Source organism: Streptococcus sp. 2154, assembly GCF_013277255.1.
Taxonomy (GTDB): domain Bacteria; phylum Bacillota; class Bacilli; order Lactobacillales; family Streptococcaceae; genus Streptococcus; species Streptococcus pseudopneumoniae.
On the sequence record NZ_VMMK01000053.1, the window covers coordinates 1 to 57,671 of the forward strand.

The 57,671-nt window shown below is 40.7% G+C and carries 51 protein-coding genes and 4 pseudogenes (1 of these 55 running past the window's edge); 36 read left to right on the forward strand and 19 right to left on the reverse strand.

Annotation, left to right across the window (positions count from 1 at the left end; all coding sequences use genetic code 11):
- The 12 genes from HT693_RS09160 to HT693_RS09215 form a co-directional block, all read left to right on the forward strand.
- Positions 1 to 342: transposase (locus HT693_RS09160; RefSeq protein WP_172925124.1), on the forward strand; the 342-nt coding region annotated here is incomplete at its 5' end.
- 272 nt (positions 343 to 614) lie between these two features.
- A complete protein-coding gene (hisS, locus tag HT693_RS09165; RefSeq protein WP_000775895.1) occupies positions 615 to 1,895 on the forward strand; it encodes a histidine--tRNA ligase in 1,281 nt (426 codons plus the stop codon).
- Entirely contained in the window at positions 1,895 to 2,359 is a 465-nt protein-coding gene (locus HT693_RS09170) for a hypothetical protein (RefSeq protein WP_025170602.1), read from the forward strand. Before hisS ends, HT693_RS09170 begins: the two co-directional genes overlap by 1 nt.
- Before the next feature lie 9 nt (positions 2,360 to 2,368).
- The gene (locus HT693_RS09175; protein ID WP_001176227.1) at positions 2,369 to 2,575 is read left to right on the forward strand and encodes a helix-turn-helix transcriptional regulator; all 207 of its coding nucleotides are present in this window, start codon (positions 2,369 to 2,371) and stop codon (positions 2,573 to 2,575) included.
- A complete protein-coding gene (locus HT693_RS09180; RefSeq protein ID WP_001046123.1) occupies positions 2,575 to 2,763 on the forward strand; it encodes a hypothetical protein in 189 nt (62 codons plus the stop codon). Before HT693_RS09175 ends, HT693_RS09180 begins: the two co-directional genes overlap by 1 nt.
- 11 nt (positions 2,764 to 2,774) lie before the next feature.
- Positions 2,775 to 3,518, forward strand: coding sequence for a DUF3169 family protein (locus HT693_RS09185; RefSeq protein WP_000412276.1), 744 nt, complete (start codon positions 2,775 to 2,777; stop codon positions 3,516 to 3,518).
- Positions 3,519 to 3,528: 10 nt separating this feature from the next.
- A complete protein-coding gene (locus HT693_RS09190; protein ID WP_000621678.1) occupies positions 3,529 to 4,353 on the forward strand; it encodes an ABC transporter ATP-binding protein in 825 nt (274 codons plus the stop codon).
- Complete coding sequence (locus tag HT693_RS09195) at positions 4,346 to 5,044, forward strand: ABC transporter permease (protein WP_000488855.1); 699 nt, start codon at positions 4,346 to 4,348, stop codon at positions 5,042 to 5,044. The genes HT693_RS09190 and HT693_RS09195 overlap by 8 nt, the downstream gene beginning before the upstream one ends.
- Positions 5,045 to 5,053: 9 nt before the next feature.
- Positions 5,054 to 5,695 carry a type II CAAX endopeptidase family protein gene (locus tag HT693_RS09200; RefSeq protein WP_000771219.1) on the forward strand — a complete coding sequence of 214 codons (642 nt, stop codon included), beginning with the start codon at positions 5,054 to 5,056 and terminating at the stop codon, positions 5,693 to 5,695.
- 17 nt (positions 5,696 to 5,712) lie between these two features.
- Positions 5,713 to 5,943: a hypothetical protein gene (locus tag HT693_RS09205; RefSeq protein ID WP_138705162.1), complete on the forward strand. Its 231-nt coding sequence runs from the start codon at positions 5,713 to 5,715 to the stop codon at positions 5,941 to 5,943.
- A 154-nt stretch (positions 5,944 to 6,097) separates the two neighbouring features.
- The gene (aspS, locus tag HT693_RS09210; RefSeq protein WP_000830878.1) at positions 6,098 to 7,861 is read left to right on the forward strand and encodes an aspartate--tRNA ligase; all 1,764 of its coding nucleotides are present in this window, start codon (positions 6,098 to 6,100) and stop codon (positions 7,859 to 7,861) included.
- Complete coding sequence (locus tag HT693_RS09215; protein ID WP_000806293.1) at positions 7,839 to 8,780, forward strand: YitT family protein; 942 nt, start codon at positions 7,839 to 7,841, stop codon at positions 8,778 to 8,780. The genes aspS and HT693_RS09215 overlap by 23 nt, the downstream gene beginning before the upstream one ends.
- A 29-nt stretch (positions 8,781 to 8,809) precedes the next feature.
- Here HT693_RS09215 and HT693_RS09220 read toward each other — a convergent pair whose 3' ends face one another.
- From HT693_RS09220 to HT693_RS09240, 5 genes are all read right to left on the reverse strand, one after another.
- Positions 8,810 to 9,796, reverse strand: coding sequence for a LacI family DNA-binding transcriptional regulator (locus tag HT693_RS09220; protein ID WP_001145442.1), 987 nt, complete (start codon positions 9,794 to 9,796; stop codon positions 8,810 to 8,812).
- A 9-nt stretch (positions 9,797 to 9,805) separates the two neighbouring features.
- Positions 9,806 to 10,606 carry a DUF1189 domain-containing protein gene (locus tag HT693_RS09225; RefSeq protein WP_000938251.1) on the reverse strand — a complete coding sequence of 267 codons (801 nt, stop codon included), beginning with the start codon at positions 10,604 to 10,606 and terminating at the stop codon, positions 9,806 to 9,808.
- 261 nt (positions 10,607 to 10,867) lie between these two features.
- Positions 10,868 to 11,710, reverse strand: a complete 843-nt coding sequence (locus HT693_RS09230; protein WP_119946937.1) for a sugar ABC transporter permease — start codon at positions 11,708 to 11,710, stop codon at positions 10,868 to 10,870.
- 1 nt (position 11,711) lies between these two features.
- Entirely contained in the window at positions 11,712 to 13,004 is a 1,293-nt protein-coding gene (locus tag HT693_RS09235) for a sugar ABC transporter permease (protein ID WP_172925125.1), read from the reverse strand.
- A gap of 109 nt (positions 13,005 to 13,113) precedes the next feature.
- Positions 13,114 to 14,385, reverse strand: coding sequence for a maltodextrin ABC transporter substrate-binding protein (locus HT693_RS09240; protein WP_172925126.1), 1,272 nt, complete (start codon positions 14,383 to 14,385; stop codon positions 13,114 to 13,116).
- A 610-nt stretch (positions 14,386 to 14,995) separates the two neighbouring features.
- Between HT693_RS09240 and malQ the strand changes: the two genes are divergently transcribed.
- From malQ to HT693_RS12410, 3 genes are all read left to right on the forward strand, one after another.
- Positions 14,996 to 16,561, forward strand: a complete 1,566-nt coding sequence (malQ, locus tag HT693_RS09245; RefSeq protein WP_284730333.1) for a 4-alpha-glucanotransferase — start codon at positions 14,996 to 14,998, stop codon at positions 16,559 to 16,561.
- 25 nt (positions 16,562 to 16,586) lie between these two features.
- Positions 16,587 to 18,845: a glycogen/starch/alpha-glucan family phosphorylase gene (gene glgP, locus HT693_RS09250; protein WP_172925127.1), complete on the forward strand. Its 2,259-nt coding sequence runs from the start codon at positions 16,587 to 16,589 to the stop codon at positions 18,843 to 18,845.
- 333 nt (positions 18,846 to 19,178) lie between these two features.
- Positions 19,179 to 19,385: a hypothetical protein gene (locus HT693_RS12410; RefSeq protein WP_000265678.1), complete on the forward strand. Its 207-nt coding sequence runs from the start codon at positions 19,179 to 19,181 to the stop codon at positions 19,383 to 19,385.
- Positions 19,386 to 19,737: 352 nt separating this feature from the next.
- Here the strand turns inward: HT693_RS12410 and HT693_RS09255 are convergent, their stop codons facing one another.
- The gene (locus HT693_RS09255; RefSeq protein WP_001024685.1) at positions 19,738 to 20,586 is read right to left on the reverse strand and encodes a putative RNA methyltransferase; all 849 of its coding nucleotides are present in this window, start codon (positions 20,584 to 20,586) and stop codon (positions 19,738 to 19,740) included.
- Between the two features lie 150 nt (positions 20,587 to 20,736).
- On the opposite strand from HT693_RS09255, the gene HT693_RS09260 reads away from it, so the two are divergent.
- Together HT693_RS09260 and HT693_RS09265 are read left to right on the forward strand one after the other, a co-directional pair.
- A complete protein-coding gene (locus HT693_RS09260) occupies positions 20,737 to 21,015 on the forward strand; it encodes a DUF6110 family protein (RefSeq protein WP_000910903.1) in 279 nt (92 codons plus the stop codon).
- Between the two features lies 1 nt (position 21,016).
- Positions 21,017 to 23,077, forward strand: coding sequence for a heavy metal translocating P-type ATPase (locus HT693_RS09265; RefSeq protein WP_119919434.1), 2,061 nt, complete (start codon positions 21,017 to 21,019; stop codon positions 23,075 to 23,077).
- 77 nt (positions 23,078 to 23,154) lie between these two features.
- Here HT693_RS09265 and tyrS read toward each other — a convergent pair whose 3' ends face one another.
- Positions 23,155 to 24,411, reverse strand: a complete 1,257-nt coding sequence (gene tyrS, locus HT693_RS09270; RefSeq protein WP_000546884.1) for a tyrosine--tRNA ligase — start codon at positions 24,409 to 24,411, stop codon at positions 23,155 to 23,157.
- 141 nt (positions 24,412 to 24,552) lie between these two features.
- On the opposite strand from tyrS, the gene pbp1b reads away from it, so the two are divergent.
- From pbp1b to HT693_RS09300, 6 genes are all read left to right on the forward strand, one after another.
- Entirely contained in the window at positions 24,553 to 27,018 is a 2,466-nt protein-coding gene (gene pbp1b / locus HT693_RS09275; protein ID WP_138705732.1) for a penicillin-binding protein PBP1B, read from the forward strand.
- 71 nt (positions 27,019 to 27,089) lie between these two features.
- Positions 27,090 to 28,001: a DMT family transporter gene (locus HT693_RS09280; RefSeq protein ID WP_007285066.1), complete on the forward strand. Its 912-nt coding sequence runs from the start codon at positions 27,090 to 27,092 to the stop codon at positions 27,999 to 28,001.
- Between the two features lie 230 nt (positions 28,002 to 28,231).
- Positions 28,232 to 28,930: a 2,3,4,5-tetrahydropyridine-2,6-dicarboxylate N-acetyltransferase gene (gene dapD / locus HT693_RS09285; RefSeq protein ID WP_000127477.1), complete on the forward strand. Its 699-nt coding sequence runs from the start codon at positions 28,232 to 28,234 to the stop codon at positions 28,928 to 28,930.
- A 68-nt stretch (positions 28,931 to 28,998) separates the two neighbouring features.
- Positions 28,999 to 30,129 (forward strand): N-acetyldiaminopimelate deacetylase, encoded by a 1,131-nt coding sequence (locus tag HT693_RS09290; protein ID WP_000885081.1) that lies wholly within the window; start codon positions 28,999 to 29,001, stop codon positions 30,127 to 30,129.
- 11 nt (positions 30,130 to 30,140) lie between these two features.
- Positions 30,141 to 30,680 (forward strand): 5-formyltetrahydrofolate cyclo-ligase, encoded by a 540-nt coding sequence (locus HT693_RS09295; protein WP_000834335.1) that lies wholly within the window; start codon positions 30,141 to 30,143, stop codon positions 30,678 to 30,680.
- Positions 30,664 to 31,338, forward strand: a complete 675-nt coding sequence (locus tag HT693_RS09300; protein ID WP_000658506.1) for a rhomboid family intramembrane serine protease — start codon at positions 30,664 to 30,666, stop codon at positions 31,336 to 31,338. Before HT693_RS09295 ends, HT693_RS09300 begins: the two co-directional genes overlap by 17 nt.
- A 160-nt stretch (positions 31,339 to 31,498) precedes the next feature.
- On the opposite strand, the gene galU is transcribed toward HT693_RS09300, so the two are convergent.
- Both galU and HT693_RS09310 read right to left on the reverse strand, forming a co-directional pair.
- On the reverse strand, positions 31,499 to 32,398 hold the full coding sequence (galU, locus tag HT693_RS09305) for a UTP--glucose-1-phosphate uridylyltransferase GalU (protein WP_001185619.1): 900 nt from the start codon (positions 32,396 to 32,398) through the stop codon (positions 31,499 to 31,501).
- Positions 32,399 to 32,419: 21 nt separating this feature from the next.
- Entirely contained in the window at positions 32,420 to 33,436 is a 1,017-nt protein-coding gene (locus HT693_RS09310; RefSeq protein ID WP_172925128.1) for an NAD(P)H-dependent glycerol-3-phosphate dehydrogenase, read from the reverse strand.
- A gap of 411 nt (positions 33,437 to 33,847) precedes the next feature.
- On the opposite strand from HT693_RS09310, the gene HT693_RS12275 reads away from it, so the two are divergent.
- Complete coding sequence (locus tag HT693_RS12275; protein ID WP_007284768.1) at positions 33,848 to 34,099, forward strand: hypothetical protein; 252 nt, start codon at positions 33,848 to 33,850, stop codon at positions 34,097 to 34,099.
- 151 nt (positions 34,100 to 34,250) lie between these two features.
- Here the strand turns inward: HT693_RS12275 and HT693_RS09320 are convergent.
- From HT693_RS09320 to HT693_RS09360, 9 genes and pseudogenes are all read right to left on the reverse strand, one after another.
- Positions 34,251 to 34,643: pseudogene (locus HT693_RS09320) on the reverse strand (transposase); the annotation flags it as partial.
- 61 nt (positions 34,644 to 34,704) lie between these two features.
- Positions 34,705 to 35,355: a phosphate signaling complex protein PhoU gene (gene phoU / locus HT693_RS09325; protein ID WP_054392639.1), complete on the reverse strand. Its 651-nt coding sequence runs from the start codon at positions 35,353 to 35,355 to the stop codon at positions 34,705 to 34,707.
- Between the two features lie 14 nt (positions 35,356 to 35,369).
- The gene (gene pstB / locus HT693_RS09330) at positions 35,370 to 36,122 is read right to left on the reverse strand and encodes a phosphate ABC transporter ATP-binding protein PstB (RefSeq protein WP_000536446.1); all 753 of its coding nucleotides are present in this window, start codon (positions 36,120 to 36,122) and stop codon (positions 35,370 to 35,372) included.
- A 1-nt stretch (position 36,123) separates the two neighbouring features.
- Positions 36,124 to 36,939 (reverse strand): phosphate ABC transporter permease PstA, encoded by an 816-nt coding sequence (pstA, locus tag HT693_RS09335; RefSeq protein ID WP_000049768.1) that lies wholly within the window; start codon positions 36,937 to 36,939, stop codon positions 36,124 to 36,126.
- A complete protein-coding gene (gene pstC, locus HT693_RS09340) occupies positions 36,932 to 37,795 on the reverse strand; it encodes a phosphate ABC transporter permease subunit PstC (RefSeq protein ID WP_000165893.1) in 864 nt (287 codons plus the stop codon). The genes pstA and pstC overlap by 8 nt, the downstream gene beginning before the upstream one ends.
- Positions 37,796 to 37,912: 117 nt before the next feature.
- The gene (locus HT693_RS09345) at positions 37,913 to 38,788 is read right to left on the reverse strand and encodes a substrate-binding domain-containing protein (protein ID WP_138705154.1); all 876 of its coding nucleotides are present in this window, start codon (positions 38,786 to 38,788) and stop codon (positions 37,913 to 37,915) included.
- Between the two features lie 165 nt (positions 38,789 to 38,953).
- Positions 38,954 to 40,285, reverse strand: coding sequence for an ATP-binding protein (locus HT693_RS09350; protein ID WP_023939913.1), 1,332 nt, complete (start codon positions 40,283 to 40,285; stop codon positions 38,954 to 38,956).
- Positions 40,286 to 40,993, reverse strand: a complete 708-nt coding sequence (locus tag HT693_RS09355; protein ID WP_000166478.1) for a response regulator transcription factor — start codon at positions 40,991 to 40,993, stop codon at positions 40,286 to 40,288.
- Between the two features lie 83 nt (positions 40,994 to 41,076).
- Positions 41,077 to 41,217: pseudogene (locus tag HT693_RS09360) on the reverse strand (cupin domain-containing protein); the annotation flags it as partial.
- Here HT693_RS09360 and HT693_RS09365 point away from each other — a divergent pair.
- Positions 41,210 to 41,617: pseudogene (locus HT693_RS09365) on the forward strand (transposase family protein); the annotation flags it as partial. The pseudogenes HT693_RS09360 and HT693_RS09365 sit on opposite strands and share 8 nt — an antisense overlap.
- A 102-nt stretch (positions 41,618 to 41,719) precedes the next feature.
- Positions 41,720 to 41,827: pseudogene (locus tag HT693_RS09370) on the forward strand (IS5/IS1182 family transposase); the annotation flags it as partial.
- Between the two features lie 1,162 nt (positions 41,828 to 42,989).
- Here HT693_RS09370 and argS read toward each other — a convergent pair.
- Positions 42,990 to 44,681 carry an arginine--tRNA ligase gene (gene argS, locus HT693_RS09375; protein ID WP_050207895.1) on the reverse strand — a complete coding sequence of 564 codons (1,692 nt, stop codon included), beginning with the start codon at positions 44,679 to 44,681 and terminating at the stop codon, positions 42,990 to 42,992.
- A 135-nt stretch (positions 44,682 to 44,816) separates the two neighbouring features.
- Here argS and argR point away from each other — a divergent pair, with 135 nt between their 5' ends.
- The 10 genes from argR to HT693_RS09425 all read left to right on the forward strand — a co-directional run.
- Positions 44,817 to 45,263, forward strand: coding sequence for an arginine repressor (argR, locus tag HT693_RS09380; protein ID WP_001231476.1), 447 nt, complete (start codon positions 44,817 to 44,819; stop codon positions 45,261 to 45,263).
- 50 nt (positions 45,264 to 45,313) lie between these two features.
- Positions 45,314 to 47,848, forward strand: coding sequence for a DNA mismatch repair protein MutS (gene mutS / locus HT693_RS09385; protein WP_050207894.1), 2,535 nt, complete (start codon positions 45,314 to 45,316; stop codon positions 47,846 to 47,848).
- A 146-nt stretch (positions 47,849 to 47,994) separates the two neighbouring features.
- A complete protein-coding gene (gene patA, locus HT693_RS09390; RefSeq protein ID WP_050207893.1) occupies positions 47,995 to 49,701 on the forward strand; it encodes a multidrug efflux ABC transporter subunit PatA in 1,707 nt (568 codons plus the stop codon).
- A 1-nt stretch (position 49,702) separates the two neighbouring features.
- Positions 49,703 to 51,469: a multidrug efflux ABC transporter subunit PatB gene (gene patB / locus HT693_RS09395; RefSeq protein WP_000859876.1), complete on the forward strand. Its 1,767-nt coding sequence runs from the start codon at positions 49,703 to 49,705 to the stop codon at positions 51,467 to 51,469.
- Positions 51,470 to 51,757: 288 nt separating this feature from the next.
- Positions 51,758 to 52,447 (forward strand): gamma-glutamyl-gamma-aminobutyrate hydrolase family protein, encoded by a 690-nt coding sequence (locus HT693_RS09400; protein ID WP_050223431.1) that lies wholly within the window; start codon positions 51,758 to 51,760, stop codon positions 52,445 to 52,447.
- Positions 52,448 to 52,617: 170 nt separating this feature from the next.
- Positions 52,618 to 53,967: a glucose-6-phosphate isomerase gene (locus HT693_RS09405; protein ID WP_023938896.1), complete on the forward strand. Its 1,350-nt coding sequence runs from the start codon at positions 52,618 to 52,620 to the stop codon at positions 53,965 to 53,967.
- A gap of 182 nt (positions 53,968 to 54,149) precedes the next feature.
- Positions 54,150 to 54,950, forward strand: a complete 801-nt coding sequence (locus tag HT693_RS09410; RefSeq protein ID WP_023934055.1) for an SDR family oxidoreductase — start codon at positions 54,150 to 54,152, stop codon at positions 54,948 to 54,950.
- A 62-nt stretch (positions 54,951 to 55,012) separates the two neighbouring features.
- On the forward strand, positions 55,013 to 56,839 hold the full coding sequence (locus HT693_RS09415) for a PTS sugar transporter subunit IIA (protein WP_080673552.1): 1,827 nt from the start codon (positions 55,013 to 55,015) through the stop codon (positions 56,837 to 56,839).
- On the forward strand, positions 56,839 to 57,318 hold the full coding sequence (locus HT693_RS09420) for a transcriptional regulator GutM (RefSeq protein ID WP_023938893.1): 480 nt from the start codon (positions 56,839 to 56,841) through the stop codon (positions 57,316 to 57,318). The genes HT693_RS09415 and HT693_RS09420 overlap by 1 nt, the downstream gene beginning before the upstream one ends.
- 15 nt (positions 57,319 to 57,333) lie before the next feature.
- On the forward strand, positions 57,334 to 57,671 hold the 5' portion of the coding sequence (locus tag HT693_RS09425) for a PTS glucitol/sorbitol transporter subunit IIC (protein WP_023938891.1). 205 nt of this gene lie beyond the right edge of the window; the window shows 338 of its 543 coding nt (coding positions 1-338); it begins with the start codon at positions 57,334 to 57,336; its stop codon lies beyond the right edge, outside the window.

Here is a 57,671-nt window from a genome sequence, read left to right on the forward strand (position 1 = left end):
ATGAAGGAGGGATTTTTTGGTGATAAAACGGATAGTTCAGCCTTAATCAAAAACGAAGTTCGTATGATGATGAGTTGTATCGCCTACAATCTCTATCTTTTTCTCAAACATCTAGCTGGAGGTGACTTCCAAACTTTAACAATCAAACGCTTCCGCCATCTTTTTCTTCACGTGGTAGGAAAATGTGTTCGAACAGGACGCAAGCAGCTCCTCAAATTGTCTAGTCTATATGCCTATTCCGAATTGTTTTCAGCACTTTATTCTAGGATTAGAAAAGTCAACCTGAATCTTCCTGTTCCTTATGAACCACCTAGAAGAAAAGCGTCGTTAATGATACATTAAAGAACAGTCGAGATGAAAAAATCGTGTGACGCACCAAGGGAGGAGTATGCCCTTTTGAGGAAATCTAGCGAGGAAAAATGATACTGGAACAGCAGAAAGTAAAACTGGCCTCATGAGGAGGAAGAAAGTGGCTCATGAGGTCAGGGGTTTTGTAAGTTACATCTAGTTGAGAGAGGTATGAATGATTTGGGGGAAATCCTAATTTTTTTCTCACTGTTTTAATCCCTTTATTTATGGTAAAATAAGACTATTAAGTTTAAAGAGGATTCCCTATGAAATTACAAAAACCAAAAGGAACGCAGGATATTTTACCTGCTGAATCTGCCAAATGGCAGTACGTTGAGGGCTTTGCCCGTGAGATTTTCAAGCGCTATAATTATGCAGAAGTGCGCACGCCTATTTTTGAGCACTACGAAGTCATCAGTCGCTCTGTCGGAGATACAACGGATATCGTAACCAAGGAAATGTACGACTTCTATGACAAGGGTGACCGCCATATTACTCTCCGTCCAGAAGGAACTGCGCCCGTTGTCCGTTCCTATGTGGAAAATAGACTTTTCGCCCCAGAAGTGCAAAAGCCAAGTAAGTTCTACTACATGGGACCTATGTTCCGTTACGAGCGTCCACAGGCAGGGCGTTTGCGCCAATTCCACCAGATTGGTGTTGAGTGTTTTGGTTCTAGCAATCCAGCTACCGATGTGGAAACCATCGCGATGGCGGCCCATTTCTTGAAAGAAATCGGTATCCAAGGTGTCAAATTACATCTTAACACTCTTGGAAATCCTGAGAGCCGTGCAGCCTACCGTCAAGCCTTGATTGACTATTTGACACCGCTCAAGGAGATCTTGTCTAAGGATAGCCAGCGTCGTTTGGAGGAAAATCCTCTTCGTGTCTTGGACTCTAAGGAAAAAGAAGACAAGGTAGCAGTAGAGAATGCGCCTTCTATCTTGGATTTCCTTGATGAAGAAAGTCAAGCTCATTTTGATGCTGTACGTCAGATGTTGGAAAATCTTGGAGTAGACTACATCATTGATACCAATATGGTGCGTGGTCTGGACTACTACAACCACACCATTTTCGAGTTCATCACAGAGATTGAGGGCAATGACCTGACAGTCTGTGCGGGTGGTCGTTACGATGGTTTGGTTTCTTACTTTGGAGGCCCGGAAACTGCTGGATTTGGATTTGGACTTGGTGTAGAGCGCCTGCTTCTCATCCTTGAAAAGCAAGGTGTGACTCTCCCTATCGAAAACGCCCTAGATGTCTATATCGCAGTTTTGGGTGAAGGAGCAAATGTCAAGGCCTTGGAATTGGTACAGGCTCTTCGCCAACAAGGTTTCAAAGCAGAGCGTGATTACCTCAACCGTAAGCTCAAAGCTCAATTCAAGTCAGCCGATGTCTTTGTGGCTAAAACCCTCATCACCCTAGGAGAGAGTGAAGTCGAAAGCGGACAAGTGACGGTCAAGAATAACCAAACCCGAGAAGAAGTCCAAGTGTCACTTGAGACAATCAGCCAAAACTTCTCAGAAATCTTTGAAAAACTAGGATTTTAATAACAGAAAAACTGGTCAGAAACCTACTCCTGACCTTTTTCTTTTGCAAAATGACAAAAATCATAAACTTTTTGACAAATATGCTTGTCAAAAAGAAAAAGATGTGTTACAATATAATCAAGTTAAGAGAAAAGGAGCAGGGAACGATTATGTGGGCATTAGGATTTGTACCTCTTGTGATTATGTTTTATCTCTATCATACCCAAAGGGTCAAGAAATTAGAGAATAAAATCAAAAGAATTGAGCAAAAACAGAAAGGAAATAAAGAAATGTCAAGATTATTAAAAGAATTGATTGGGAAAACACCGACAATCGTTGGACAAGTTTTTGGAACAGATAACTGGGAAGTTGTGGATGTTGATGAGGAATGGGTCAAGCTACGTCGTGTTAATAAAAAAGGAAAAGAAAAATTCAAACTACAACGCATTGAGGATATCCAAACTGTTGAATTTGACGGAAAGTAGGTGTGTGACATGCAACTAAAAAATCGTCTAAAAGAGCTTCGAGCTCGCGATGGTCTCAATCAAACCGACCTAGCCAAGCTGGCAGGGGTTTCCAGACAGACCATTAGCCTACTAGAACGGGATGAGTACACCCCGTCCATTATCATTGCCCTGAAAATATCTCAAATTTTCAACGAAACAGTCGAATCGGTATTTCGCTTGGAGGAGGACGAGTGATGAACAAGTATAAAGTGATTTATTATGTAGTTGCCATAGCTCTATTAGTCAGCCTATGTCTACTAATTGGAACAAATCTAGGATGGTTTGATCTCTATTACAGCGACCAATTTATCTGGGCCTACTTTGCTCTTATCCCAGTCGTTGACTGGATTGAAAAGAAATCCAAAAATCTAGCAAGTAAATAAGGAGAATGAATATGGAAAAGAAAAAGAAACGTGGATTGTTATTATTTTTGATGTCTATTGTCTTGGGAGCTTTCTTTGGCATTTTTGTAGGGATGTTTAAGGCACTTGCTGAATCTCACGGAATTATGTTAGATGTAAAAATCTTGATACCATGGATATCAGCTATTTGTTTAGTATTAGGTTTCATTAGCATTCTTTTGACATTCAATTTCCTAAAGAAAAGCAGAAAGTTTCATTCCTTGTATCAAGAGGAAATGGATGATGATCTGAATGAAACCTATTATGTGCAAATGTATCGGAATCTCGAGTTTGGAACCACTGCTTTTAATATTGCAAGTGTAGCGATTTTATTGGCTCTTTTCATCTCAGGTAGTGAAGTGATTGTACCAAATAGAAGCAATCTAACCTTATCTCTTTCTTTTTTGGGATTAGTGCTGATTCTCAGTGTTCAAAAATATCTTTTTAAGACCATTGCGATTGTTCGTCAGTTTGATTTGGCATTTTTCTCAACACCAAAGGATGTCTTAGAGTATGTAAATTCTTATGATGAAGGGGAGCGTCAGGCTAATTTGGAACAGAGTTTTCGGATTTTATTCCAATTAAATCAGTATGTCTTACCAGTCTTATATGTTTTTCTTTTTATCATTTCTTTCTTGACAGGAGAGATTCAGTTACTAGCCTTCTTGCTTGTAGGAGCTATCCATATTTATATCAATGTGATGCAGTTACCTATGGTAAAACGCTATTTCAAATAAAGGAGTTTCTATGATTCGTGTTGAAAATGTAAGTAAAAGTTTTGGGAGCAAAAAAGCTCTTCATCAGATTTCTTTTGAGATTAAGGAGGGTGAAATCTTTGGTTTTCTGGGACCTTCTGGCTCAGGTAAAACAACCATGATCAATGTCTTAACAGGACAGTTGGCTGCAGATCAAGGTAAAACAGTTTTGCTAGGCAAGAATTCTCAAGATTTAACCTCAAATGATTTGGAACAAATTGGTATTGTGAGTGATGGCAGTAGTTTTTATGAAAAGATGAGTCTTTATAAAAATCTTCTCATCTATGCTAAGTTATATGGCCTCAAGGCAGATAGAGTAGTTCAGGTGCTTCAACAGGTTGGATTGGCAGATGCTAAAGATATTATCGCAGAAAAACTATCTACAGGAATGAAACAACGAATGTTCTTGGCTCGTGCCCTTCTTAATGCACCTAAGATTCTCTTCCTTGATGAGCCAACCAGTGGCTTAGACCCTACAACATCTAAGATGATTCATACCCTACTTCAAGAATTAAAGCATGCGGGGACAACTATCTTTCTGACCACGCATGATATGAATGAAGCAACTCTGCTTTGTGATCGCTTATCTCTTTTAAATAAGGGTAATTTAATAGAGTATGGAAGTCCGCAAGATATTATCCAGAAGTACCATGTGGATAAGAAAGTACGTGTAGCTTATAAAGATGGACGAGAACAGATAGTTCCATTTGAAGAATTGCCACATTTAGACACGACAGATTTGATGGTGGTTCACTCTTGTGAGCCGACTTTAGAAGAGATCTTTATCAGATTAACAGGAGAAAAGTTAGATGTTTAGAAAATTAAATGCCCTACTATGGTTAAGAGTGCAAGTTCTTATTAGTAATTCAACTTTATTGGCGAGTCTATTGATGCCTTTTGGAGTGACTGTTCTATATAATGCATTATTAAATAAGAATGGAGAATTGAGTGCGTTTCTCCTTTCTATGAGTTTAACGATGGTCTTGAGTATGGGAAGTGGTTATATGGTATCGATTATGATGGCAGAAGATAAGGCAAAACGAAATCTTAAATCACTCATCCTAAGTGGTGTGACAGCAACAGAATATACTTTCAGTATGCTTGTTCTCCCTATTCTGATAATGTTACTTGCTATGATTGTACTTCCCATCTATCTTAAAGTAGATGTATCTGGTTATTTATTTGCCTACGTTATCTATTTGGTCTTAGCAACTATTAGTGTTATTTTTCTCAACCTTCTAATCGGTGCGGTATCAGATACTCAATCTAAAGCGCAAGTTTATAGTATCTTCCCTATGTTAATTGTCTCTTTTTTACCTATAATTGCTCTTCAAAATGATACGGCTCAAAAAGTGTTGGATTATTCGTTCATCGGTCCTATTGTAAATCTTTTAAATAAAAAAGGTGGGGAAATATCTTTTTCTAATATCGGCATGTTACTTGCCTGGGTACTTGTGTTAGGAATAGCGAACCTCTTTGTATTGAAAAACAGCTATAAAGCAAGATAGGAGATTTATATGAAACTACTTAAAAACCTTGGCTGGTTTCTTCTAGCCCTTCTATCCTTTTTATTCATCTATGGCTTCATTCAGGGGCTCGCGACTACTTCGCTTGCCTTAGGCGCTTCACCTTATGCTGTTACCTTACTCTATGTGGCCTTGGCTGGAGTATATGTGTACGGTATTTACAAATGGTATCAGAAAGGTCCTGTCCATATTGAGAAGAGCGACTTCAACCGATTTATTTGGCTCCCTGCCTTGGTTTGGTTCTTATCTCTGGTTGTCCAGTTTTTCTTGCCAAATGATCCTTCAGTAAATCAGCAAATAGCGATAGACTTGACCTTGTCTCAACCACTTTTCTCATTCTTTGCGGTCGTTATTTTTGCTCCTCTGACGGAAGAACTTATCTTTAGAGGGATGTTAGCACGCTACCTCTTTCCTAAGCAGGACAATAGTAAACAAACTCTGCTTTTCCTTCTGGTATCTAGTGTTTTGTTTGCCTTAGGTCATTTCCCAGGTGATGTGCAACAATTTTTTGTCTATTTTAGCCTTGGTTTTAGTTTGGGCTTGGCTTATATTAGCAGAAAAGGTCTGGTCTACAGTATTTCTCTCCACGCTTTGAATAATTTAGTCGGCTTTTTGATGATACTCATGCTATAATAGAGTCAGGAGGTCACATGAAACGAGTAATTTTATTAGCAGTGATTCAAGCGGTTGTTCTATTTTTCATCATTGGGGCGCTAGCTTATGCCTTCAAAGGCGATTTCTTCCATAACTATCTAGCAGTCGTCTTTGCTCCTATTGCAGGTGTCTTGCGTTTTGGGACGGCTTACATAACGGAAATTGTCTTGCCTCGAAAGGCAGCCGAAATTGCTGAAAAGCGTAAAGCAGGCAACAATTCAAAATAAAAGAGTCCGATGAACTTCATCGGATTTTTGTATGGGCGCTAATTTTTAGGGACTTTACCTGATTTTTTAAGACTGGCAAACTTTTCTGCTGATTTTTATGAAGAGCCTGCGCTTTTATGGTAAAATAGTAACAGAATAAAAGAGGAGAGAAAACATGAAACGTAGTATGTATGCTGGTCGTGTTCGTGAGGAACACATCGGACAAGAAATAACCTTGAAAGGATGGGTTGGCCGTCGTCGTGACCTTGGTGGTTTGATTTTTATCGATCTTCGTGACCGTGAAGGAATCATGCAGTTGGTTATCAACCCTGAAAAAGTCTCTGCCGAGGTTATGGCAACAGCTGAAAGCCTTCGTAGCGAATTTGTTATTGAGGTGACTGGTCAGGTCGCTGCGCGTGAGCAAGCCAATGATAAGTTGCCAACTGGTGCAGTTGAGTTAAACGTGACAGCTCTTATTGTGCTTAACACAGCTAAGACAACACCATTTGAGATTAAGGATGGCATTGAGGCAAATGACGATACACGTTTGCGTTACCGTTACCTTGACCTTCGTCGTCCAGAGATGTTGGAAAATCTTAAACTTCGTGCTAAGGTGACCCACTCTATCCGCAACTACTTGGATGAGTTGGAGTTTATCGACGTGGAAACACCATTCCTTTCTAAGTCAACACCAGAAGGGGCGCGTGACTATTTGGTACCGTCTCGCGTCAATAAAGGGCATTTTTACGCCCTTCCTCAAAGTCCACAAATCACGAAACAGCTCTTGATGAATGCTGGTTTTGACCGTTATTACCAAATCGTTAAATGTTTCCGTGATGAGGACTTGCGTGGAGACCGCCAGCCTGAGTTCACTCAGGTCGACTTGGAAACGTCTTTCCTTACGGAGCAAGAAATCCAAGATATTACAGAAGGCTTGATTGCGCGCGTGATGAAAGAAACAAAAGGCATCGAAGTAACGCTACCATTCCCTCGTATGAAATACGATGATGCGATGGCTCTTTACGGTTCTGACAAGCCAGATACCCGTTTTGACATGTTGCTTCAGGACTTGACAGAAGTGGTCAAGGGTGTTGATTTTAAAGTCTTTTCAGAAGCACCTGCTGTAAAAGCCATTGTGGTCAAAGGAGCTGCGGACGACTATTCACGTAAAGACATCGACAAGATGACGGAAGTAGCCAAACAGTACGGTGCCAAAGGTCTTGCTTGGGTTAAGGTTGTTGATGGAGAATTAAATGGACCAGTTGCCAAGTTCTTGACTGGCATCCAAGCAGAATTGACAGCAGCGCTTGCGCTTGAGGATAAGGATTTGGTTCTCTTTGTGGCAGATACGCTTGAAGTGGCGAATGCAACTCTTGGTGCCCTTCGTGGACGTATTGCCAAAGAGCTTGGCTTGATTGATAATGATAAATTCAACTTCCTTTGGGTGGTTGACTGGCCAATGTTTGAATGGTCTGAAGAAGAAGACCGTTACATGAGTGCCCACCATCCGTTTACTCTTCCACAGGAAGAAACAGCTCACGAATTAGAAGGTGATTTGGCTAAGGTTCGTGCCATTGCTTACGATATCGTCTTGAACGGTTACGAACTTGGTGGTGGTAGTCTTCGTATCAACCAAAAAGACCTTCAAGAACGCATGTTCAAGGCTCTTGGTTTCTCAGCCGAAGAAGCAAATGACCAGTTTGGCTTCCTTCTTGAAGCCATGGACTATGGTTTCCCACCACACGGTGGCTTGGCTATCGGGCTTGACCGCTTTGTCATGCTCTTAGCAGGAGAAGAAAATATCCGTGAAGTCATTGCCTTTCCTAAGAACAACAAGGCAAGTGACCCAATGACACAAGCTCCATCAACAGTAGCACTCAAACAACTAGAGGAACTCAGCTTACAAGTAGAAGAAGATGAAACAAGCAAAACGAATTAAGCGGTGGCGCTATTATCTGCGCCGCTTTGCTTATCAGATAAAAATTTTACGTGTCTTACAAAGTATCTCTCGAGAAAAGTATGATGAGAAGATTTCGGCCTCTCTGGTCTATGGTTTTTTATCAGCAGTAGCAGTTAATTTCTTTTTTCAACCAGGGCATGTGTATTCGAGTGGTGCGACAGGTATGGCACAGATTATCTCTGCCTTGAGTAATCACTGGTTTGGTTTTCATATTCCGATTTCGCTAACCTTCTACGCCATTAACTTCCCTTTGATGGTCTTAGCTTGGTATCAGATTGGCCATAAGTTTACTGTCTTTACCTTTATCACGGTGTCTATGAGTTCCTTCTTTATCCAGTTTGTCCCTGTGGCAACCTTGACGGAGGATCCCATTATCAATGCCCTTTTTGGGGGTGTTGTTATGGGTTTGGGGATTGGTTTTGCTCTTCGAAACAATATCTCCAGTGGTGGGACGGATATCGTCAGCCTGACTATTCGCAAGAAAACAGGTAAGAATGTCGGTAGTATTTCTCTCTTGGTAAATGGGACCATCATGCTGATAGCAGGTTTGACCTTTGGTTGGAAATACGCTCTCTACTCTATGATTACCATCTTTGTCTCTAGCCGTGTAACAGACGCTGTTTTTACCAAGCAAAAACGCATGCAGGCTATGATTGTGACCAATCATCCAGATAAAGTAATTGAGAAAATCCATAAAAAATTGCACCGCGGAGCAACCATGATCCACGATGCAGAAGGAACCTATAATCACGAGAGAAAGGCAGTTCTAATCACTGTCATTACACGTGCAGAGTTTAATGAATTTAAACAGATTATGACACAAGTGGATCCAAGCGCCTTTGTCTCTGTCTCGGAAAATGTTCATATTCTAGGAAGGTTTGTTGAGATAGATAATTAGTGACCAAAAAAACCAGCGTGAGCTGGTTTTTATTTTTCTATAATTTTATGGGCAATCAACTGGCGGTAACAAATTTGTTTATTGCTTTTAGCATCGTTGATAATCTGAAGAATCGTTTCAAATGATGTTTGACCAAGTTCTAGGCTATTGATATCGACATAGGCTGCCAAGTTGAGCTTGGGATTAACCGAGTCAAAGCTGAGAACAGGGACATCCAGCTGGTGTTTGGCAATATAGTTACAAACACCTTCAGCTAGGAGGCTATCGGTTGTGATGATAGCATCAATTTGTGGATCGTGCTTGAATAATCGCTTGCTAAATTTATAGCCCTTTTCTTCCAGAAACTCGTCGGCAAAGTAGATGCGATTGTTGTCAGTGGTAAGTTTGTAATGCTTAAGCGCCTGTTCATAGCCTGTTAAACGGTCTTTGGTCACGAAGAGCTTTTTGCTTCCTCCGATAAAAGCAATACGATTGCAGCCTTTTTTGATGAAATATTCGGTTGCATCAAAACCAGCTTGAACATTGTCGTTGTCTACAAGTGGGATGAAAGGAGATAGAGATTTACCTAAGATAAGGAAGGGGAACTGTTCTTCTGCTACGAGTTTTACGAGAGGGTCTTCTTCTTGGGCATAGAGAAAGATTAGCCCATCTACACGCTTGCCGTAGACCATTTGTGAAATAGCGTTGAGGCGCTCCTTCTCATCTTTCCCTGTTGCTATCTGAATGGCATAGTGGTTTTCAGATGCGACTTGAGAGATGCCACGTAGAACCGATGGAAAGAAAGGATTCTGGTAGAAGGCGTCTGAGTCATCAGGAAGAACCAAACCAATCACCTGAGTATAGCTACTTACCAAGCTGCGAGCATTGAGGTTGGGATGGTAATTGAGCTCCTTCATAGCCTTGCGAACGCGTTTTTTTGTTTCGTCGCTAATGGTTGATTTATTTTGAATAACACGGGTTACGGTTGAAGGTGAAACACCAGCAGCCTTGGCCACGTCTTTAATCGTAACGGGCATAAAAATCTCCTATTTATGGTAATCTGGATCACGGAAATGTGTTTTATAAAAGATAGTGACCAGATACAGAACAAAAAGAATGTTTTGTACAGTAATCAGGGTTGACATATTTTGGCCAAATAATCCCAAAATAAGCGTAATCAGAGTCGGCAATCCTAAACAGTTCAAGATAAAATGATAGCACTCTTTAAAGGTTCTAAATGAAAAGAGTCGGGATTTCTTAGTGATATAAAGGAGAAGACTCGCCCCTAGAGAGACGATAAAGAAATTCAAACCAAAGAGGAAGCTCGCACCGAGAACTAGGAAGAGACTGATATAGACACGATTCTGCTGGTACCAGTCTTTAGAAATTGCTTGGGTCAAGCTGTCTTTGCTTTTGAAACTCTCAGTCTGAATAGCTCGGTAATAGATGCGTGTCAACTCTTTACTTTCCTTGCTGATGACCAGTTCTTTTGTGTCGAAATGCAGTTGCAAGTCCTTAGGTAATTCCTTGCTTTGACTGGGGCTAATCACAAGAGAAGGCGTTTGATTGGCAGTTCCTGTATAAGTTAGCTTACCATCAACAATTCTAGCATGTTCAGAGAGATCCTGGACAACCTCATCTGTCAATGGTTCATAGACATTATCGATAAAGGTTTCTAGCGGATAAGTCTCCTGGGAGCTGTTTTGGATGGCAATGGGTACCATAGACAAGCTGATAAGGAAGATACTGGTAAAGAGTAGTTGAAACCAGTTGAGCCCGAAACGTTTGGACAGGGGCTTACGAAATCCCCAAATACTTGAAAAATAAGAAAATGGATATGGAAGCATAGGTATCTTTCTAAAAGGTGTTTTCTATATGAGTATTATTATATAGTTAAATTCGCTTTATTTCAAGTCTAGGAGAAAAATTGCTTGTTGTAAGGACATTACTTACAGTGACAATCGCTAATAGTCAATGAAAATCAAAGTACAAACTAGGAAGCTAGTCGCAGGTTGCTCAAAACAGTGTTTTGAGGTTGCAGATGGAAGCTGACGTGGTTTGAAGAGATTTTCGAAGAGTATAAAATGAAAAAGGGTGGCGGGGATATATTATCCCTTGTCGCCACCACTTGTAAGTCCTGAAACAAAGTTCTTTTGTAGGAAGAAGAAGAGAATACTGATCGGAAGGGCGATGAGGATAGCACCTGCTGAGAAGTAGGCAATCTTCAAGTTTTTCGCATTGTTAACGAAGGTTTGGAGACCAACAGCAACAGTAAAGTATTCTTTCTCACGAAGCAAGAAACTAGAGAGGATGTAGTCCCCAAAAGGTCCCATGAAGGCCCAGAGAGCTTGTACGGCAACCATTGGGCGAACAAGTGGAAGAACAATTTGCCAGAAGCGGCGGAAGTGTCCTGCACCGTCTAGTTTTGCAGATTCGTCTAAAGACATTGGCACTGTATCGAAGTAGCCTTTCATGAGCCAAGCATTCATCGGGATACCACCACCAACGTAGAGGAAGATGAGGAACCAGCTGTGGTTAAGGGCGTTCAACATAAGTGCCATAACGAAGAAGGCTGTCAAAGCGGCCATGGTTGGCACCATTTGGATAATCAAGAAGAAGACCAAACTTTGTTTACGAGCCAAGAAGTTGTAACGGCTGTAAGCATAACCAGCAAGTACGATAATACTTGTTTGAACAGCCATAGTAATCAAGGCGATAATCAAAGTGTTGAGGTACCAAGTACCGTACAAGGTTTCAGTGAAGAGGCCTTTAAAGTTATCAAAATTGAGGTCGATATTAGTATCTAGTTTAAAGGCTGAGACGTTACCTGCTTTAAAGGCTGACATGATAGTAATCAATAGTGGATAGATAATCACGATTGAAAGGCCAATCAGGTAAAGGTAAGTAAGGGTTTGAGTCAGTCTACGTTTGAGTTTAATTGAGTTATTCATCTTAGACATCCTCCATATCAAATGCGTGTAGTTTCTTGAATGCGATCATAGAGATTGAGATGACAATGATAGAGATAATCAAGGTAACAGCTGCCGCCATTGAGTATTGAGGAGATGTACCTGTTGTCAAACGGTAGATCCATGAGATCAAGATATCGGTTGAACCAGCTCCACCTCCGACACTACCAGGTCCTCCACCATTGAAGAGGTACATGATAGAGAAGTTGTTAAAGTTGAAGGTGTATTGGCTAATCAAAGTAGGTGCTGCAACAGCCAAGATCATTGGGAAAGTGATGTTGCGGAATTTTTGCCAAGCATTGGCACCGTCAATATAAGCTGCTTCGTAAAGGTCGTTAGGAATAGATTGCAAGATACCCAAAGTCAAAACGTAGATGTATGGGAATCCGAGCCAACCTTGCATCATAATCAAGGCAATCTTAGTCCAAGTTGGGTCTGTTTTCCAAGGAATAAGAGCTCCATCAAGGAAAGGAAGGAATTTAGCCAAGATTGGCAATACTTGAGTGTTGATAGCACCGACACTATCGTTAAACATGTTTGAGAATGTCAAGATAGTGATGAAGGCTGGGACAGCCCAAGGAAGAAGGAAAATAACACCAAAGATACGTTTTCCTTTGATAAATGGTTGGTTAGCAATGATAGCTGTGAAGATACCAATTACGATTTGTAAAGTAGAAGCTGCCAAAGCCCAAATGATAGTCCAAGAAAGAACAGAACCAAAGGCAGAACGGAAGGTACTCAAACTCCAGATATTACTAAAGTTTGTCAAACCAACCCAGTCCAACAATTTGTTTGGTGGTAAGTGTTGGAAGTCATAGTTGGTAAAGGCGATCATCAAGGTTACGATAACTGGGAAGATAATCGCGAAGGTCATGGCAACATAAGATGGAATGATCAAGAGGTAAGGGAAGCCATTTTCATAAATCCCTTTGATCATGTCTTTGAGTGTGCGTGGAACTGGAATTCCATTGTTAATGCGTTTTGCAATCGTATGTGCATCTTTAATATTTGCGAAATAAAAGAGTACATAAACGACTACAAAGATTAAATGGAAGGCACCACGAATCAGCATAAAGAGGGAATTGTCACGACCTGGCTTGTCACCAAGAGTGATGAGATTGCTCAATTCAGGGGCTGCAAGTGCTAGGAAGTAAAGGACAAATACGATGGTTACACCAAGGAAGATAAAACCTTTGGCTTTTTGTTTATTGTAAATCTGTCCTAACCCAGGAATGATAGACAGCAGGGCTGCTTTACTAGGTTGTTGCTTTTCCATAATAACTCCTTTCATAGGATACCGCTTTTTATAAGAAAGCTAAATTATTTGTGTTTCTATTGATAAATTCAAAGGGGGATTTGATTTCCACCCCCCTTGAACAAATTTGTTATTCACCAAATTTTTGTTTGATTGTTTCTTTAATCAATGTTACAGCATCGTTAGCAGATGTTTTCGCATCTTTTTGACCACTTACAGCATCAAAGAGCATGTTTTTCGCTGGATCCCAAACTGCAGACATTTGAGAGATGTTTGGCAGTGGCTGAGTGCTCTTGAACTGTTTGATAACAGCTGTTGTCAACTCATCGTTTTTACCTTCAGCGTATGAACGAGCTTCAGTATTCGCTGGGATTTCATTAGTCTTATCGTATAAGGCTTTTTGTTGTTCAGTTGAAACAAGGAAGTCTACAAATTTTTGTGCGCCTTCAAGGTTCTTAACGGCTTGAGGGATGACCCAGGCTTTACCACCACCGAATGCAGCATATTCTTTTCCATTTGGAAGAGTTGGGATAGTTGCAACTCCGTAGTTTACTTTAGCATCTTTAAAGGCTTGAGCTTTCCAAGGTCCGTCGATGATAGCAGCTGTTTTACCTTCTTGGAATTGAGTTTGGATTAAGTTTCCAGCACCTTCTGTATCTTGCATACCTTTAGGCCATTTTTCGTACCAAGATTTAGCGTAGTTGATACCTACGATAGAACCGTCGTTTGCAAGACCGATGTCTTTAGCGTCTTTACCGTTTTGGCCAAAGACGTAAGCACCGTTACCGGCAAGAAGTCCATATGTATAGTAGAAGTTTGTCCAGTCAGCTAGGAAGGCAGTAGTTTTACCATCTTCACCAGCGAATGCGTATTTGCTATCTTTAGCAAGGTTTTCCAAGTCAGCAAATGTTTTGGGAGCATCTTTCACCAAGTCTTTGTTGTAGTACATAACAAGTGACTCGATAACGGCAGGAGCACCGTAAACTTTACCATTAGCAGCTGTTACAAGAGATTTAGTTGTGTCGTCTGTTTTAGCACCATCGCTCAATTTCACTTCTGAAAGTTGTCCGTCAGAACCAAGGCTACCTACACGGTCGTATGGAGCCATCATAACATCAGGGACATTACCAGATTGGTTGTCAAGAGAAAGTTTATCAAGGCCTCCTAGAGCATCACCAGTTTTAAGAGTAATTTTTACGCCAGCTTCTTTTTCATAAGCTTTAGCAATCTCTTCAATATAGCTCTTATATCCTTCGTCTACATATACAGTGAGTTCTTTGGCTTCAGATGAACCAGAATCAGCAGGCTTATCAGCAGTTTTGCTTCCGCAAGCTACCAAAAGCAAGCTAGCAAGTGTAACAGTTCCAAGCACAGCAGCGCTCTTCGTGAATTTAGATGACATAGTGTATTCCTCCTAAAGAATAACAAGTTTTATTGACAAGAAAAACGCAAACGTTTTCCTTTATGACCTTAGTATAGCACAAATAGAAAACGGTTGCAAGTGTTTTTGACAAAAATTTTAAAAAATTTTTAAGCTTGATTTGATAGCATGATTTTGCTTTTTAATAGAAGAAAAGTGTGAAATAGATAAGAATACAGTATTTTTAATAAAAAATAGATGTAATCTATCTAAAGAAGGAAATCAGGAGGGGCTACCTCCCTGTTTCTAATTCCTATCTATTTTCTATGGACCTTTGTGCCCCTTGTATCTAAATTCAAGTTTTCTAAGGAGGTTTTGCAGTTTGTAGACGGATTCTGTGAGAGTCAAATTTTAGGATTAGATAGTTTTAATACTCTTCGAAAATCAAATTCAAACCGCGTCAACGTCGCCTTGCCGTACTCAAGTACAGCCTGCGGCTAGTTTCCTAGTTTGCTCTTTGATTTTCATTGAGTATAAGTTATCTTTGCTAAAATGGGTTAATCTCCTTAAAAATAATCAAAAAAGTTTTTTAAAAACGCTTGCAATTATGCTTGAAAAGGAGTATACTTATAAGTAGCGCAAACGTTTGCGTCTGCAAAAATACGCAACGTTCCATTATTTTAACACACGAGGTGCTATTATGAAAAAACGTCAAAGTGGTGTGTTGATGCACATCTCTTCTCTTCCAGGAGCTTACGGAATCGGATCATTTGGTCAAAGTGCTTACGATTTCGTTGATTTCTTGGTTCGCACAAAACAACGTTACTGGCAAATCCTTCCATTAGGAACAACTAGTTACGGGGATTCTCCTTACCAATCTTTCTCAGCCTTCGCAGGAAACACTCATTTTATCGATTTAGATATCTTGGTGGAGCAAGGTTTGTTGGAAGCAAGTGACCTTGAAGGAGTTGACTTTGGTAGCGATGCGTCTGAAGTTGATTATGCGAAAATCTACTATGCACGTCGTCCTCTTTTAGAAAAAGCGGTAAAACGTTTCTTGGAAGTAGGAGATGTTAAAGATTTTGAGAAATTTGCTCAAGACAACCAATCATGGCTTGAGCTCTTTGCTGAGTATATGGCTATCAAAGAGCATTTTGACAATCTTGCTTGGACTGAATGGCCAGATGCAGATGTTCGTGCTCGTAAAGCTTCAGCACTTGAAAGCTACCGTGAGCAATTGGCAGACAAGTTGGTTTACCACCGTGTGACTCAATACTTCTTCTTCCAACAATGGTTGAAATTGAAAGCTTACGCTAACGACAACCACATCGAAATCGTTGGGGACATGCCAATCTACGTAGCGGAAGATTCAAGCGATATGTGGGCAAATCCACATCTCTTCAAGACAGATGTCAATGGTAAGGCTACTTGTATCGCAGGATGCCCACCAGATGAATTTTCTGCAACTGGTCAGCTTTGGGGTAACCCAATCTATGACTGGGAAGCAATGGATAAAGACGGTTACAAATGGTGGATTGAACGCTTGCGTGAAAGCTTCAAAATCTACGACATCGTTCGTATCGACCACTTCCGTGGTTTCGAATCTTACTGGGAAATCCCTGCTGGTTCTGATACAGCAGCACCTGGTGAGTGGGTCAAAGGTCCTGGCTACAAGCTCTTTGCAGCCGTTAAGGAAGAACTTGGTGAGTTAAACATCATCGCAGAAGACCTTGGCTTCATGACAGATGAAGTTATTGAGTTGCGTGAACGTACTGGCTTCCCAGGAATGAAGATTCTTCAATTTGCTTTCAATCCAGAAGACGAAAGTATCGATAGCCCACACTTGGCACCTGCTAACTCAGTTATGTACACAGGAACACACGATAACAACACGGTTCTTGGTTGGTACCGTAACGAGATCGATGATGCGACTCGTGAGTACATGGCTCGTTACACGAACCGTAAAGAATACGAAACAGTTCCACATGCTATGCTTCGTACAGTCTTTTCATCAGTTAGCTTCATGGCAATTGCAACTATGCAAGATTTGCTAGAATTGGATGAGGCGGCTCGTATGAACTTCCCATCTACCCTTGGTGGAAACTGGTCTTGGCGTATGACTGAAGAGCAATTGACACCAGCTGTTGAGGAAGGTTTGCTTGACTTAACAACAATCTATCGCCGAATAAATGAAAATTTGGTAGAATTAAAGAAATAATACAATATCAGGAGACATCTTAAACATGTTATCACTACAAGAATTTGTACAAAATCGTTACAATAAAACCATTGCAGAATGTAGCAATGAAGAGCTTTACCTTGCTCTTCTTAACTACAGCAAGCTTGCAAGTAGCCAAAAACCAGTTAACACTGGTAAGAAAAAAGTTTACTACATCTCAGCTGAGTTCTTGATTGGTAAACTCTTGTCAAACAACTTGATCAACCTTGGTCTTTACGACGATGTCAAAAAAGAACTTGCAGCTGCAGGTAAAGACTTGATCGAAGTTGAAGAAGTTGAATTGGAACCATCTCTTGGTAATGGTGGTTTGGGACGTTTGGCTGCCTGCTTTATCGACTCAATTGCGACTCTTGGTTTGAATGGTGACGGTGTTGGTCTGAACTACCACTTTGGTCTTTTCCAACAAGTTCTTAAAAACAACCAACAAGAAACAATTCCAAATGCATGGTTGACAGAGCAAAACTGGTTGGTTCGCTCAAGCCGTAGCTACCAAGTGCCATTTGCAGACTTTACTTTGACATCAACTCTTTATGATATTGATGTTCCTGGTTACAAGACAGAAACGAAGAACCGCTTGCGTTTGTTTGACTTGGATTCAGTTGATTCTTCTATTATTAAAGACGGTATCAGCTTTGACAAGACAGATGTCGCTCGCAACTTGACTCTCTTCCTTTACCCAGATGATAGTGACCGTCAAGGTGAATTGCTCCGTATCTTCCAACAATACTTCATGGTTTCAAACGGTGCGCAATTGATCATCGACGAAGCAATCGAAAAAGGAAGCAACTTGCATGACCTTGCTGACTACGCAGTTGTCCAAATCAACGATACTCACCCATCAATGGTGATCCCTGAATTGATCCGTCTTTTGACTGCACGTGGTATCGAGCTTGACGAAGCAATCTCAATCGTTCGTAGCATGACTGCCTACACTAACCACACAATCCTTGCAGAAGCGCTTGAAAAATGGCCTCTTGAATTCTTGCAAGAAGTGGTTCCTCACTTGGTACCAATCATTAAAGAATTGGACCGTCGTGTGAAAGCAGAATACAAAGATCCAGCTGTTCAAATCATCGATGAGAGCGGACGTGTTCACATGGCTCACATGGATATCCACTACGGATACAGTGTTAACGGAGTAGCAGCACTTCACACTGAAATCTTGAAAAATTCTGAGTTGAAAGCCTTCTACGACCTTTACCCAGAAAAATTCAACAACAAAACAAACGGTATCACTTTCCGTCGTTGGCTCATGCATGCTAACCCAAGATTGTCTCACTACTTGGATGAGATTCTTGGAGATGGTTGGCACCATGAAGCAGATGAGCTTGAAAAACTCTTGTCTTATGAAGACAAAGCAGCTGTCAAAGAAAAATTGGAAAGCATCAAGGCTCACAACAAACGTAAATTGGCACGTCACTTGAAAGAACACCAAGGTGTGGAAATCAATCCAAACTCTATCTTTGATATCCAAATCAAACGTCTTCACGAGTACAAACGCCAACAAATGAATGCCTTGTACGTAATCCACAAATACCTTGACATCAAAGCTGGTAACATCCCTGCTCGTCCAATCACAATCTTCTTTGGTGGTAAAGCAGCTCCAGCCTACACAATCGCTCAAGACATCATCCACTTGATTCTTTGCATGTCAGAAGTTATTGCTAACGATCCAGCAGTAGCTCCACACTTGCAAGTAGTTATGGTTGAAAACTACAACGTTACTGCAGCAAGCTTCCTTATCCCAGCATGTGACATCTCAGAACAAATCTCACTTGCTTCTAAAGAAGCTTCAGGTACTGGTAACATGAAATTCATGTTGAACGGAGCTTTGACTCTTGGTACTATGGACGGAGCTAACGTGGAAATCGCTGAGTTGGTTGGTGACGAAAACATCTACATCTTTGGTGAAGATTCAGAAACTGTTATCGACCTTTACGCAAAAGCAGCTTACAAATCAAGCGAATTCTACGCTCGTAAAGCTATCAAACCATTGGTTGACTTCATCGTTAGCGATGCAGTTCTTGCAGCTGGAAACAAAGAGCGCTTGGAACGTCTTTACAATGAATTGATCAACAAAGACTGGTTCATGACTCTTCTTGACTTAGAAGATTACATCAAAGTCAAAGAGCAAATGTTGGCTGACTACGAAGACCGTGACGCATGGTTGGATAAAGTCATTGTTAACATTTCTAAAGCAGGATTCTTCTCATCTGACCGTACAATTGCTCAGTATAACGAAGATATCTGGCACTTGAACTAATACTCTTCGAAAATCTCTTCAAACCATGTCAGCTTTATCTGCAACCTCAAAGCTGTGCTTTGAGCAACCTGCGGCTAGCTTCCTAGTTTGCTCTTTGATTTTCATTGAGTATAAGATACAAGATTTATACTAATACATTTTGTAAAAAAGCGAGTTTCAATTGAAATTCGCTTTTTTAAATGTTGTGGATTTTAGTCAATCCTGTCTAAAAATAGAGAAATTATAGATACAGTGAAGGCTTTAAATGCTGGTTTTTACTGTCTTCAGCCTTATACCCCTTGTATTCGCTTACATAAAGTATTATAATATAATTGTAGGAAAGAAGGTGTTTTTATGTGGAAAAAATATTTTTCAAAATATAAATGGACGGATTTATTTTGGATTTTATTTGTTATTTTGACCTGCCTCTATATAGGTAACCATGATTTGTTTCCTCTCAATCATCAAGAAATCTCTCTTCGAGGTAGTTTCTGGGGGTCTGTACTTGCCTTATATCACTTGCTATTTATTGATAAGTTTGTTATCTCGAATCGAAAATAAATATGAGGTATATGCCTGACTGGCTACTTTTAATATTGATTTTGGAGGAAGATTTTGTCTCTATTATTTATTATTTTAAATTTATCTATTTTGTACAAGATTTATTCTTTGAGACGGGAAAAATCGAAATACTTGATTTATACGGCCTATATCATATTTGGGGTAAATGTACTATATGGTATTCAATGGTTATTAAAAGAACTGATTTCAACTATTTCCACTTAATATGTATGGAAACTCCAGTGATTTTTGCATAACAAAACGCATAAGATTAAGGTTTGAGTACCTGTTCTTATGCGTTTTTGTAATATTGAAGATTTTCGGTAAGTTTTATACCTTTGGGAAGTCTAGTTTAGAATGCTTTCCCAACCAGAATCTCAGCCTCAATAGTAATCTCTGTCAGTTGGCTCCAGTCAATCTTGCTCTGGTCAACGTGAAAGAGGAGAGGAGTCATACTGAGTAGGGCTTGGAGTTGTTCTACTGTGATAGTCTTAGTCAGAGAGGCAGTTTGGTTAGATAGGATGGTAAAGTGTTCTTGGAAATGATTTTTGATATTTTGGTTGGAATAGTCCTTGTTTGTCAGCTGGTCTTGTACCTTCTGACGGATTTCCTTGAGGTGATTTTCAGTTGGGATAACCTTGATCAAGATACCGTCTTTGGATAAAACGCGACGAAATTCTCCATAGTTGGCAGGTGAAAAGATATCTAGTAGGATATCCATGCTGGTGTCTTTTATAGGAAGACGAGCCAAGTCACCAACGAACCAATTGACTGCCCAGTTGGGTTCACTTTTAGCAGCGATTTGGACTGAATCTTTGGAGATGTCAAAGGCATAGAAAGTTTTTTCAGAGTGACTTTCTTGTAGTTTGCGAGAATAGAATCCTTCACCACAACCGATATCCAAAATTGTTGTGGTTGTTTTTGAGCTTGCAAGCAAGTCAGATACAGCATCTAAGATAGCTTGGTAAAAGCCGACTTCTAGGATTTGTTGACGGTTTTGAAAATTTTCCTTGTCATAGTTAGCAGATTGCTTGATTTGAGGTGCTAGATTGACATAGCCAAATTTCGCCAAGTCAAAAGAATGACGGTTGCAGCATTTGAGACTGCTCTCTACCAGAGTCAGATTTTCTTGGCAGATAGGACAGGCAAAGGCAGCCGCAGAAGCAAAACGCTGGAGTTTAGGTTTGAGGTTTATATTCATAGTTTAAGTGTATCAAAAGAGGTAAATGAAAGCAACTTTAGGATGATTTGTAATAGAATTAAATAGTAGTATCATTACTTTTCAAAGTGCCAAAATTAAATTGCTTTTATATCTAAATTGCTATATAATAATATCTAGGAGGAAATAAGTATGTTAAAAGAAGTATTAAGCGTTGCAAAAGTTGCGAAAAAATCATCACTCTTTTTGGGTGGTGTCGCATTTGGTACCCTTGGTTTGAAAATCTTAGCAAGTAAGGAAGCTAAAAAAGGTTATTCTAAAGCCTTGGCTAAGGCTTACAAATTGAAGGACGAGCTAGATGCATCTGTTTCTGTTGTGAAGCAACATGGAGACGATGTCTTGCAAGATGCCAAATATTTGTACGAGCAAGAGAAAAAAGAAGAGCAATTAGATAGCCTTATAGGAGAATAATATGTCTTTTAAAGTGCTACATAGAGGATACCAACATATCCGACTATCATCTTCTTTTTCACTCACCTTGGATATTCAAGACTATCTTCGTTCCTTGGCGAGAGATGAAAAGGGGATTGAGTCTATCCAGTTTTACATGGATCAACAGCACTTTACTCTACGTATAAAAGAAGGCTTTTCTGTATTAGATAATGCAGAAGCCTTTTTAAAAAGAATTGATAAAGGGAAAGTTTCTGAGTTGATGACTCTTCCCATTCGTAGAGAAGAGAGTGCTTATTCTATTGTTTCAGGTGCAGCGATTAAGCGTGTACTTTTTCGTAGTTTTGTGCCGTATCCTATTCGCTATATATGGACTTGTTATCAGGCTTTGGGTTATATTAGAGAAGCCTATCAAACACTAGCGCGTAAGGAACTAACGATGGAAGTCTTGGACTGTTCGGCGATTTTATTGTCCTTGTTTATGAACCAATCCAAGACAGCTAGCAATATCATGTTTATGCTTGATTTGGGGAATCATTTAGATCAGTGGTCCTTGAAAAAAACTGCAACAGATTTAGAACAGAGTCTTCTTTCAAAAGAGAGCGATGTATTCTTAGTGCAGGGCGATACGGTTGTTAGTATCAAGAGTTCCGATGTTCAAATCGGAGATGTCTTGGTCCTATCTCAAGGAAATGAAATTCTGTTTGATGGACAAGTAGTTTCAGGTTTAGGTATGGTCAACGAAAGTTCCTTGACGGGAGAGAGTTTTCCAGTTGAAAAAAGAGAGTCTGATTTGGTTTATGCAAATACAGTATTAGAAACTGGAGAGTTACGTATTCGTGTAACCGATAATCAGATGAACAGCCGGGTTTTACAACTGATTGAGTTGATGAAGAAATCTGAAGAAAACAAGAAAACGAAACAACGCTATTTTATCAAGATGGCGGACAAGGTCGTCAAATATAATTTCTTGGGGGCTGGGCTAACTTACCTATTGACAGGTTCTTTTTCTAAGGCTATTTCTTTCCTATTAGTCGATTTCTCCTGCGCTTTGAAAATCTCTACTCCTGTAGCTTATTTGACAGCTATTAAGGAGGGGTTGAATCGTGAGATGGTAATTAAGGATGGAGATGTTCTGGAGAAATATCTGGAAGTTGATACTTTCTTGTTTGATAAGACAGGAACAATCACAACTAGTTATCCTATAGTTGAAAAGGTGTTACCTTTTGGAGACTATAGTGAGGAAGATATTCTCAGAATCAGTGCCTGTCTTGAGGAACACATTTATCATCCTATTGCTAATGCCATCGTCAAGCAAGCTGAGATAGAGGGGATTGAACATGAGGAAATGCATGGGAAACTCCAATATATCGCAAGCAAGGGAATTAAGTCCCATATCGATGGTCAACCAGTTCTTATTGGAAATTATGTCTTGATGCAGGATGAGCAAATTCATATCAGTTCAGAACAAAATGCTTTAATTGAAGAGTACAAGAGTCACTACAATCTCTTATTCTTAGCCTACCAGAATGAATTGATTGGAATGTTCTGCATTCATACTCCTTTGAGAAAAGAAGCAAAAGCAGCCTTGGAGAAACTTAAGGCACAAGGGAAAAAATTGATTCTGGCAACAGGGGACACCTTGGTTAGAACAGAGGCATTAGTCAAAGATTTGCCCTTTGATCAGGTCTATACAGACTTGAAACCTGATGGAAAATTTGAGTTAGTAGAGGAACTACAGAAAGCAGGTCACACTATTTTGATGGTTGGAGATGGATTGAATGACTCAGCGGCTCTAACCCTATCAGATATCGGTGTGGTGATGAATGAGAGTGCAGATATTTCTAAGCAGATGAGTGATATCTTATTGTTAGATAATCGTTTGGATTTCTTCCAAGAGTTGGATTGGCTATCATCATCTTTGCAAACACTCATCAAGAAGAATATTCAAGATACCGTTGTCGTAAATAGTAGTTTGATTGGCTTTGGCTTGTTTAATTGGCTCAGTCCTTCAAATCTTTCTATCTTACATAATCTAACAACCTTACGTATTGTACTGCGTAGCCTGTCTATTAAGGGATAGGTGGGGACTATTAACAGCAAAAAGGAGTTACCTTTCTCGAGGGTAACTCCTTTTTTTATAGGTAAATGTTGAACAATTTAGTAAGTTAATACAAAGTATTTTTTCTTTCCACGACGGATAACAGTCAGTTCATTCTCTAACTTATCTGCGTCACTCAAGACATAGTCAAGGTCTTGGATACGGTCGCCGTTGACGTAGATAGCTCCGTTTTGGACATCTTCACGGGCTTGGCGTTTTGAGTTAACCACACCAGATGACACGAGCAGTTCCACGATATTGTGGTTTTCGTCTGCTTGAACTTGGTAGTTTGGCACACCACGAAGTCCTTGTTTAAGTTCTTTAACAGAAAGGTTTTTGATGTTTCCTGCAAAGAGCTGCTCAGTGATGTTGAGGGCTTCTTTGTAGGCTTCTTCGCCGTGAACAAGTGTAACGACTTCACGAGCCAAGACTTTTTGAGCCAAGCGTTCGTGTGGCGCTGCTTCAAATTGTTTACGAATGTCTTCAATCTCATCAAGTGACAAGAAAGTAAAGATCTTCAAGAAGCGAACAGCGTCAGCGTCCATAACATTCATCCAGAATTGGTACATTTCGTATGGAGAGGTCTTTTCAGGATTGAGCCAGACTGCGTTTCCTTCTGATTTACCAAACTTCTTACCAGTTGCATCTGTGATAAGCGGAACTGTGATAACGTGTCCAGTCTTGTCAGCTTTACGACGAAGCAATTCGGTACCAGCTGTCATATTTCCCCACTGGTCAGAACCACCGATTTGAAGAGTGACATTATGGTCTTGGTTAAGGACGAAGAAGTCGTACCCTTGCATGATTTGGTAAGCGAACTCAGTGTAAGAAATCCCTGTTTCAATCCGTTTTTTCACAGACTCCTTACTCATCATGTAGTTGACAGTGAAGTATTTTCCAATATCACGGAGGAAGTCAATGAAGCTGATGCTGCCAAACCAGTCGTAGTTGTTGACCATGACAGCCTTGTTTTCCCCATTTTCAAAGTCAAGAAAACGAGAAAGTTGTCCTTGGATAGACTTGACCCAGCCATCTACTGTGTCTTTTGTTTGGAGACTACGTTCAGCATCTTTGAAGGACGGATCTCCGATGAGACCTGTAGCACCGCCAACGAGCGCATAAGGTTTGTGACCTGCTAGTTGCAAGCGACGACTTGTCAAGATTGCGACAAGATGGCCTAGGTGAAGGCTGTCAGCAGTTGGATCGTAGCCAGTATAATAAGAAACTTGACCTTCTTCTAGGGCTTTACGCAAAGCTTCTTCATCAGTCGTTTGAAAAATCAAACCACGCTCTTTTAGCTCATCAAAAATGTGCATGTGTCTTTTCTCCTTTTTAAAATTATTGTTTCTACCTATTGTATCACAAACTTGGGCAATAGCCTAGCAGAATAGGGAAGAAAGTGGCTATTTTATTGAAAGTTTCCCTTTTGTGGTATAATAGATAGAGTGAGGAAGTCCATGCAAAATCAATTAAATGAATTAAAACGAAAAATGCTGGAATTTTTCCAGCAAAAACAAAAACATAAAAAATCAGCTAGACCTGGCAAGAAAGGTTCAAGTACCAAAAAATCTAAAACCTTAGATAAGTCAGCCGTTTTTCCAGCTATTTTACTGAGTATAAAAGCCTTATTTAACTTACTCTTTGTACTCGGTTTTCTAGGAGGAATGTTGGGAGCTGGGATTGCTTTGGGGTACGGAGTGGCCTTATTTGACAAGGTTCGGGTGCCTCAGACAGAAGAATTGGTACATCAGGTCAAGGACATCTCTTCTATTTCAGAGATTACCTATGCGGATGGGACGGTAATTGCTTCCATAGAGAGTGATTTGTTGCGCACTTCTATCTCATCTGAGCAAATTTCGGAAAATCTGAAGAAGGCTATCATTGCGACGGAAGACGAACACTTTAAAGAACATAAGGGTGTAGTACCCAAGGCGGTGATTCGTGCGACCTTGGGGAAATTTGTAGGTTTGGGTTCCTCTAGTGGGGGTTCAACCTTGACCCAGCAACTGATTAAACAGCAGGTGGTTGGGGATGCGCCGACCTTGGCTCGTAAGGCGACAGAGATTGTGGATGCTCTTGCCTTGGAACGCGCCATGAATAAAGATGAGATTTTAACGACCTATCTCAATGTGGCTCCCTTTGGCCGAAATAATAAGGGGCAGAATATTGCAGGAGCTCAGCAGGCGGCTGAGGGGATTTTCGGTGTCGATGCCAGTCAGTTGACTGTTCCTCAAGCAGCATTTTTAGCAGGACTTCCACAGAGTCCCATTACTTACTCTCCTTATGAAAATACTGGGGAGTTGAAGAGTGATGAAGACCTAGAAATTGGCTTAAGACGGGCTAAGGCAGTTCTTTACAGTATGTATCGTACAGGTGCCTTAAGCAAGGACGAGTATTCTCAGTACAAGGATTATGACCTTAAACAGGACTTTTTACCATCGGGCACGGTCACAGGAATTTCACGAGACTATTTATACTTTACAACTTTGGCAGAAGCTCAAGAACGTATGTATGACTATCTAGCTCAGAGAGACAATGTCTCCACTAAGGAATTGAAAAATGAGGCAACTCAGAAGTTTTATCGTGATTTGGCAGCCAAGGAAATTGAAAATGGTGGTTATAAGATTACTACTACCATAGACCAGAAAATTCATTCTGCCATGCAAAATGCGGTTGCTGACTATGGCTATCTTTTAGACGATGGAACAGGTCGTGTAGAAGTAGGAAATGTCTTGATGGACAACCAAACAGGTGCTATTCTAGGCTTTGTAGGTGGTCGCAATTATCAAGAAAATCAAAATAATCATGCCTTTGATACTAAGCGCTCACCAGCTTCTACTACCAAGCCTTTGCTGGCCTACGGTATTGCTATTGACCAGGGCTTGATGGGAAGCGAAACGATTCTATCTAACTATCCAACAAACTTTGCCAATGGCAATCCGATTATGTATGCTAATAGCAAGGGAACAGGAATGATGACCTTGGGAGAAGCTCTGAACTATTCATGGAATATCCCGGCTTACTGGACCTACCGTATGCTCCGTGAAAAGGGTGTGGATGTCAAAGGTTATATGGAAAAGATGGGCTACGAGATTCCTGAGTACGATATTGAGAGCTTGCCAATGGGTGGTGGTATTGAAGTCACAGTTGCCCAGCATACCAATGGCTATCAGACCTTGGCTAATAATGGAGTTTATCATCAGAAGCATGTGATTTCAAAGATTGAAGCAGCAGATGGTAGAGTGGTGTATGAGTATCAGGACAAACCGGTTCAAGTCTATTCAAAAGCTACTGCGACAATTATGCAGAGCTTGTTGCGAGAAGTTCTATCCTCTCGTGTGACAACAACCTTCAAGACGAATCTGACTGCTTTAAATCCTACTCTGGCTAATGCAGATTGGATTGGGAAGACTGGTACAACCAACCAAGACGAAAATATGTGGCTTATGCTTTCGACACCTAGATTAACCCTAGGTGGCTGGATTGGGCATGATGATAATCATTCATTGTCACGTAGAGCAGGTTATTCTAATAACTCTAATTACATGGCTCATCTAGTAAATGCGATTCAGAAAGCCTCCCCAAGCATTTGGGGGAACGAGCGCTTTGCTTTAGATCCTAGTGTAGTGAAATCGGAAGTCTTGAAATCAACAGGTCAAAAACCAGGGAAGGTTTCTGTTGAAGGAAAAGAAGTAGAGGTCACAGGTTCGACTGTTACCAGCTATTGGGCTAATAAGTCAGGAGCGCCAGCGACAAGTTATCGCTTTGCTATTGGCGGAAGTGATGCGGATTATCAGAATGCTTGGTCTAGTATTGTGAGGAGTCTACCAACTCCATCAAGCTCCAGCAGTTCAAGTAGTAGTTCTAGCGATAGCAGTAACTCAAGTGCTACACGACCTTCTTCTTCAAGGGCGAGACGATAATTCTCTAAATGAAGTGGCGAATCAATGGATTGCCACTTTTTTCTTTTTTCCTTTCGTGTTACAATAAAGGTATGAATCAGTATCAGAAAAAGATTGTTAAAGGAACTATTTATTCGCTCCTATCCGGCTTAATCTGGGGAATCTGTGGAATTCTAGGAGAGTATTTCTTTACTCATTACCAGGTGTCTTCTGGCTGGATTACCTCTATGCGATTGACACTAGCAGGGAGTCTTGTACTCATTTGGTCTGCAATACAATTAAAATCGCAAGTGCTAGATATTTGGCGAGACAAGAAAAATTACCTACCCTTTTTGGCCTATGCTATTTTGGGGATTTTTTCAGTCCAGTATTTTTTCTATCTCTGTGTAGAATACTCAAATGCAGCGACAGCGACTATTTTACAGTTTATCAGTCCTGTCTTTATCCTCTTTTACAATCGCTTGGTTTATCAAAAACGAGCGTCAAAAAGTGCTATTTTCTATGTTTTGATTGCTATGCTGGGTGTTTGCTTGATGGCGACAAAGGGAGATCTCTCTCAGTTATCCATGACACCACTAGCCCTTGTGACGGGCTTACTGAGTGCTATGGGTGTTATGTTTAATGTTATCTTGCCCCAGCCTTTTGCGAAGCGCTATGGTTTTGTACCCACGGTTGGGTGGGGGATGATTTTGGCAGGTTTATTTAGCAATGTTCTCTCGCCAGTGCATCAGCTTTCCTTTACTCTTGATATTTGGAGTATCTTGATTTGTCTCATTATCGCTTTCTTTGGGACGGCTTTTGCTTTTTTTATTTCCATGAAGGCGGTGTCCTTGGTTTCTCCTTTGGTGGTTTCCGTTATCAGTGCCAGTGAACCTCTCTCTTCTGCTCTCTTGAGTGTTTTGTTCTTAGGCCTGGTAGTGGATTGGTCACTCCTTCTAGCTATGGCCTTGATTATTTTACCCATGATATTTTTGTCTATAGAAGAAGCGAAAGAAAGTAGATAAAAAGTCTTTTCTTAATTCTAAAAGTGTGCTATACTAGAATAGTCAATAAAACACGGGGAGATAGTTGTGAAGAGTGTTTTTAGGTTGTATCGGTAGGGGTTTGCTTTTACCGACAGCACGTTTTATCTCACATCCCTAAAAAATCATACCTAAAAACAGACAAAAAGGCTTCAAATTTGAGGCTTTTTTTGGTAGAATAGTTATCATTATAAAGAATGAGAGGTTTTTTTATGACTGCTACAAAAATGAATGCTCAAGAAATTATCCAATTTATCGCTAATGCTGAGAAGAAAACCAGTGTGAAAGTAACTTTTGAGGGACAACTCGCAACTGCTGTACCTAGCTCGGTTGTTAGACTAGGGAATGTTTTATTTGGAGACTGGAAGGACGTGGCTCCGCTTCTCAATGGTTTGGTAGAAAATCAAGACTATGTTGTTGAGCAAGATGCCCGCAATTCTGCAGTTCCTTTGCTAGATAAACGTGCTATCAACGCTCGTATCGAGCCAGGCGCTATTATCCGTGACCAGGTAGAAATTGGTGACAATGCTGTTATCATGATGGGAGCTGTTATCAATATCGGTGCTGAAATCGGTGCAGGAACCATGATTGACATGGGGGCTATCCTTGGTGGCCGTGCCATCGTTGGGAAAAATAGCCACGTTGGTGCAGGTGCAGTTTTAGCAGGTGTGATTGAGCCAGCTAGCGCAGAACCAGTCCGTGTTGGAGACAATGTTCTTATCGGTGCCAATGCAGTGGTTATCGAAGGAGTCCAAATCGGTAGTGGTTCAGTTGTCGCAGCAGGAGCTATCGTTACCCAAGATGTTCCAGAAAATGTAGTAGTAGCAGGTGTTCCAGCTCGAATTATCAAAGAGATTGATGCCCAAACTCAACAAAAAACAGCGCTAGAGGATGCGCTTCGTACCTTGTAATTTGTAAAAGAAAAATAGAGGCGGGACCCTTTTTCCAGCCTCTTTCTGCTATATAGGAGGATAGATAGATGTTAGATTTGATTCAGACTAGACGAGATTTGCACCAGATTCCAGAGATTGGCTTGGAGGAGTTCAAGACTCATGCTTATTTGCTGGATGTGATTGAGAAATTGACTGCGGGCAAGGAGTTTGTTCAAGTTCGTACTTGGCGGACAGGTATTTTGGTTTACTTGCAGGGAAGTCAGCCAGAGCGTACTATTGGTTGGCGGACGGATATTGATGGTCTGCCTATCGTTGAACAAACAGGACTTCCTTTTGCTTCTCAGCATCAAGGTCGCATGCACGCTTGTGGTCATGATTTCCACATGACTATTGCCTTAGGCTGTCTCGAGCGCGCCCTTGAGGAACAACCTAAAAATAATCTACTCTTCCTATTTCAGCCTGCTGAAGAAAATGAAGCTGGTGGCATGCTCATGTATGAGGATGGCGCTTTTGGAGACTGGTTGCCAGACCAGTTTTATGGGCTTCATGTTCGACCAGATTTGAAGGTTGGTCAGATTGCGACCAATACTCATACACTCTTTGCAGGAACTTGCGAGGTGAAGATTCGTTTCAAAGGCAAAGGAGGACACGCAGCCTTTCCACATGAAGCTAATGACGCCTTGGTGGCAGCTAGTTACTTTGTGACCCAGGTGCAGTCAGTTGTCAGCCGCAATGTCAACCCAATCGAGGGAGCGGTGGTGACCTTTGGAGTTTTCCAAGCTGGAACAACCAACAATGTTATCACAGATACAGCCTTTTTGCATGGAACTATTCGGGCCTTGACTCAGGACATGAGTCTCTTGGTACAAAAGCGGGTCAAAACAGTTGCAGAAGGAGTTGCAGCTGCCTTTGATATGGAAGTCGAAGTGGAACTCAAACAAGGTGGATACCTACCTGTTGAGAACCATCCAGCCTTGGCGCGTGAACTAATGGACTTTTTTGAAGAGAAAGACGGAATTGAGTTGATTGATATCGAGCCTGCTATGACAGGCGAGGACTTTGGTTATCTCCTTTCAAAGGTTGATGGCGTGATGTTTTGGCTGGGTATCGATAGTCCCTACGCCCTTCATCACCCTCAGATGGCTCCTAAGGAAGAAGCATTAGCTATTGGGGTGGATGCGGTCTCTAGTTTCCTGAAAAAGAAGGCAGCAGAGTAGAGGGGTTGTCTATGAAATCGGAACTACGCAAGCAAGTCTTGCAAGAAATGAAGGCTATATCTCAAGAGCAAAAACAGGCTATAGAGCAAGCTTTAACCGAGCGGCTTTTACACCATCCCTTCTACCAAGAAGCCAAGGTCATCGCAACCTATCTCTCTTTTCCGCACGAATTTCAAACGCAGGGATTGATTGAGCAGGCGCTGAGGGACGGCAAGAAGGTTCTGATACCCAAAACCTATTCCAAGGGGCGCATGGACTTTGTGGTCTATGATCTGCAACAACTGGTCAAAACTTCCTTTGGCTTACTGGAACCACAGGGAAATTTGGAAGTGGTAGATGCCTCTCAGATTGATTTGATTCATGTCCCAGGGCTAGCTTTTACGATGGAAGGCTATCGGATTGGCTATGGCGGAGGTTATTATGACCGCTATCTGGAACAGTTTACTGGTCATACTTTGAGTACGGTTTATCATTATCAAGTTCAGGATTTTATCCCTGAAAACCATGATATTCCTGTTCAGGAGGTTTTGATTGATGAAGGAAATCTTTGATAGGCGTTACCCTGTGACGAGTTTCTTTCTTTTAGTGACGGCCGTGGTATTTCTACTAATGTTGGTAACTACAGGAGGAAACTTTGACAGGGCGGATACTCTATTTCGATTTGGAGCCATGTATGGGCCTGCCATTCGCCTCTTTCCCGAGCAAATTTGGCGTCTCTTTTCGGCTATTTTTGTTCATATTGGGTGGGAGCATTTCATTGTTAATATGCTTTCACTTTATTATCTTGGAAGGCAGGTAGAGGAGATTTTCGGTTCTAAGCAGTTTTTTTTTCTCTATCTTTTATCAGGAATGATGGGCAATCTCTTTGTTTTTGTATTTAGTCCCAAATCCTTAGCAGCAGGTGCATCCACCTCCCTTTATGGTCTATTTGCCGCGATTATCATTCTTCGCTATGCAACTCGTAATCCTTATATCCAACAGCTAGGACAGTCTTATCTGACACTTTTTGTGATTAACATTATTGGAAGTGTTCTGATTCCAGGAATCAGCCTAGCAGGCCATATCGGAGGTGCAGTTGGTGGTGCATTTCTAGCAATTATCTTTCCAGTTAGAGGAGAAAGACGGATGTATAGTGCTAGTCAGAGACTGGTAGCGTTAGTCTTGTTCGTAGGACTCGCAGTCTTACTTCTCTACAAGGGAATGGGATGAAAATTTGTGAAATGAAAAAAGATAAGGCATTTTTTGAACCTTATCTTTTTTTATTTTATACTCAATGAAAATCAAAGAGCAAACTAGGAAGCTAACCGCAGGCTATACTTGAGTACGGCAAGGTGAAGCTAACGTGGTTTGAAGAGATTTTCGAAGAGTATTATTCCTTCTCAGCCAATTCTTTTCCCAGTTGGATGAGGTAATCTTTTAAGTCATCTTTGACTTGTGGATGTTTGAGGGCGTAGTCAATAGATGTTTTCATAAATCCAAACTTATCCCCAACGTCGTAACGAGCTCCTGTAAATTCACGGGCAAAAACACGCTGTGTTTTATTGAGCGTATCAATAGCATCAGTAAGTTGGATTTCATTTCCAGCACCAGGAGCTTGCTTTTCGAGGATATCAAAAATCTCAGGTGTGAGTAGATAGCGACCGATGATTGCAAAATCACTTGGTGCATCTTCGGTCGCTGGTTTTTCAACGAAAGTTTCAACGCTATAGAGTCCGTTGATTCCTTCACCTTGAGGAGCAATGACTCCATATGATGAAACGTCTTCGTGTGGTACGGGCATGACAGCAATGGTTGATGCGTGTGTCTTTTCGTAATCCTTCATCAGTTGTTTTGTCAAAGGAACGGCGTTCTCATCTGTGATGTCCATAAGGTCATCACCCAGCATAACAACGAAGGGCTCATTCCCTACAAAAGCTTTGGCTTGTAGGACAGCATCTCCAAGACCACGAGGGTGAGTTTGGCGGATGAAATGAAGGCGCATGCCAGTTGCTTCATCTACTAATTTTAACAGATCTGTTTTACCTTTTTCTTTGAGGTTGTACTCAAGCTCAAAATTTGAATCAAAGTGGTCCTCAATAGAGCGTTTTGATTTACCAGTGACAACCAGAATATCTTCAATACCTGATTTGAGAGCTTCTTCCACGATAAACTGGATAGTTGGTTTGTCTACAATTGGCAACATTTCTTTAGCAAGGGCCTTGGTTGCTGGTAAAAATCGAGTTCCTAGTCCAGCGGCAGGAATGACTGCTTTTCTAACTTTCAGTGCCATAAGAATCCTTTCTCTAGAGGGTTAAGACCACTCATTTTCTGCTTTAAATTCATTGTTCATGATATTATAAATGGCATCTTTGATATTGGTTCCTTGGTAAATAACTTGGTAAATGGCATGCGTAATCGGCATATAGACTCCAAGTTCTTGCGCTAGCTCATAGGCTGCTCGAGTCGTTGAAATTCCTTCAATCACCATGCCCATATTGGCTTCGATATCAGCTAGGGATTCTCCACGACCAAGAGCATCTCCGGCTCTCCAGTTACGAGAGTGGATGGAGGTTCCTGTTACGATCAAATCTCCCATACCAGATAAGCCGCTATAGGTCAGTGGATTAGCCCCGAGTGCTACCCCTAGGCGGGTGATTTCTGCCAAGCCTCGAGCGATGATGGCTGCCTTAGCGTTGTCACCAAATCCCAAACCATGTAAAGCTCCGGCACCGACAGCGATAATATTTTTAAGAGCACCAGCGGTTTCGACCCCGATAACATCCGTATTGGTATAAAGTCGGAAGTAGTGATTACTAAATAGCTCCTGAACGTATTGAGCTGTGTGTAAATCTTTAGAAGCAGCAGTGATTAAAGTCAGGTCACGCACAATGGTCTCTTCTGCATGACTAGGACCTGAAACAACGACAATATCACTGCGGAGATGTTCAGGAATTTCTTCTTCAAGGATGGTTGATAATCGTTTATGGCTATCAGGTTCTAATCCCTTTGATGCGTGCATGATGATAACCTTATGGTCCAAGGTTTGTGCAACTTGTTGGGCAACAAGTCGTGTCACTTTTGTTGGGACAACAAACAAAATCGCATCCACATCTCTCAGTGCCTCTGCTAAGTCGGTGTAGGCAATGATATTTTCATCTAGAACGACATCTTTAAAGTAGTGCTTGTTAGTATGGTAGGTATTAATTTCATTGATTTGTTCGGGAAGATTTCCCCAAATACGTACCTCGTGTCCATTGTCATTTAAGACTTGTGAAAGGGCAGTTCCCCAGGAACCAGGCCCCAAGACGGCGACGGTTTGTTTTTTCATGATTTCCTCCTTAATAGAGTCCTTTCTCTTATTCTATCATATTCTAGAGGATTTTGCACTTGCATTGCTGGGAAGTGGTGTCTTTGTGACTTCAAAAATACACAAAAACCGGGGCTAGTATTAAACTCTCAGTCTTTAGTTAAAGTGAGAAGAAATCTGATAGATAGTTTGATTCAGTATATGCTTATAATAGAGGTAAACAACTCAGGAGGTTCTTGTAGCTTGCGAGAGTTTGGCGAAAAAATTAAAAGATTACGTTTGGCTAAAAAAATCAGTAGTTCAGAATTTTGTGGCGATGAGTCTGAATGAAGTATCCGTCAATTAATTAGAATTGAAAATGGAGAATCCAGACCAACACTAACAAAGTTAAAATATATCGCTGAACGTTTGGGGGTTGAAGATTACAAGTTGATGCCAAGTTATATAGAGTTGGATAAGGAATACCTAGAATTGAAGTATTTCTTGATGAGGACTCCTACATACGAAGATGAAACTATCGCCCAAAAGAAAGAGAGTGTTTTTGATAAGATTTTTGAAGAGTATTATGATAGGCTACCTGAGGAAGAAAGATTTATCATCCCAAATTATTCATATCTGGCACTAACGAACTACACAGTTCAAAAATCACCAGAAAAGCTAGTTAAACTACTGTCCTTCTGGTGATTTTGCTTGATTTCTAATATTTGAGACATGATTGAGGAGATTTGTCTTGATTTTTTCCTAAAAAAGGGCAGACTCCTCCCTTGGTTTGATGCGCGATTTCTAAAATAAGGTGACTTATTGTTAGGCATGTTTTCCCCTGCCCTCTAGCTCTATATGGAATAGGGAGTATCAGATTTATCTGGCAGATTGTATCAAATAAGGCTTGAAACTGTTTTGAATAGGCGTATAGACTTGAGAATTTGAGAATATGTCGTCTAGCAGTAGAGACATATTTTCCGGCAATATGAAGGAAGAGAGGTCGAAAACGCTTGATAGTCAAGGACTTTACTTCATCATCAGCTAGCTGCTTTAAAAAGAGGTAGAGATTATAAGCCAGACAGCCCATCATCATACGTACTTCATTCTTAATCATGGTCGAACTATCTGTTTTATCCCCAAAGAATCCTGCTTTCCTTTCTTTGATAAAGTTTTCAGCATTCCCTCGTTCACGATAGAATTGAAACAGCTCCTCACTATCTACACTGCTTAAATTGTTCAGATGAACTTTTTTACAACCATAAAAAAGAGCACTTAATCGTACTCTTCTCTTTTAAGGATTAGTTGAATTAATTCAAATCCACTAGTTCTCCTGTTTCTAGGTAGACTAGGCGTTCACAAATGTTAGCAATGTAATCAGCGAAGCGTTCCAGATGTCCTATGATATAAAGGTATTGAGTTCCATTGGGAATTGAGGTTTCTTGGTCTTTCATAAGTCCAATGATTTCCTTTGATAAGGCATAATAATATTGGTCAATCTGTTCATCTTTTTGAGCAATACTAATAGCTTTTGAGGCTTGGTGCAAAGGAAAGGCAACCAATAAATCGGCCAGCATGCTGAGGGATAATTTACCCATTTGGTGTAACTGTTCTTCGCCAGGGGCTAGTTGATTTTCTTTTAGTTGCAAAACAGCTTTGGCAATGCCTGCCATATGGTCTCCCATACGTTCAAGGTCTGAACAAGAAGACATGATGCTAATCACAAATCGAAGGTCAGACACTTGTGGCTGCTGCAAGGCTAACAAACGGGCACAGGCCGATTCGATAGCGCTTTGACTTTGGTTGATAGCATGATCCTTATTGATAATTAGCTCTGCCATCTCCTTGTCTTTGGAGTCTAAGGCCAGTAAGGCTTTTGAAGCTGTTTCAAGGACAAGTTGTCCTAGTCCTAAAAAGGATTGTTCTAATTCATGCAATTCTAAATCAAATTGATTTCTCATAGGTTTTTCCTTCCTTATCCGAACCGTCCTGAAATATAGTCTTCTGTGCGCTGATCTTTTGGATTGGTAAACACGTCAACGGTATCTCCAAATTCGCAAATTTCTCCTGTTAAGAAAAAAGCAGTTTTATCTGAAATACGTGAAGCTTGTTGCATGTTATGGGTAACAATGATAATCGTATAATCCTTTTTTAGTTGCTGAATGAGGTCTTCAATTTTTAAAGTGGAGATAGGGTCTAAGGCTGAAGTAGGCTCATCCATTAACAGAATATCAGGTTCTACTGCTAAAGCTCGCGCAATGCAAAGGCGTTGCTGCTGACCGCCTGATAAGGACATGGCACTCTTTTTAAGATTATCTTTGACTTCGTCCCAAATGGCTGCCCCTTTTAAAGATTTTTCCACTAAGGCATCTAATTGTTTTTTGTCTCGAATACCATGTGTCCTTGGGCCATAAGCCACGTTATCATAGATAGACATGGCAAAGGGATTAGGCTGTTGGAAAACCATCCCTACACGCTTACGTAGCTGATTAAGGTTGAATTTGCTACTATAAATATCTTGCTCATCTAAGAGGACTTGGCCTTCAATATGGCAAGAAGGAACCAAATCGTTCATCCGATTAAGGGTTTTTAGAAAAGTTGATTTACCACAACCAGATGGGCCTATCAAGGCAGTAATCTGTCTTTCTGGTAATTGAATCGAAATATTTTTTAAGGCTTGAAAGTCCCCGTAAAATAAGTCTAGGTGTCTGACTGAAAATGTTCCCATACTAGGAAGCTCCTTTCACAAGTTTTCGAGATAATAAGCTTGATAGAGTATTTATCATTAAAACAGTAATAATCAAAATCACACCGGTAGCATAGGCTTCATTGACATGTAGCCCCTCACTTGACAGCATATACATATGCAGGGCTAGAGAACGACCTGAAGACATGAGACTACTTGGCGTATTGGTAGAGGTACCTAATGTATACATGAGGGCAGCTGTCTCACCAACGATACGGCCAATAGCTAGTATCACTCCAGCTAAAATACCTGGCATGGCAACTGGTAGAACAATTCTAAAAACAGTCCGTAACTTACCTGCCCCAAGTCCATAACTTGCTTGACGCATGCTATCACTAACAGATAAAAGGGCTTCTTCTGTTGAGCGAATAATGACTGGCAACACCATGATGACTGAGGTTAAGATTCCTGATAACAGAGAGTATTGAAAACCTAAGAAGACTACAAAGAAGAGCATGCCAAACAGACCAAAAACAATGGAAGGAATCCCAGACAAGGTATCTGAGGCCAATCGCATGATTTTAACACAAAGGGAATCTTTTTTTGTATATTCCACAAGATAAAAACCAGCAAAAATCCCTATGGGCAAGGCTAAAAGAAGAGCACCAAAGACCAGAATAACGGTGGAAATAATCGCTGGCATAAGGGAAATGTTCTCAGAAGTATAAGTCCAAGAAAAGAGGGATAGACTTAGATGAGGTAAGCCTTTGATGAGGATAAAACCAATGATTAAAAAGAGAGAGCCAAAGGTTAAAGCTGAAAAACAATAAACGAGAAGTTTTAGCAGGTATTTACTCATAAGATGATTTTCCTTTCAAGTAGGCAAAGTAGGCATTAATCAAGAGAATAAGGAAAAAGAGAACTGCTGAGGTTGCAATAAGGGCTTCCCTATGCTGACCTGATGCGTAAGCCATTTCCAGAACAATATTGGTTGTTAAGGTTCTGGTTCCTGAAAAGAGCCCACTTGGAATAATCGGCTGGTTGCCTGCCACCAAAATAACTGCCATGGTTTCACCTACTGCGCGACCGATTCCTAAAATAACTGCTGATAAAATACCAGATCTCGCAGCTGGCAAGATGACACTAAAAATACTCCGTTCATGACTAGCTCCTAGAGCCAAGCTACCAGAATAATACGTTTTGGGAACTGTTCGGATAGCAGATTCTGACAAACTGATAATGGTTGGCAAAATCATTATTCCTAATAGTAACGAAGCGGTTAGGACACTCATGCCATTTCCTAAAAAGGTTCTAATCCAAGGCACCAATAATTGTAGGCCGAAAAAACCATAAACAATAGATGGAATGGCCGCCATCAAGTTGATAGCTGATTTTAAGAAGCCATAGACGGGCTTTGGACAATAATAAACCATAAACACCGATGTCAAGATGCCTGTTGGCACCCCAATCACAATCGCTCCTAAGGTAATTAATAAGGAACCAACGATCATTGGTAAAATACCATAGCTTGCCGGAATGTTCGTTGGCGACCAATCACTGCCTAATAAAAAACGGGCAAAGCCGTAGTTAGCCATGAAAGGTAAGCCATTACTAAAAATAAAGAAACAGATTAGCAAAATAGCTACAACAGCTACTGTTGCACTCATGAAAAAAATTGCCCTAAAAACTGCTTCTTTGAAGGCTTGTTTTGTCACATCTTGTCCTTTCTAGTGAAGAAAGTAAGGGAGATACGACACCTCCCTACTTGCCTTCTTTATCTTATTGTACGATGAAACGTCTGCATCTCTTTAGAGATTTATGGAGCAAACATTTTATTTAATCTTGTCCCAGGTGGTTAATTTGCCACTAAAAACGTCTGCAAGTTCAGCCATACTGACTTGGCTTGCCTTATTGTCATTATTGACCACAACAGCAATACCGTCTAAAGCAATAGCATCATGGCTGAGACTCTTACCTTCTTCAGGAGTTAATTCCCTAGAAACCATACCAATATCAGCGGTTTTCTCCTTAACAGCGGTAATACCTGCTGAAGACCCATTAGAGGTAATATCAATCGTAACTTCTGGATTTTCTTTTTTATAAGCTTCTGCTAATTTTTCCATTAAAGGAGATACTGAAGTGGAACCTACAACAGACAACTTGCCTGATAAGTGTTGGCTTGTATATTCTGTGGTTTCGGTTTTAGCTTCAATAAATTTATTATCTGTGACCACTTGTTGACCTTGTTTGGAGTGGATAAAGCTGATAAAATCTTGACCTAGCTTGGAAAGATTAGAAGACCAAACAATGTTGAAGGGACGTTGAAGAGGGTATTTACCATCTAAAACTGTGTCTCGACTAGCCTTGATACCATCAATCTCTAAAGCCTTGACAGATTTCGTTAAAGATCCCAAGGAGATGTAGCCGATAGCATTAGCATTCCCTTGAACTGCTGAGAGAACACCTTCTGTGCTATTTTGAATCACAGCTGTTTTGGCAGTGTTGTCAATTTTTTTATCACCGTCTTTTTTGAGAATCCCTGTGATTTCTGTGAAGGCACCCCGTGTTCCAGAGCCATTTTCTCGTGAAATCACCTCAATCGTTTCTGAAGCTGACTGTTTGGAAGCAGATGACTGATTGCCACAGGCAACAAGCCCAAATCCTGATAAGCCAATGGCTGCAAGAGTAAGCATTTTTTTGAATTTCATAATAATCACCTTTATTTCTATGTATTTTTCTTGTGTAGGATTACTACACTTATAGTCTAACAAGTCTTTGTAAAGGTTTATCCCTGATTCATGTAAAGATTGTGTAAAGAATCAAAAAAGCCACTTTTGAAAAGTGGCTGCTCCTAAAAATAGCTTTAAAAATTATTAGTCCTGTGCGAAAGATTGGTTAGGAAGAAAAATCGTGAAGCAACTGCCTCTGCCAAGCTGACTCGTCACCGTGACTTGGCCACCTAATAATTGACTAAGTTCTTTGACAATAGCAAGGCCAAGACCAGTGCCACCAGTTTGTCTGCTTCGACCTTTATTAACTCGGTAAAAACGTTCAAAAATACGATCCTGCTCTAATTGACTAATACCAATCCCTGTATCTGACACAGAAATCTTAATGCCTTCGTTCACCTTTTGGGTCTTGACCTCAATTTTTCCCCCTTGTTCAGTGTAACGGATGGCATTGGTTAAAAGATTGAGTAAGATTTGGGAAAGTAATTGACTATCTGATACGAGGGTGACATCATCTGGCACCTGCACCTTTAGCTGTAAATCCTTCTTCTTGAGCTGAGGTTGCAAGCTTTGAGTCAAATCCTGTACAAATTCTGCCAAAGAAAGGGTCGTCCATTGTACAGGCATTTGTTGAGCCTTAGATAAGGTAAGAAGATGCTCAACAATATGCTCAAGACGCAAGCTTTCTTTGTAAATAATGTCTAGAAAGTCATCCTTGAGCGCTTCTTCTTCAACTGACATCCCCTTAATGGTTTCAGCAAAGCCCTTAATCGAAGTAACTGGTGTCCTCAATTCATGGGAGGCATTTGAAACAAAGGCTAAATTTAACTTTTCATAAGTTCTAATCGTTGTTAAATCATATAGCAAGACGAGCACAGCTTCCACAGATTGGGTGGGGCTAAAAACGGGAACTGCTGTCACTTCTAAAATCAAGTCACCCTCATGAAACCCACTTACTTCTTGTTTTAACCTTGTTTTTTGATCAAAGGCTTGGTGAACTAAATTCCGAATATCCATCCGTTTGAGGTCATCAAGTGAACTTATGTCGCCGTCCACATCGGGAAAATAATGAGGCAGAGAGCGACTGGATAATAACATCTGACCTTGAGCGGAAACTAAAAACGTCCCCATGGTTAGGTGCGACAGAAGAACCTCCATTGTTTCGGCTAGGTCCTTGTATTGCTGATCCTGTTGGGAGACTTTGGTTTTTAGGCCAGACACATACTGAGCCAAAGACTTTAAGTCTTCTTGCCCTTTTTCTAAAAAGTATTCACTACTGGTCAAGAGAGGTTGGTGCAAGGTCTCAAAAGCAACTTCCCATTTCCAAAGGCAAAAGAGCCAGTAGCTACCTAGTCCCAAAGAAAGGGCTAGAAGAAAGAGACCGATGCCTTTACTGATCCAAGTTAATGCCATCCCTGCAATCAGAATGAGGCTAACACTTAGATTGACTAGCCAAAATTGAAGGTAGCGTTTCATCTATAACTCCTTGAACTTATAACCATAACCCCGAATGGTTCGAATAAATTGAGGGGCTTTAGGATTGTCTTCAATTTTTTCCCTCAACTTACCAATATGAACGTCCACCAAACGTGTTTCCTGCCCAAAGTCATACCCCCAGATACGTTCCAAAAGACGCTCTCTAGTCAGTGTCATGTTGGGATGTTTCATAAGATAGAGCAAGAGTTCAAATTCTTTTGGGGTCAAACTCAGTAACTTATTCGCCTTGTAGACTTCATGACGCTCAGGGTATACTTTCAAGGTTCCAAATAGCCAAGAATCGTCAGCGATATTATCTGAATCATCTCCTTCTTGTTCTCCTTTAGTTCGCCTGAGGACAGCCTTGACACGCGCCAGCAATTCTCTAGGGCTAAAAGGCTTGGTCAGGTAGTCATCAGCCCCTAATTCCAAGGCCAAAACCTTATCAAATTCATCACTTTTCGCAGAAACCATCATAATTGGAGTTTTGACGCCTTTGGCTCTCAGCCGCTTACAAACTTCTATGCCATCTAATTGTGGTAACATGATATCAAGCAAGATAAAATCAAAGGGTTCTGTTTCTGCCAAAGCTAAGGCCTTCCGTCCATTTGTTACCAATTGAGTAGAAAAGCCTTCCTTACTTAAATGGTAGTCAAGCAATCTCAGAATGTGTTCTTCATCATCCACTAATAAGACTTGTTTTGTCATCTATTATCTCCTATTGGTAACATTATAACACAATTATCAGAAATCCTAACATTGCTAAATCAGATTAAATTTGCTTATCAAGACTAGGATCTGGTCAAACGCTCAATCATCTCCTTGTGCTCTAGATAGGTCGCCAGTAGATCTACCCTTTCAAATAATTCAAAATCCTCAAATTCAAAACCAGGAGCAACAAGACAAGAAACCAGAGCATAATCCTTATCAACTTCAAGAACTTCTCTCAGTTCTGAGGACACGGTAATGATTGATGCGACGGAAGTAAAAATCCATCGCCCTAAAAAACAATTAGCGAATGATTCTGGTAAAAAGAAATGCCACGCTATGAAGGCTCAAGCGATTGTCACAAGTCAAGGGAGAATTGTTTCTTTGGATATCGCTGTGAACTATTATCATGATATGAAGTTGTTCAAAATGAGTCGCAGAAATATCGGACAAGCTGGTAAAATCTTGGCTGACAGTGCTTATCAAGGGCTCATGAAGCTATATCCTCAAGCGCAAACTCCACGTAAATCCAGCAAACTCAAGCCGCTAACAGCTGAAGAGAAAGCCTGTAACCATGCGCTATCTAAGGAGAGAATCAAGGTTGAGAGTATTTTTGACAAAGTATAGTAGATTGAAACTAGAATAGTACACCTCTACTTCTAAAACATTGTTAGAAATCGATTTGACTGTCTTGATTGATTTGTCCTGTTCTTATTTCATTTCACTATGAAAACGTTTAAAATATTTTCAACAACCTATCGAAATCATCGTAAACGCTTCGGATTACGAATGAATTTGATTGTTGGTATTATCAATCATGAACTAGGATTCTAGTTTTGCAGGAAGTCTATTATTTGGTTAGGTGAATTAGTAAAGCGATTAGGCAAATCGCCATAGTTACGACGTCATGGTCTCTAAATCGATTATATTTAGAGACCATGACTAGTGAAGCAGTTAGCTAGTCCGCACATACGCGGCTAGCGTCTAACAATTAGGAACTTTAGTTCCAATAACTTTAAGATTACGACGTTTTAGGACATAAATCGATCATATTTATGTCCTAAAACTAGTGAAGCGCCTAGCCAAATCCCTGATAGGATTTGGCGTTAGTTACTTAGATTGCTTAACAATCAAGTAATTAAAAGATTACGACATGAAACAAACCAAATCGATATTATTTAGTTTGGTGAATTAGTAAAGTGTTTAGGCAAGTATCTCTGGTTACGACGTCATGGTCTCTAAATCGATTATATTTAGAGACCATGACTAGTGAAGCAGTTAGCTAGTCCGCATATAAGCGACTAACGTCCAACAATTAGGAACTTTAGTTCCAATAACTTTAAGATTACGACGTTTTAGGACATAAATCGATCATATTTATGTCCTAAAACTAGTGAAGCGCCTAGCCAAAGTCCGAATAGGATTTGGCGTTAGTTACTTAGATTGCTTAACAATCAAGTAATTAAAAGATTACGACATGAAACAAACCAAATCGATATTATTTAGTTTGGTGAATTAGTAAAGTGTTTAGGCAAGTATCTCTGGTTACGACGTCATGGTCTCTAAATCGATTATATTTAGAGACCATGACTAGTGAAGCAGTTAGCTAGTCCGCACATACGCGGCTAGCGTCTAACAATTAGGAACTTTAGTTCCAATAACTTTAAGATTACGACGTTTTAGGACATAAATCGATCATATTTATGTCCTAAAACTAGTGAAGCGCCTAGCCAAAGTCCGAATAGGATTTGGCGTTAGTTGCTTAGACTACTTTACAATAAAGTGATTAAAAGATTACGACATGAACCAAACCAAATCGATATTATTTGGTTTGGTGAATTAGTAAAGCGATTAGGCAAATCGCCATAGTTACGACGTCATGGTCTCTAAATCGATTATATTTAGAGACCATGACTAGTGAAGCAGTTAGCTAGTCCGCACATACGCGGCTAGCGTCTAACAATTAGGAACTTTAGTTCCAATTGTTAGTACTGAATCACATCTTCTCTGGCGCTTCTACTCCAAGCAAGCGAAGGGCTTCTTTGAGAACGACTGCGGTTGCGTAGCTGAGGGCTAGACGGCTGTCGCGTTCTGGGCTTTCATCCAAGATACGTGTATGTGCATAGTATTTGTTAAAGGATTGAGCTAGGTTAATTGCAAATTTAGCAATGATAGAAGGTTCAAAGTTATCTGCCGCACGGTTGATAATACGTGGGAAGTCTTGAATGAGTTTAATGATTTCCCAGCTTTCAGCATCATTCAAGCTATAGTTGCCAGCTGTTTCTGGTTTGAAATCCGCTTTGCGTAAGATCGATTGGATACGAACGTAGGCGTATTGAACATAAGGTCCAGTTTCACCCTCGAAGGATACCATGGCCTCTAAGTCGAAGTCATATCCGTTTGTACGGTCAGTCTTGAGGTCATAGAACTTAATGGCTCCAACCCCAACAGCATGTGCTACCTGATCTTTATTTTCCAATTCAGGATTTTTTGTTTCAATTTGGGCTTTTGCACGACTAATAGCCTCTGCAACAGTGGGCTCTAGCAAGATGACATTCCCTTTACGGGTAGAGAGTTTTTTCCCTTCTTTTGTAACCAAACCAAAAGGAACATGAGTAATGTCGTCACTCCAATCGTAGCCCATCTCTTGCAAGACAGCTTTGAGCTGTTTAAAGTGGGCAGATTGCTCTTGACCAACTACGTAGATAGATTTAGCAAATTGGTATTCGTTTTTACGGTAAAGGGCTGCAGCCAAGTCACGTGTGATATAGAGAGTTGCACCATCAGATTTTTTGATAAGGGCTGGATGTTCAATTCCATATTTCTCAAGATTCACAACTTGGGCACCTTCTGATTCAACAAGAAGGCCTTTTTCAGAAAGAATGTCTACAACTGCATCCATCTTATCGTTGTAGAAGGCTTCTCCGTTATAGCTGTCAAAATCAACCTGCAATTCATTGTAAAGGCGGTTAAATTCCACCAAACTTTCATCACGGAACCATTGCCAGAGAGCGAGGGCTTCCTCATCTCCATTTTCCAGTTTACGGAACCATTCGCGTGCTTCTTCATCCAAGCTAGGGTCATTTTCAGCCTCAGCATTGATGCGGACATAGAGTTTAAGAAGTTCATCAATTGGATGAGCTTTTACAGCTTCTTCGTCGCCCCATTTTTTGTAGGCAACAATCAACATCCCAAACTGTTTACCCCAGTCTCCCAAGTGGTTGACCTTGACTGTTTGATAACCGATTTTTTGGAAAATATGTGACAAGCTATCTCCGATAACAGTTGAGCGTAGGTGGCCAATAGAGAATGGCTTAGCGATATTGGGACTAGACATATCGATAACAACATTTTCTTGTTTGCCAATAGTTTGATCAGCATAGTGTTCTTTTTCAGTGATAACAGCTTGCAATACTTGAGCAGAAATGGCAGATTTATCAAGGAAAAAGTTGACGTAAGGTCCTGTTGCAACAACCTTTTCAAAGGCTTGGCTGTTAATTTTTTCAGCCAGTTCAGCCGCAATCATTTGAGGTGCTTTACGTTCGACTTTTGCAAGAGAAAAAGCAGGGAAAGCAATGTCTCCCATTTCTGAGTTTTTAGGGGTTTCCAGTAAATTTAAAATAGCCTCTTGGTCCAGGCTATCAATGACGCTAGCCAATTCGCTAGCAATCAATTCTTTTGTATTCATTAAGAGCTCCTTTTTGGACTTTTCTACTATTTTATCACAATTTTAAAGAAAGAAGAAAAAATTTTTGAAATCTCCTATTTTTTTGGTATAATATAGTTATAAAAATAGTTATAAATATTCACATAAGAGGATTTTATGAGAAAAAGAGATCGTCATCAGTTAATAAAAAAAATGATTACTGAGGAGAAATTAAGTACACAAAAAGAAATTCAAGATCGGTTGGAGGCGCACAATGTTTTTGTGACGCAGACAACCCTGTCTCGTGATTTGCGCGAAATCGGCTTGACCAAGGTCAAGAAAAATGATATGGTGTATTATGTACTAGCAAATGAGACAGAAAAGATTGATTTGGTGGAATTTTTGTCTCATCATTTAGAAGGTGTTGCAAGAGCAGAGTTTACCTTGGTGCTTCATACCAAATTGGGAGAAGCTTCTGTTTTGGCAAATATTGTAGATGCAAACAAGGATGAATGGATTTTAGGAACAGTTGCTGGTGCCAATACCTTATTGGTCATTTGTCGAGACCAGCACGTTGCCAAACTCATGGAAGATCGTTTGCTAGATTTGATGAAAGATAAGTAAGGTCTTGGGAGTTGCTCTCAAGACTTATTTTTGACAAGGAGAGACGGAAAATGGCGACAGAAAAGCTATCACCCGGCATGCAACAGTATGTGGAGATTAAAAAGCAATATCCAGATGCTTTTTTGCTCTTTCGTATGGGTGATTTTTATGAATTATTTTATGAGGATGCGGTCAATGCTGCGCAGATTCTGGAAATTTCCTTAACGAGTCGCAACAAGAATGCCGACAATCCGATTCCTATGGCGGGTGTTCCCTATCATTCTGCCCAACAGTATATTGATGTCTTGATTGAGCAGGGCTATAAGGTGGCTATCGCAGAGCAGATGGAAGATCCTAAACAAGCAGTTGGGGTTGTGAAACGAGAGGTTGTTCAGGTCATTACGCCAGGGACAGTGGTCGATAGCAGTAAGCCGGACAGTCAGAATAATTTTTTGGTTGCCATAGACCGTGCTGGCAATCAATTTGGCCTAGCTTATATGGACCTGGTGACGGGGGACTTTTATGTGACAGGTCTTTTGGATTTCACACTGGTTTGTGGGGAAATCCGTAATCTCAAGGCGCGCGAAGTGGTGCTGGGCTATGACTTGTCTGAGGAAGAGGAACAAATCCTTAGTCGCCAGATGAATCTGGTACTTTCCTATGAAAAAGAAGGCTTTGAAGACCTTCATTTACTGGATTCACGATTGGCAGCTGTGGAGCAAGCGGCATCTAGTAAGCTACTCCAGTATGTTCATCGGACTCAGATGAGGGAATTGAACCACCTCAAACCTGTTATCCGCTATGAAATCAAGGATTACTTGCAGATGGATTACGCGACCAAGGCTAGTCTGGATTTGGTTGAGAATGCTCGTTCAGGCAAGAAGCAAGGCAGTCTTTTCTGGCTTTTGGATGAAACCAAAACAGCCATGGGTATGCGTCTCTTGCGTTCTTGGATTCATCGTCCCATGATTGATAAGGAACGAATTATCCAACGTCAGGAAGTGGTGCAGGTCTTTCTCGACCATTTCTTTGAGCGTAGTGATTTGACAGACAGTCTCAAGGGTGTTTATGACATCGAACGTTTGGCTAGTCGTGTTTCTTTTGGCAAGACCAACCCAAAGGATCTCTTGCAGTTGGCGACTACCTTGTCTAGTGTGCCACGGATTCGTGCGATTTTAGAAGGGATGGAGCAACCTGCTCTAGCCTATCTCATCGCACAACTGGATGCAATCCCTGAGTTGGAGAGTTTGATTAGCGCAGCGATTGCTCCTGAAGCTCCTCATGTGATTACAGATGGGGGAATTATCCGAACTGGATTTGATGAGACCTTAGACAAGTACCGTCGCGTTCTCAGAGAAGGGACTGGTTGGATTGCTGAAATTGAGGCTAAGGAGCGAGGAAACTCTGGCATCAGCACGCTCAAGATTGACTACAATAAAAAGGATGGTTACTATTTCCATGTGACCAATTCGCAACTGGGAAATGTGCCAGCCCATTTTTTCCGTAAGGCGACGCTGAAAAACTCGGAACGCTTTGGAACCGAAGAATTAGCCCGTATCGAGGGAGATATGCTGGAGGCGCGTGAGAAGTCAGCCAACCTAGAGTACGAAATCTTTATGCGTATTCGTGAGGAAGTCAGCAAATACATCCAGCGTTTGCAGGCTCTAGCTCAAGGAATTGCGACGGTTGATGTCCTGCAAAGTCTCGCAATTGTTGCGGAAACCCAGCATTTGATTCGACCTGAATTCGGAGATGATTCGCGAATTGATATCCAGAAAGGGCGCCATGCTGTCGTTGAAAAGGTTATGGGGGCTCAGACCTATATTCCCAATACGATTCAGATGGCAGAAGATACCAGTATTCAACTGATTACAGGGCCCAACATGAGCGGGAAGTCAACCTATATGCGTCAGTTAGCCATGATGGCGATAATGGCCCAGATGGGTTCCTATGTACCGGCAGAAAGCGCCTATTTACCGATTTTTGATGCGATTTTTACCCGTATCGGAGCAGCAGATGACTTGGTTTCGGGTCAGTCAACCTTCATGGTGGAGATGATGGAGGCCAATAATGCCATTTCGCATGCAACCAAAAATTCCTTGATTCTCTTTGATGAGTTAGGTCGTGGAACTGCAACTTATGATGGGATGGCTCTTGCTCAGTCCATCATCGAATACATCCATGAGCATATCGGAGCCAAGACCCTCTTTGCGACCCACTACCATGAGTTGACTAGTCTGGAGTCTAGCTTGGAACACTTGGTCAATGTCCACGTAGCAACTTTGGAGCAGGATGGGCAGGTCACCTTCCTTCACAAGATTGAACCAGGTCCAGCTGATAAATCCTACGGTATCCATGTTGCCAAGATTGCTGGCTTGCCAGCAGACCTTTTAGCAAGGGCGGACAAGATTTTGACTCAGTTAGAGAATCAAGGTACAGAAAGTCCAGTTCCTATGAGGCAAACAAGTGATGTCACTGAACAGATTTCACTCTTTGATACACCCGAAGAGCATCCTATTTTAGCAGAATTGTCTAAACTGGATGTTTACAATATGACACCTATGCAGGCTATGAATGTCTTAGTCGAGTTAAAACAGAAACTATAAAACCAAGACTCACTAGTTAATCTAGCTGTATCAAGGAGACTTCTTTGACAAGTTCCCACTTTTTTGCTAGAATAGCATCACACAAACAGAATGAGAAGGAGCTGACACATTGTCGCTCCCTTTTGTCTATTTTTTAAGGAGAAAGTATGCTGATTCAGAAAATAAAAACCTACAAGTGGCAGGCCTTAGCTTCGCTCCTGATGACAGGCTTGATGGTTGCTAGTTCACTTCTGCAACCGCGTTATCTGCAGGAAGTGTTAGACGCCCTCCTTGCTGGAAAATATGAAGCTATTTATAGTATCGGGGCTTGGTTGATTGGTGTGGCCTTGGTCGGTCTGGTTGCTGGTGGGCTCAATGTTGTCCTCGCAGCCTATATTGCCCAAGGAGTTTCATCCGACCTTCGAGAGGATGCCTTCCGTAAAATCCAAACCTTTTCTTATGCCAATATTGAACAATTTAATGCGGGAAATCTAGTCGTTCGCATGACAAATGATATCAACCAGATTCAGAACGTGGTCATGATGACCTTCCAAATTCTTTTCAGACTTCCCCTCTTGTTCATCGGTTCCTTTATCCTGGCGGTTCAAACCCTTCCTTCTCTGTGGTGGGTGATTGTTCTCATGGTAGTCTTGATTTTTGGTTTGACTGCCGTCATGATGGGAATGATGGGGCCTCGTTTTGCCAAGTTTCAAACCCTTCTTGAGCGTATCAATGCCATTGCCAAGGAAAATCTGCGTGGCGTTCGCGTGGTCAAGTCCTTTGTCCAAGAAAAAGAGCAGTTTGCTAAGTTTACGGAGGTTTCAGACGAGCTACTCGGTCAAAATCTTTACATTGGGTATGCCTTTTCAGTAGTGGAACCTTTCATGATGTTGGTCGGTTATGGGGCGGTATTCCTCTCTATTTGGCTAGTTGCAGGGATGGTTCAGTCGGATCCATCAGTTGTTGGTTCCATTGCTTCCTTTGTCAATTACCTAAGCCAGATTATCTTTACCATTGTTATGGTTGGATTTTTGGGAAATTCTGTCAGTCGTGCCATGATTTCTATGCGTCGTATTCGAGAAATTCTTGACGCAGAGCCAGCTATGACCTTCAAGGATGTGCCAGATGAAGAGTTGGTCGGCAGTCTTAGCTTTGAAAATGTAACCTTTACCTATCCAATGGACAAGGAACCGATGCTGAAAGATGTGAGCTTTACCATCGATCCTGGTCAAATGGTTGGTGTCGTTGGAGCAACTGGTGCAGGAAAATCAACCTTGGCTCAATTGATTCCACGTCTTTTTGACCCACAGGAAGGGGCCATCAAAATTGGAGGCAAGGATATTCGAGAAGTGAGTGAAGGGACCCTGCGTAAAGCTGTCTCTATCGTTCTTCAACGTGCCATTCTCTTCAGTGGAACGATTGCAGATAACTTGAGACAGGGTAAGGGAGATGCTACTCTATTTGAAATGGAGCGCGCAGCCAATATTGCCCAAGCCAGTGAATTCATTCATCGTATGGAGAAAACCTTTGAAAGTCCAGTTGAGGAACGGGGAACCAATTTCTCTGGTGGGCAAAAACAAAGGATGTCGATTGCTCGTGGAATTGTCAGCAATCCACGTATTCTGATTTTTGATGATTCTACCTCAGCCTTGGATGCTAAGTCAGAGCGCCTAGTTCAAGAAGCCTTGAATAAGGACTTGAAGGGGACGACAACCATTATCATCGCGCAAAAGATTAGCTCGGTTGTCCATGCAGATAAAATCTTGGTTCTAGATCAAGGACGATTGATTGGTCAAGGCACGCATGCAGACTTGGTTGCCAACAATGCCGTTTACCGTGAAATCTATGAAACACAGAAAGGAAAGGAGGAGTAAAATGAAGACAGTTCAATTTTTTTGGAATTATTTTAAAGTCTATAAGCTATCATTTGTAGTCGTCATCCTGATGATTATTCTGGCGACTCTTGCCCAAGCTCTCTTTCCAGTCTTTTCTGGTCAAGCGGTGACGCAGCTAGCTAATTTAGTTCAAGCTTATCAAGATGGCAATCCAGAACTTGTTTGGCAAAGCCTATCAGGAATCATGGTCAATCTTGGCCTGCTGGTTTTGGTTCTCTTTATCTCCAGTGTCATATACATGTGTCTCATGACGCGCGTGATTGCAGAGTCGACCAACGAGATGCGCAAAGGCCTCTTCGGTAAGCTTGCTCGCTTGACGGTTTCTTTCTTTGACCGCCGACAAGATGGCGATATCCTGTCTCGTTTTACCAGTGATTTGGATAATATCCTCCAAGCCTTTAACGAGAGCTTGATTCAGGTCATGAGCAATATTGTTTTATACATTGGTCTGATTCTTGTCATGTTTTCGAGAAATGTGACGCTGGCTCTTATCACTATTGCCAGCACACCAGTTGCCTTCCTCATGCTGATTTTTATTGTAAAAATGGCCCGCAAATACACCAACCTCCAGCAAAAAGAGGTAGGGAAACTCAACGCCTATATGGATGAGAGTATCTCAGGCCAAAAAGCTGTCATTGTGCAAGGAATTCAAGAGGATATGATGGCAGGATTTCTTGAACAAAATGAGCGCGTGCGCAAGGCAACCTTTAAAGGAAGAATGTTCTCAGGAATTCTTTTCCCTGTCATGAATGGGATGAGTCTGGTCAACACAGCCATCGTTATCTTTGCTGGTTCAGCTGTACTTTTGAATGATAAGTCTATTGAAACAAGTACAGCCCTAGGTTTGATTGTTATGTTTGCCCAATTTTCACAGCAGTACTACCAGCCTATTATCCAAGTTGCGGCTAGTTGGGGAAGTCTTCAGTTAGCCTTTACGGGGGCTGAACGGATACAGGAAATGTTTGATGCAGAGGAAGAAATCCGACCTGAAAAGGCTCCAATCTTCACTAAGTTACAAGAAGGTGTTGAAATCAGTCATATTGATTTTTCATACTTGCCTGATAAACCTATTTTGAAAGATGTCAGCATTTCTGCCCCTAAAGGCCAGATGACAGCAGTTGTTGGTCCGACAGGGTCAGGGAAAACGACTATTATGAACCTCATCAATCGCTTTTATGATGTTGATGCTGGTGGTATTTATTTTGATGGTAAAGACATTCGTGACTATGATTTAGATAGTCTCAGAAGCAAGGTGGGAATTGTCTTGCAAGATTCCGTTCTTTTTAGCGGAACCATTCGAGACAATATCCGTTTCGGTGTGCCAGATGCCAGTCAGGAAATGGTTGAGTCAGCAGCCAAAGCAAGCCACATTCACGACTATATCGAAAGTTTGCCTGATAAGTACGATACTCTTATTGATGATGAGCAGAGTATCTTCTCGACAGGGCAGAAGCAATTGATTTCCATTGCTCGAACCCTGATGACAGATCCAGAAGTTCTCATTCTCGATGAAGGCACTTCAAACGTAGATACGGTGACAGAAAGCAAGATTCAGCATGCCATGGAGGCAGTTGTAGCAGGCAAAACCAGTTTCGTTATTGCCCACCGCTTGAAAACTATTCTCAATGCTGATCAGATTATTGTCCTTAAAGATGGAGAGGTCATTGAACGTGGTAACCACCATGAACTCTTGAAACTAGGTGGATTCTACTCAGAACTCTATCACAATCAATTTGTTTTTGAATAAGAAAGAAGTTGTCCTATGGGGCAGCTTTTTCTTGTCCATAAAAAATTTTTATCACAGTCTTAAAAAAAACATATTAGACGAAAGACGCTTTGAGTGATATGATAGGACTATCGTTATACTCAATGAAAATCAAAGAGTAAACTAGGAAGCTAGCCGTAGGTTGCTCAAAGCACTGCTTTGAGGTTGTAGATAGAACTGACGAAGTCAGTAACATATATACGGTAAGGCGATGCTGACGTGGTTTGAAGAGATTTTCGAAGAGTATTAATATTCGAAAGGAGAGACATCATGCCTAGAACCGTTGTAGGAGTTGCTGCAAATCTATGTCCCGTAGACATAGAAGGTAAAAACATTCATTCATCTGTATCTTGTAGATTCGCAGAGAGCATTCGTCAAGTCGGTGGTCTCCCTCTAGTCATTCCTGTTGGTGATGAGTCAGTTGTACGCGATTATGTAGAAATGATTGACAAATTGATTTTGACAGGAGGCCAAAATGTTCATCCTCAGTTTTATGGAGAGAAAAAGACCATCGAGAGCGATGATTATAATCTGGTCCGTGATGAATTTGAATTGGCACTCTTGAAAGAAGCACTCCGTCAGAATAAACCAATTATGGCAATCTGTCGCGGTGTTCAACTTGTCAATGTTGCCTTTGGTGGAACCCTCAATCAAGAAATCGAAGGTCACTGGCAAGGACTACCTTTCGGAACATCTCACTCTATTGAGACAGTGGAAGGAAGCGTGGTTGCCAAGCTATTTGGAAAAGAAAGTCAGGTCAATTCCGTCCATCGTCAGAGTATCAAAGAATTGGCATCTAATTTCCGTGTAACTGCTATTGATCCGAGAGATCAAACCATTGAAGCGATTGAATCTATCGACGAACACCGCATTATCGGTTTGCAGTGGCATCCAGAGTTTCTGGTTAATGAAGAAGATGGTAATTTAGAATTATTTGAGTATTTATTGAATGAACTGTAACGACTGGAACATCTAGTCGTTCTTTCTTTTATTTTTTCAAAATTTTTGGAATGTGACATTTTTACGCAAACGTTTGAATTCTGATAAAAATTGGAGAAATTCGACAAAAAAGCTTGAAAAAAACGAAGGTAAGCGTTATGATAGAAAAGAAGAAATATTGGAGGAATAACATGTCACATATTAAATTTGATTATTCAAAAGTTTTAGACAAATTTGTTGCACCACATGAAGTGGAATACATGCAATCACAAGTAACAGCAGCAGATGAATTGATTCGTAAAGGAACTGGTGCTGGTAGCGACTTTTTGGGATGGTTGGACCTTCCTGAAAACTACGACCGCGAAGAATTTGACCGTATCTTGAAAGCTGCTGAGCAAATCAAATCAGACAGCGATGTTTTAGTTGTGATCGGTATCGGTGGATCTTACCTTGGTGCCAAAGCAGCAATCGACTTCTTGAACCACCACTTTGCAAACTTGCAAACAAAAGAAGAACGCAAGGCTCCACAAATCCTTTACGCAGGAAACTCAATCTCATCTACTTACCTTGCTGACTTGGTAGAGTACGTAGCTGATAAAGATTTCTCAGTAAACGTGATTTCTAAATCAGGTACAACAACTGAACCAGCGATTGCTTTCCGTGTCTTCAAAGAACTTTTGGTTAAGAAATACGGTCAAGAAGAAGCCAACAAACGTATCTATGCAACAACTGACCGCCAAAAAGGTGCTGTTAAGGTTGAAGCAGACGCTAACGGTTGGGAAACATTTGTTGTTCCAGATGACATCGGTGGACGCTTCTCAGTATTGACAGCTGTTGGTTTGCTTCCAATCGCAGCATCAGGAGCTGACATCAAAGCCCTTATGGAAGGTGCAAATGCAGCTCGCAAAGACTACACTTCAGATAAAATCTCTGAAAACGAAGCTTACCAATACGCAGCAGTTCGTAACATTCTTTACCGTAAAGGCTATGCAACTGAGATCTTGGTAAACTACGAGCCATCACTTCAATACTTCTCAGAGTGGTGGAAACAATTGGCTGGTGAATCAGAAGGAAAAGATCAAAAAGGTATCTACCCAACTTCAGCCAACTTCTCAACTGACTTGCACTCACTTGGTCAATTTATCCAAGAAGGAACTCGTATCATGTTTGAAACAGTTGTTCGTGTTGACAAACCTCGTAAAAATGTGATTATTCCTACTTTGGAAGAAGACCTTGATGGACTTGGTTACCTTCAAGGAAAAGACGTTGACTTTGTAAACAAAAAAGCAACTGACGGTGTTCTTCTTGCACACACAGACGGTGATGTACCAAACATGTACGTGACTCTTCCAGAGCAAGACGCTTTCACTCTTGGTTATACAATCTACTTCTTCGAATTGGCTATCGCTCTTTCAGGTTACTTGAATGGTATCAATCCATTTGACCAGCCAGGTGTTGAAGCCTATAAGAAAAATATGTTTGCCCTTCTTGGGAAACCTGGATTTGAAGAGCTCGGTGCAGAACTGAATGCACGTCTTTGATTCTCATATATGTTGAGCTAATTCAGAATAAAAAAGATCCACAAGTTCATTTCTTGTGGATTTTTAGTACAAGCCTTTTAATTAGTTTATCATTTTTTTGAACAGTGTAAAAAAGAGTGTCTTAATTCTTTTATGAAAGCGCTGTATAATTGCCTTGTAAATAAAACTTGAGAGGTATCAAAATGAATGATTGGTTAAATATAAAAGGCAAAACAGTTCTTGTGACGGGTGCGTCATCTGGGATCGGTAAGGCAATCGTTGAAGAATTGCTGGAATTAGGTGTCAATGTAGCGAATTTTGACCTTAGCGACAACGATTTGCGTCACCCGAATCTATTATTTGTAAAAGTTGATGTAACTTCTCGCTCTGAAGTAGAAGTAGGAGTCGCTAAAATAGTTGAAAGATTTGGCAATATTGATGCGGTGGTCAACAATGCGGGGATTAATGTCCCTAGATTATTAATTGATGCAGAAAATCCTAAAGGTCCTTACGAGTTAGACGATGAAACGTTTGAAAAAGTAACAATGATTAACCAAAAAGGTCTGTATTTGGTTAGCCAGGCAGTAGGCCGGATTCTGGTTCAAAATAGAAAAGGTGTAATTGTAAACATGGCTTCAGAAGCAGGCTTGGAAGGTTCTGAAGGACAAAGTGCCTATGCTGCCACGAAAGCAGCAGTCTATAGTTACACTCGTTCATGGGCGAAAGAGCTTGGTAAACATGGTGTACGTGTGGTTGGAATTGCTCCAGGAATTATGGAAGCTACGGGTCTTCGAACTCTTTCTTACGAGGAAGCTCTTGCTTATACCCGTGGAAAGACGGTAGAAGATATTCGAGCTGGTTATGCTTCAACTTCAACGACTCCATTGGGACGGAGTGGGAAACTACGGGAAGTAGCTGATCTTGTAGCGTTCTATATTTCAGACCGTTCTAGCTATATAACAGGTGTCACTACAAATATTGCCGGAGGTAAAACTCGCGGTTAAAAAAATGAAGGTGAGGAAGAGAGTTGACCTTAGTAAATCGATGGTATAACATTTTAGAAAAAATGGTCTCACAGCCAACTTATTTCTTGGTAGATATGCGCTCGGAGCTGGATATTAGTATGCAAACCTTGCAAAAGAGTATCCAACAATTAAATGATGTTTTGGCTCCTAATATCCAGATTATCTCACAAGATGATCAATTAATGTTAGAAGTGTATGACTATACAGAGTTGGAAAAGATTTTATCTGGTAGTTTAAAACAGGAGAGTGACTTCAATTCTTCCAGTAAAAGAATCGCCTATTTGCTAAAACGTTTAATTGAGTCAACCTCCCCTCTTCTTATTGACGATTTGGCTGAGGAAGTAGGTGTTAGTAGAAGTACCCTTAATAAGGATTTAAAACAAGTAAAATCTTTGGCAGAGAGTTACTCTATCACTATTTCAGGAAAGCCCAATCGTGGGCTGGAGGTCTTGGGGAGCGAGCTGAATTTGCGCTTGCTCTATATTCACCAAGTGGCTCCTTACTTTGAAGGAAGGACACTCACTGAGGCAACATCTTCTTTTCTGGAGACGCTAGTCCAGGATTATAAAATCCCTAAAGAAACACAGGAGCTCCTTCGAAAGACCCTTTCAATTATGGTGGATCGTATTCATACATCTAGGGTGTTGAATTGTCCTATTCCCTACTATAGGAATGATTTAACAGAGACACATTTGGCTGAGAAATTAATCTATCATATTGAGGTGACTTATAAGATTTCCCTCAGTCAGTTTGAGATAGACTTTTTGTGTTTTCCGTTTAATGTCCGTTTTATTGACACTTTAAGCAAGCCGTCTTATCAATCTGAACAGCTTGCATACATTTTTCAAGGGATTGTCAAGAAAGTCAAAGAAACTATGTTGGTTCACTTTGATGATGAAGAATTATTTGAAGAAATCAAGTCTCATTTAGGGTCCTTAATCAATCGACTGATTTTCCATGTGCAAGCTAATGATATATTTCATGGCGAGGTTCAAACTCAATATCCTTTTGCTTTTGAAATGGCGAAAATTGCTGGAGAAGAACTATCTACAATTTTTGGTTCTGAATTGGAATTATCTGAAATCGGATATCTGGCTTTGTATTTTGAAATGATTTTAAGAAAACAAAATTCTGCTGTTAAGGGTTCTCGCAAGCAGATAGCTGTGGTTTGCACAACAGGAAGAGGAACTGCTGCGATGATTATCCAGCAACTCAGACGAGTCATTGGAAATGATGTAGACATTACTCAGTATTCTGAAGAGGATTTTAATGTGGAATTGAATCAGGACTATTTCGCGATTTTTACGACAGTTCCTCTAAAATATAAAGATTCTAAATCTCCAGTCATTCAAGTTAATCATCTTTTTGATGATCAATGGCTGCAGGAAGAATGGCAGAAAGCCAATGCTTTTCATCAAAAAAATCTAGAAACAGTCAGCTTACGTTTTATTCGATTAAGCCCCCAAAAAACCTATCAGCAATACTTGCTAAATATGTCTGCGGAGTTAGAGAAACTTCAGATGATTGATGAAGGTTTTAGAAATCGGATAATTGATAGGGAGAAAAAGCAATCAACCATTTTTGGTGGAGGAATTGCGTTCCCCCATACAATTAACCAGGGTTATGCAAAGACTATTTTAATGTTCGGAAAACTAGAAGAGCCTTATCAAAAAGGAGATGAATGGATTGAATTTATCTTTCTAGTCGCCATACCCTCAGAAATTGAAAGAAAAATGGAAAGTGAATTGCTGGAATTGTATGACGACATTTTTCGAATTGCAGGAGAGCCTTCTCTAAAAGAAGCATTGAGGGCTGTAGAAACAGAGACAGAGTTTCTATCATTTTCTAAGAGCAAAGGAGTATTTTAATGAATTCGATAATAATTTTCGCTGTATTTGTCATGGCAGCTTATATATTTCAAATGTTCCTCGGCTGGCAGCAACTGAAAGACTTCAATAAGACCTATACGATGCTCCGGAAACTGGGGCGCGTAGCGATTGGCAGGAAATCCGGAAGAATCAAATCCGGTACGATTGTCATGTTCGCGGTTGATGAAAACGGTCGGGTTCTTAAAGCTAGCAAAATGCAAGGAGTCACAATCTTAGCGCGTTTTCAAAATATGGACGATTATGTTGGAGAAGACATCCATTATTTTGACAAGTATAATCCTCTTGTGAGAAAAGAAAATAAGTGGATGCAATCAGCTATAGAAGATGCTAGAAAAGTCTATCTTTGGCATGAGGCAGGTATTGAGAAAGAGACAAGTTCTTCTGATTCTTTTCTGGGATTCGGCTTTTATGCGGCTTACTTACAATTATCTATTAAACAGTTATTTAAAAAAAAATAAGAAAAGGAGTTCCTTATGAATTATATTACAGAATTTGCAGAGAGTTTTATGAAACTCTTCCAATTAGGTGGAGAAACCTTTATTAGCTGGATGACAAGTATTGTACCTCTTGTCTTGATGCTATTGATTGCAATGAATACCCTTATCGCTTTCTTGGGAGAAGAGAAGGTCAATTCCCTAGCTAAGATTTCTGCCAAAAATCCTGTTAGCCGGTATATGATTTTACCTTTCATTTCAGCCTTTATGCTGGGGAATCCGATGGCGATTAGTATGGGACGTTTCTTACCAGAATATTATAAACCTAGTTTTGTAGCAGCTCAGATGCAGTTCTGCCATACTTCAAATGGTGTATT

What these genes read in the sequence shown, in the direction of transcription:
- hisS (WP_000775895.1), top strand. Translation starts at nt 615, where the DNA reads ATGAAATTACAAAAACCAAAAGGAACGCAGGATATTTTACCTGCTGAA.
- HT693_RS09175 (WP_001176227.1), top strand. Translation starts at nt 2,369, where the DNA reads ATGCAACTAAAAAATCGTCTAAAAGAGCTTCGAGCTCGCGATGGTCTC.
- HT693_RS09180 (WP_001046123.1), top strand. Translation starts at nt 2,575, where the DNA reads ATGAACAAGTATAAAGTGATTTATTATGTAGTTGCCATAGCTCTATTA.
- HT693_RS09185 (WP_000412276.1), top strand. Translation starts at nt 2,775, where the DNA reads ATGGAAAAGAAAAAGAAACGTGGATTGTTATTATTTTTGATGTCTATT.
- HT693_RS09190 (WP_000621678.1), top strand. Translation starts at nt 3,529, where the DNA reads ATGATTCGTGTTGAAAATGTAAGTAAAAGTTTTGGGAGCAAAAAAGCT.
- HT693_RS09195 (WP_000488855.1), top strand. Translation starts at nt 4,346, where the DNA reads ATGTTTAGAAAATTAAATGCCCTACTATGGTTAAGAGTGCAAGTTCTT.
- HT693_RS09200 (WP_000771219.1), top strand. Translation starts at nt 5,054, where the DNA reads ATGAAACTACTTAAAAACCTTGGCTGGTTTCTTCTAGCCCTTCTATCC.
- HT693_RS09205 (WP_138705162.1), top strand. Translation starts at nt 5,713, where the DNA reads ATGAAACGAGTAATTTTATTAGCAGTGATTCAAGCGGTTGTTCTATTT.
- aspS (WP_000830878.1), top strand. Translation starts at nt 6,098, where the DNA reads ATGAAACGTAGTATGTATGCTGGTCGTGTTCGTGAGGAACACATCGGA.
- HT693_RS09215 (WP_000806293.1), top strand. Translation starts at nt 7,839, where the DNA reads ATGAAACAAGCAAAACGAATTAAGCGGTGGCGCTATTATCTGCGCCGC.
- HT693_RS09220 (WP_001145442.1), bottom strand. Translation starts at nt 9,796, where the DNA reads ATGCCCGTTACGATTAAAGACGTGGCCAAGGCTGCTGGTGTTTCACCT.
- HT693_RS09225 (WP_000938251.1), bottom strand. Translation starts at nt 10,606, where the DNA reads ATGCTTCCATATCCATTTTCTTATTTTTCAAGTATTTGGGGATTTCGT.
- HT693_RS09230 (WP_119946937.1), bottom strand. Translation starts at nt 11,710, where the DNA reads ATGAATAACTCAATTAAACTCAAACGTAGACTGACTCAAACCCTTACT.
- HT693_RS09235 (WP_172925125.1), bottom strand. Translation starts at nt 13,004, where the DNA reads ATGGAAAAGCAACAACCTAGTAAAGCAGCCCTGCTGTCTATCATTCCT.
- HT693_RS09240 (WP_172925126.1), bottom strand. Translation starts at nt 14,385, where the DNA reads ATGTCATCTAAATTCACGAAGAGCGCTGCTGTGCTTGGAACTGTTACA.
- glgP (WP_172925127.1), top strand. Translation starts at nt 16,587, where the DNA reads ATGTTATCACTACAAGAATTTGTACAAAATCGTTACAATAAAACCATT.
- HT693_RS12410 (WP_000265678.1), top strand. Translation starts at nt 19,179, where the DNA reads ATGTGGAAAAAATATTTTTCAAAATATAAATGGACGGATTTATTTTGG.
- HT693_RS09255 (WP_001024685.1), bottom strand. Translation starts at nt 20,586, where the DNA reads ATGAATATAAACCTCAAACCTAAACTCCAGCGTTTTGCTTCTGCGGCT.
- HT693_RS09260 (WP_000910903.1), top strand. Translation starts at nt 20,737, where the DNA reads ATGTTAAAAGAAGTATTAAGCGTTGCAAAAGTTGCGAAAAAATCATCA.
- HT693_RS09265 (WP_119919434.1), top strand. Translation starts at nt 21,017, where the DNA reads ATGTCTTTTAAAGTGCTACATAGAGGATACCAACATATCCGACTATCA.
- tyrS (WP_000546884.1), bottom strand. Translation starts at nt 24,411, where the DNA reads ATGCACATTTTTGATGAGCTAAAAGAGCGTGGTTTGATTTTTCAAACG.
- pbp1b (WP_138705732.1), top strand. Translation starts at nt 24,553, where the DNA reads ATGCAAAATCAATTAAATGAATTAAAACGAAAAATGCTGGAATTTTTC.
- HT693_RS09280 (WP_007285066.1), top strand. Translation starts at nt 27,090, where the DNA reads ATGAATCAGTATCAGAAAAAGATTGTTAAAGGAACTATTTATTCGCTC.
- dapD (WP_000127477.1), top strand. Translation starts at nt 28,232, where the DNA reads ATGACTGCTACAAAAATGAATGCTCAAGAAATTATCCAATTTATCGCT.
- HT693_RS09290 (WP_000885081.1), top strand. Translation starts at nt 28,999, where the DNA reads ATGTTAGATTTGATTCAGACTAGACGAGATTTGCACCAGATTCCAGAG.
- HT693_RS09295 (WP_000834335.1), top strand. Translation starts at nt 30,141, where the DNA reads ATGAAATCGGAACTACGCAAGCAAGTCTTGCAAGAAATGAAGGCTATA.
- HT693_RS09300 (WP_000658506.1), top strand. Translation starts at nt 30,664, where the DNA reads ATGAAGGAAATCTTTGATAGGCGTTACCCTGTGACGAGTTTCTTTCTT.
- galU (WP_001185619.1), bottom strand. Translation starts at nt 32,398, where the DNA reads ATGGCACTGAAAGTTAGAAAAGCAGTCATTCCTGCCGCTGGACTAGGA.
- HT693_RS09310 (WP_172925128.1), bottom strand. Translation starts at nt 33,436, where the DNA reads ATGAAAAAACAAACCGTCGCCGTCTTGGGGCCTGGTTCCTGGGGAACT.
- HT693_RS12275 (WP_007284768.1), top strand. Translation starts at nt 33,848, where the DNA reads ATGCCAAGTTATATAGAGTTGGATAAGGAATACCTAGAATTGAAGTAT.
- phoU (WP_054392639.1), bottom strand. Translation starts at nt 35,355, where the DNA reads ATGAGAAATCAATTTGATTTAGAATTGCATGAATTAGAACAATCCTTT.
- pstB (WP_000536446.1), bottom strand. Translation starts at nt 36,122, where the DNA reads ATGGGAACATTTTCAGTCAGACACCTAGACTTATTTTACGGGGACTTT.
- pstA (WP_000049768.1), bottom strand. Translation starts at nt 36,939, where the DNA reads ATGAGTAAATACCTGCTAAAACTTCTCGTTTATTGTTTTTCAGCTTTA.
- HT693_RS09345 (WP_138705154.1), bottom strand. Translation starts at nt 38,788, where the DNA reads ATGAAATTCAAAAAAATGCTTACTCTTGCAGCCATTGGCTTATCAGGA.
- HT693_RS09350 (WP_023939913.1), bottom strand. Translation starts at nt 40,285, where the DNA reads ATGAAACGCTACCTTCAATTTTGGCTAGTCAATCTAAGTGTTAGCCTC.
- HT693_RS09355 (WP_000166478.1), bottom strand. Translation starts at nt 40,993, where the DNA reads ATGACAAAACAAGTCTTATTAGTGGATGATGAAGAACACATTCTGAGA.
- argS (WP_050207895.1), bottom strand. Translation starts at nt 44,681, where the DNA reads ATGAATACAAAAGAATTGATTGCTAGCGAATTGGCTAGCGTCATTGAT.
- argR (WP_001231476.1), top strand. Translation starts at nt 44,817, where the DNA reads ATGAGAAAAAGAGATCGTCATCAGTTAATAAAAAAAATGATTACTGAG.
- mutS (WP_050207894.1), top strand. Translation starts at nt 45,314, where the DNA reads ATGGCGACAGAAAAGCTATCACCCGGCATGCAACAGTATGTGGAGATT.
- patA (WP_050207893.1), top strand. Translation starts at nt 47,995, where the DNA reads ATGCTGATTCAGAAAATAAAAACCTACAAGTGGCAGGCCTTAGCTTCG.
- patB (WP_000859876.1), top strand. Translation starts at nt 49,703, where the DNA reads ATGAAGACAGTTCAATTTTTTTGGAATTATTTTAAAGTCTATAAGCTA.
- HT693_RS09400 (WP_050223431.1), top strand. Translation starts at nt 51,758, where the DNA reads ATGCCTAGAACCGTTGTAGGAGTTGCTGCAAATCTATGTCCCGTAGAC.
- HT693_RS09405 (WP_023938896.1), top strand. Translation starts at nt 52,618, where the DNA reads ATGTCACATATTAAATTTGATTATTCAAAAGTTTTAGACAAATTTGTT.
- HT693_RS09410 (WP_023934055.1), top strand. Translation starts at nt 54,150, where the DNA reads ATGAATGATTGGTTAAATATAAAAGGCAAAACAGTTCTTGTGACGGGT.
- HT693_RS09415 (WP_080673552.1), top strand. Translation starts at nt 55,013, where the DNA reads ATGGTCTCACAGCCAACTTATTTCTTGGTAGATATGCGCTCGGAGCTG.
- HT693_RS09420 (WP_023938893.1), top strand. Translation starts at nt 56,839, where the DNA reads ATGAATTCGATAATAATTTTCGCTGTATTTGTCATGGCAGCTTATATA.